This is a genomic window from Phytobacter sp. MRY16-398 (genome assembly GCF_003925915.1).
Taxonomy (GTDB): Bacteria; Pseudomonadota; Gammaproteobacteria; order Enterobacterales; family Enterobacteriaceae; genus Phytobacter; species Phytobacter diazotrophicus.
In genome coordinates this window covers 1,150,728-1,207,753 of the sequence record NZ_AP018756.1, presented here as the reverse complement: position 1 = coordinate 1,207,753, position 57,026 = coordinate 1,150,728, and the positions used below count along the sequence as shown (strand labels likewise).

Genomic DNA, 57,026 nt, shown 5'->3' with positions numbered 1-57,026 from the left:
CCACGCACCAGGACGATGACGGACGTATCCACTCGCCTGGTCATGCCCGCAAAGGTGAGCTCACTGCACGGCAAATTTTGTGGCGTGACATCCCGACGCCATTTGCCCTGCGCGAGCAGATTGCAGCGCTGGTGCGTCTGCATGGCCTCCCCTTATGGCTGCTGGAACGCCCGTCGCCTGAGCGCTTACTGCTGAGTGCTGCGATGCGTATTGACACTCGACTGCTGGCATTGCTCGCGCGTGCCGATATGAAGGGGCGTCATTGCGAAGACAAACAGGAGATGCTTGATCGCATTGCTTTGTTTGAGCTCTTTTGTCAGGAGCAGCACTGCTGGGGGCAAGCGCGCCCCTTTGCATCCGATACCGCACGCTGGCATTACCTGACGCATGAGAACAGCCCGGCAAATTTTGTGCCCTGGGACACAGAGTCCTTCGAGGTGACCTTGCTTAGCGCACTGCCCGGAATGGGGAAAGATCGCTATATCAGCGAACATTGCAAAGGGTTGGCCGTCATAAGCCTGGATGATATTCGCAGGCGGCTGGGCGTAAGCCCTGCCGATCGTTCAGCAACCGGGCAAGTCGTACAACTGGCGAAAGAGGAAGCGCGCGTGCTTTTGCGGCAAAAATCGCCCTTCGTGTGGAATGCGACAAACATCAGCCGACAACTGCGAACTCAGCTTATCAGCCTGTTCACGGCTTACGGGGCGAGGGTAAAAATTGTTTATCTGGAAGTGCCCTGGCCGCAATGGAAAACGCAGAATGCCAATCGCCAGCATGCCGTACCGGAAGAGGTCATTCTGCGCATGTCGTCCAGGCTTGAGGTTCCTCAGCCCGATGAAGCACATTGCGTTGAGTACCGGGTCACGGATGCATAACCTAAGGGCCTCCAGCCAGGAGGCCCTTCTTGTGCTATTTCACGATGCCAAGAATTTCGAGGGTTATTTCCGAGGCCACGCCTGGCGGCACAGAACCGGGTATCCCCTGTTCACCATAGGCAAGTTCACTCGGAACGGTGATCCTGACCTTGCCTCCACTGCCGATACGCAGCAAGCCTTGCTGCATTAATTCCGGAAGCTTACTCACCATACCAATTCGTACTTCGCCGACAGAAATTTTCTTTCCGGTACTGATTTTTTCATCAAGCCGGAAACGAACCGTATCGTTTGCGGTTAATAGCGGTGTTTTGCCTTTTTTGATAACCTGGTAAACCACGCCGTTGTGGGTCCGCTCAGCGCCTTTGACTTTCGCAGCTTGCGCAACAAACTGGATGCTCTGTTTTTTGTTACGCTCCCGTTCTCGCTCGTTCGCCGCCCCCACCTGCTGATCAAAACGAGTTAAAGTCTGACCAACGTCTTCTTCGCTCAGTTGCATTGTGTTGGCGAGCTTATCTTTGAACCCCTGCTGGAAGGCCAGAGGCAAGAACTTGTGCCCGGCATTCTCAAGTACTTTGAATTCGTAGAGAACCTTAACCGCGTAATACGCACCGTAGGCATAGTTTATTTTTGCCTCCTCAGACTTGTGCTTTTTCAGTGAGTAGGCGGACTGCTTTGCTTTAACCAGTTCAAGGGAAGTCGCATCGTGCTCCTTTTGTAACGTTGCCAGACTGGCCAACGCCTGCTTTTTCTCTTCGTCGGCTTTTTTGGCTTGCTGCTCAAGTTTAGCAAGACGCGCGAACTGTTCTGCGATCTTGTCTTTGGCAGTATTAAGCTGAGTGAGCTGTTCGCTGTTTTGTTTACTGGCTTGCTCAAGTAGCGTCGCCAGCGTTTTATCGCTGTCGGACTGCTTCGTCAGTTGCTGCTCCAGCAGCGCCTTCTGGCTGGTGGCCTCTTTCAGGCTCTGTTCGAGTGCGGCGGTACGCGCGCTATTCGCCTGCGCGGTTTTCTCCAGTTCGGCGATATTCTTGCCAAGCGTCGCGGTTTTCTCATTCGCCGCCGAAAGTTGGGCGCGCAGTTTTTCGGCCTCCGCCCGCTGCGTTGCCAGCGTTTTGTCGCTGTCGGACTGCTTCGCCAGTTGCTGCTCCAGCAGCGCCTTCTGGCTGGTGGCCTCTTTCAGGCTCTGTTCGAGCGTGGCGGTGCGCGCGCTATTTGCCTGCGCGGTTTTCTCCAGTTCGGCGATATTCTTGCCAAGCGTCGCGGTTTTCTCATTCGCTGCGGCAAGCTGGGCGCGCAGTTTTTCGGCCTCCGCCCGCTGCGTCGCCAGCGTTTTGTCGCTGTCGGACTGCTTCGCCAGTTGCTGCTCCAGCAGCGCCTTCTGGCTGGCAGCCTCTTTCAGGCTCTGTTCGAGCGTGGCGGTGCGCGCGTTATTTGCTTGCGCGGTTTTCTCCAGTTCGGCGATATTATTGCCAAGCGTCGCAGTTTTCTCATTCGCCGCCGCAAGCTGGGCGCGCAGTTTTTCGGCCTCCGCCCGCTGCGTCGCCAGCGTTTTGTCGCTGTCGGACTGCTTCGCCAGTTGCTGCTCCAGCAGCGCCTTCTGGCTGGTGGCCTCTTTCAGGCTCTGTTCGAGCGTGGCGGTGCGCGCGCTATTTGCCTGCGCCGTTTTCTCCAGTTCGGCGATATTCTTGCCAAGCGTCGCGGTTTTCTCATTCGCTGCGGCAAGCTGGGCGCGCAGTTTTTCGGCCTCCGCCCGCTGCGTCTCCATCGCTTTATCGCTGCCAGACTGCTTCGCCAGTTGCTGCTCCAGCAGCGCCTTCTGGCTGGTGGCCTCATTGGCAGCCAACTGAAAGTGGGTCATTTGCGTCTGTAATTCTTCTGCCCGCGCGGTCAGTTCGCCAACCTGTTTTTCATAGCGACGCGCGCTTTCAGCCAGTTGTTTCTCACTCGCCAGGAGTTGCTGGTGCAACTGTTTATTTTCATCTCTGAATGCTTCGCCCTGCTCCGTTAACAGGCCTGGCTGTCGATTTTTAAGTGACGCATTCTGCTTACGAAGCGCCTGCAATTCACGCTGCAGAGTGCTGAGCTTTCGTTTCAGGGTACTGAGTTCCGATTGTTGCGCAGCACTCTTTTTGACTACCGCGGCATTTTTTACCTGCGTTGCAGGTGAAGAAGGCGTCAACAGAGGAACAGCAGGCGTTGTACTTTGTGGTTTTTCACCCACATTTTTAAACAAAATATTCGGCTCGGGTGCCAGCATCCCTTCTTGCTGCAGTCGTTCAATTAATAACGTTGAGTCGGCCTCAACCATATCTGAGAAAACCACACCCGAGATTATTACAGCAATAGATAATAATTTTCTCATAATTTGTTCAATTCGTTTGCACGCCTTGACATATTGGCAAACACGGCGCTGCGCACACGAGCGCAAACAATATCAACTTTATTATTCAGCTCAAGCCTAATAATTTCCGAAGAATTTCCATCTATAAGCGATTGATTCTTTTTATATATTGCATAATTATTATTGATAATACTGAATTGTTGCTGGTACTTTTTAAAAGATGCGTTATCAAGTGATTTTAATGCAGTAAACATTTGATAGCATTGCACTTCACTTTGCTTTCCCGATGTTGAAGTCAAAGGGGGCGATGATTTTTTCCCTGAGCACCCTACCAGCAGTAGTGCGAGTGTCATTATTATGAATCCGACGTGTGATGACCGCATAGTAGCCTCATACCTGAGCATAATATTCCCTGTGAATGCATCCGTAATATGAATACATTCATTCCCGTTTGGTTATCAACCACAAAAAAAGAAAAATAAAACCTACCACGGCAGAAAGAAAATGACAACAAGCAGAAATTAAACAGGTGGTTAGCAATCAGAATCCTGCCAATAAAAGCATTCAGATAATACATTTAAAGCACAATAATATTTATTATAAAAATAAACCAATCGCAGAATAGAATTAATGAAAATCGTAATAAATAAAATATGCGTACAGGCGCCAGGACTTTTACATCGGGTGTTGACAGCCAGATTGTCCGTTTCTCAGTAGTTTCTGTCCGCTGCGCTAAAGCATCGTCTCTTGTCTGCCGCCAGGATAATTCACAGACCAAAGGAGAAGACAATGCTTAAAGACCCTGCACAAAAATACCGTCCTTATACGCCGATTTCGTTACCCGATCGTCGCTGGCCTGAAAAACAACAAACCCACGCGCCACGCTGGCTCTCTACAGACCTGCGCGATGGCAACCAGGCGCTTGCAGAGCCCATGGACAGTGAGCGTAAGTTGCAGTTCTGGGATCTGCTCCTCGCCTGCGGTTTTAAAGAGATCGAAGTGGCATTCCCGTCTGCATCGCAAACCGACTTTAACTTTGTACGCCAGTTGATTGAAGAAAACCGCATTCCCCAGGATGTCACTGTCCAGGTATTGACCCAGGCGCGCGAGGATCTGATTCACCGAACCTTCGCTTCATTGATGGGAGCGCACAGCGCTACCATTCACCTCTACAATGCGACGGCACCACTGTTTCGCAAGCTGGTGTTTGGCATGGAAAAGGCCGACGTAATCGCCCTTGCGGTACGCTCTACACGGCTCATTCGTCAACTTTGCGAACAGCATCCACAAACCCGCTGGCAGTACGAGTATTCCCCGGAAACCTTCTGTTTTACCGAACCGGAATTTGCGCTGGAAATTTGTGAAGCCGTGGCCGATGTATGGGAACCCGGCGCTGAACGTCCCATGATTATTAATCTGCCCGCGACGGTGGAAGTCAACACGCCCAACGTTTACGCCGATCAGATTGAATATTTCTGCCGCCACTTTACCCGTCGCCAGGCGGTGAGTATCAGCGTGCATCCGCATAACGATCGCGGAACTGGCGTGGCAAGTGCTGAGCTGGCGCTGCTGGCAGGTGCCGATCGCGTTGAAGGCTGTCTGTTCGGTAATGGCGAACGCACCGGCAATGTTTGTCTGGTTACGCTGGCGATGAACCTTTATAGCCAGGGTATCTCACCGGAACTTGATTTCAGCAATATGCAGCAGGTGGTCGATGTGGTGGAAAACTGTAATCAGTTGCCCGTTCACCCACGTCATCCGTGGGCCGGGCGCCTGGCCTATACCGCCTTTTCTGGATCGCATCAGGATGCGATTAAAAAAGGCTTCGATGCCCGCAAGGCTGACGAGCGCTGGGAGATGCCCTATCTGCCTGTCGATCCGCAGGACATTGGTTGTACCTACGAAGCGGTGATCCGCGTGAACAGCCAGTCCGGTAAGAGCGGTAGCGCGTGGCTGATTGAGCAAAATCATGGGCTGAAATTACCCCGCGCGTTACAGCAGGATTTTAGCCAGCATGTACAGCGCGAAACGGACAGCCACGGTAAAGAGATGACGCAAAATGCGCTGTGGCAGCTCTTCCGCCAGCGCTACGGCCTGATTGCGCAGCCTGCGCTGGCCCTGGTGGATTATAAAAGCGAAAGCCGCCAGGATGGTCAGTTACATTTGCAGGCCACATTACTGCTACAGGGGACCCAACGTAAAATCGAAGGTCTGGGTAATGGATTGCTGTCTGCCGCCGCCGGCGCACTAAGCCAGTTGCTTAAACAGCCTTTCAGCATTAAGGATTATCACGAACATACGCTCGGAGAACGTAGCGACAGCCGCTCTGTGGCCTACATTCACTGTCTGTATCCGGACGGTAGCGGAAGCTGGGGGGTGGGTATCGATAATGATGTGGCGAGGGCATCTTTACAGGCGTTACTGAATGCGCTGAGCTAATAACACTCGTTTTCCGGTGCGCGGAAATAATCGCTGGGTGATATCCCCATCACCCGGCGAAACATCGCCGTAAACGCACTATGGCTGCCGTATCCCAGATCCAGCGCGACACGTAACACTGAGTGACCTTGCGCAAGCCTGACCAGCGCTTCCATCAGCTTTGCCTGCCGAACCCATTCGCCATAAGTTAACGCCGTTTGCCGTTGAAAATGGCGGTTAAGGGTCTTTTCACTCATGCCGATCAGCGCCGCCGCCTGTGTGCTGCTCCAGGGCTGGGCTATCGACTCGCGAATGCGCAGACACAGATTTTTCAGCACTTCACTCTCGGGCTCCGGCAAGAAAAAGGGCAGCACGCGCATACCGCGGATTTCATCGAGTATCAGCTCATAAACATGCTCATCACGACTGGCCGGCGCGTATTTTTCGGCAAGAGAAAACGAGGCGATAATCAGCTCGCGTAGCAGCGGTGTGATTTGCACAATCTGGCAGGAGGCGGGTAAATCCGCGCGGGCAAGTGGGTCAATAAACAGCGTGCGTGCAGCAACTTTACCCGTAATGCGAATCGCATGTTGTGTTCCGGCAGGCAACCAGACGCCGCGCCCTGGCGGTACGACCCAACAACCTGATGCCGTGTCCACCCGGACAACGCCACTTAAGATATGCAGCAATTGGGCGCACTCATGCTGATGCCACGGCTCGCTTTCTCCGTGTTCATAATCATGGGCAAAGGGGACCAGAGGGCGATGGGTAAAGGAGAAGGTTAAGGTCGTGGACATCGCTTAACCTCCTTTGCCCATCCCTCTCCCGTTGGGAGAGGGAACATTCGCACTAGATGTGCAGTTCCTGCAGTTTCTCTTTCGGCAGCGCCAGCTCTTCATTGCTGTTTACACGCACGTCTTTTTCGAGAATATGGCGCGCAATGTCCTGCGCTTCGCTCAGCGAGTGCATCTGATATGTGCCGCACTGATAGACGTTAAGTTCCGGAATCTGGTTCTGGTTCTGCACTTTCAGTACGTCAGCCATCGCCGCTTTCCAGGCATCGGCCACACGTTGCTCATCAGGCGTACCGATCAGGCTCATATAGAAGCCGGTACGGCAACCCATCGGGGAGATGTCGATAATCTCCACGCCATTCCCGTTCAGATGATCACGCATGAAACCTGCGAACAGGTGCTCAAGCGTATGGATACCTTTTTCCGGCATGACTTCTTTGTTAGGCACGCAGAAACGCAGGTCGAAAACGGTAATAGCGTCGCCATGAGGAGTGTTCATGCTCTTTGCAACACGAACCGCAGGCGCTTCCATACGGGTATGATCGACAGTGAAGCTATCCAACAATGGCATTTAGTCACCTCCGCAGTGATTTTTTTTAAAATAAAATGAACTCTTCATTCTGATGCGAGTCTGAGTATATGAAAGACGCGCATTTGTTATCATCATCCCTGTTTTCAGAGATGAATATTTTGGCCACATTACTGTGGCCTTTTTCTTTTCTGTCAGGCGTGTCTTGCGACCAGCGCCTCGAATGTCTCAGTGTCCGACGCTTCAACCTCTTTCTGGCGCGCCCAGGAAACCTCGCACTCTTTTCTGAAATCCTCTTCGCGCAAAATTTCCAGCGGTTCTTCACGCAACATGGACCGATACTCTTCTGAGAGCGCTTTGCCCGTACCGCCAATACCTTTATCAAGCATAGAACGCAAAATGCGCGCCGAGAATGTCAGTTCCGGGTTGTCAAAACAGGCCACCAGTTCATCGCAAACCTGCTCGTAATTGTTGCCACCGTACAGTCCATCAAGCGTCTGCGCGACACGTTTAAGGTCACGGAACAGATCTTTCCCGACTTGTGGCAGTGGGAATTGCGCCGTTTCGCAGCCCATTCCCAGCGTCAGGCCCGTTTTACGCCCTTCCAGAATCACGCGATTCCAGTTTTTACGCGTACACAGCAGCTCGTCGCTACTCATTTCCGGCGCATCCGCCAGCACGCACCAGACCATAAACAGATCGAGGAAACGGATCTGCTGCTCATCCACGCCAATCGGGGTGAACGGATTGATGTCCAGCGAACGCACTTCAATATATTCAATTCCGCCGCGCAACAGCGCATCCGACGGCGACTCACCGCTACGCGTTACGCGTTTCGGGCGAATCGGGGCATAAAGTTCGTTTTCAATCTGCAGGATATTGGTATTGATCTGCAGATACTTACCCTCTTTTTTCAGACCAATCTTCGCGTATTCCTCAGAGGGCGTTTTAATCGCGCGTTTCAGCGCCACGACATAATCAGACAGGTTGTTAAAGGTGATGCCAAGATTGCTTTGCGACTTGTTGGTGTACCCCAGGTCGCTCAAACGCAGCGAAGTGGCATACGGCAGATAATGCATGCCGCCAGGGGTCTTCTCGAAAGGCAGCGTCGAAGGTTTGCCCTGCAGGAAAGAGGGGCAAATCGCCGGGGACGCGCCAAACAGATACGGAATGACCCAACCAAAGCGGTAATAGTTACGGATCAGACGGAAGTAACCGTCAGAAACGGATTCTTTATCAGTTTCCCCACATTTGGCTTCCCAGAAAGCCATCGGCAGCGAAAAATTGTAATGCACGCCTGAAATGGTCTGCATCAACGCGCCGTAGCGGTTTTTCAAGCCTTCACGGTACAGTGTTTTCAGGCGACCGATATTTGACGAGCCATACTGCGCCAGTTCAATATCCTGGCCGTTTTCGATATAGCACGGCATGCTGAGCGGCCACATGCGTTCATCACCTATTTCACGCGCGGCAAAGCGGTGAATATCACGCATGATGGTCAGCATATGCTGAATATCACCGTCTACCGGAGTAATAAACTCCAGCAATGCTTCGGCAAAATCTGTCGTAATCCATTTATGGGTCAACGCGGAACCAAGGGCGTGCGGATGGCCGCTGGTTGCCAGCGTGCCATCTGCCTTGACGCGCAGCGTTTCGCGCTCAAGACCTCGTTGAATCCCCTTGAGAACCTGAGGATTTTTTTCCAGCCAGGACAATGCCTGTGATACGTCCGGGATCAAATTGACCTCCCGCCTGTAATATTCATTTTATTAAGCATAATTGTAATGGTTGACGATTAAAGGTCACTCACTCAGTCCAATTAGTGCCACCACGTCATGCCCTGGAGCGTTGCTACAGCTACAATTACGTAGCGCAATGCTTTCCCAAGGCATAAAAAAAACACGACTGGCCCCCAGGGAATGCGCATCCATCCCGCCAGCAGGCACAGCAAATCGCCGATTACAGGCATCCAGCTTAATAACAGTGTGGCTGCACCATAGCGTCTTAGCCAGCCTGTTGCTTTTTCTTGCCAGCGCGACTTTTCACGCATTGGAAAGAAACGCCCAAGAATAACGTTAGTCAACCCTCCAAGGCTATTACCCATTGTTGCTATTAATACGAGTAACCACGGCTGACTAAGGCCGGAAAGCAGCATAGCAATCAGCACCACCTCAGAGTTGCCTGGAAGCAAGGTGGCGCTAAGAAAACTGCTGACAAACAGTGAAACAAGAGAAAGCGCTTCACTCACAGCAGGCGAACATCCACAGCATCCATCCCGGCCGCGCGTGCCGCCTGCAGGCCAAAGTCCGCATCCTCAAAAACCACGCATCTTTCCGGTACGACGCCCATTTTTTCCGCACAGAGCAAAAAAGTATCGGGCGCCGGTTTATGGTTTTTTACATGATCGGCTGCAACCACGGCAGCGAAATAGTGACGCAGACCAAGATGGGATAACAGTGCTTCGGCGATCGCGCTTTCGCTCCCCGTCCCGACCGATAACGGACGGCGACCATACCACTCTTTGACAACATCAATAAGCGGTAGCGGACGAACGGTATCCAGAAGCATCGCTTTTACCGCTTCTGTTTTTTCACGTGCGAGCGCATAAGGGTCAAGATCGGCCTGATTGAGTTCAATTACCGACTGTGCGATGCGCCAGGTAGGTGAGCCATTCAGCGCAATCATCGCCTGTATATCGTAACGCAGACCATAATGCCCCAGCACCTCATGCCAGGCTTTACGGTGAGTCGGTTCGGTATCCAGGATGGTGCCATCCATATCGAAAATCAGACCATCGTAACGTTCGTACATCGTGTTCTCATCGAGCGGATAACAAAACGTTACTTTATCGTAAACAAAGATTTTTGTCGCTGCCGGACGTAGAGACAACAAAGACGCGCTGGGGCGTCTTTGGGGTTTGCGAAGATTATTTGATCCTCAAATCGTTCTCGACCACCCGCACGCCCGGAACCCGGCGGGCGACCTCCACCGCGCGCTTAGCACTTTCAGCCGAGGAGACAAAACCACTCAGTTGCACACGCCCTTTAAAGGTTTCAACGCTGATTTCCGAAGATTTAATGTTTTTATCATTGAAGAGCGCGGTTTTGACTTTAGTTGTCACGACGGTGTCGTCTATATAGCCGCCGGTACTTTCCTTTTTAGATGAGCCCGCACAACCGCTCAGGGTTAGTGCGACAAGTAACATTGCGCAAAACGCAGAAATAGCTTTGTACCCTTTCATGATATCTCTCCTTGCCTTCGCCTTACTCAATTTACATCGTTACGAGCAGATAAATTATAGAGGAAAGAACAACCTGCCAATAAAAATCTGTCAGGGAATGAAAAAGGATACGTGAAAAATGTGTACGAAAAATAAGAAGGTTGAGAAGAGAACGTTGTTTTAGAGAAGATGGTGCATCCAGGAGGATGACGCACTGCGTTCGCCCTGCGGGCCGTTGCTGACGCAACGTTATCCTCCCTGGTGCTGGCGATTATTGCGCAGCCCATGAAACAACAATGCTTATGTTATTCCGGAGAAGATGGTGCATCCAGGAGGATTCGAACCTCCGACCGCTCGGTTCGTAGCCGAGTACTCTATCCAGCTGAGCTATGGATGCATCGGGATTTACTGCTTTACTGCTGATATCAAATACCGCTTTTGAAGCGCTACCTGACAAATGAGGGTGCATCCAGGAGGATGACGCACTGCGGGCCGTTGCTGACGCAACGTTATCTTCTCTGGTACTGGCGATTATTGCGCAGACCATGAAACAACAATACTGATGTTATTCCAGAGAAGATGGTGCATCCAGGAGGATTCGAACCTCCGACCGCTCGGTTCGTAGCCGAGTACTCTATCCAGCTGAGCTATGGATGCATCGGGATTACTGCTTTACTACTGATTCAATGCTGCTCAACAAGCCGCAACACTGAGGAAGATGGTGCATCCAGGAGGATTCGAACCTCCGACCGCTCGGTTCGTAGCCGAGTACTCTATCCAGCTGAGCTATGGATGCATCAGGATTTACTGCTTTACTACCGATTCAATGCTGCTCAACAAGCCGCAACACTGAGAAAGATGGTGCATCCAGGAGGATTCGAACCTCCGACCGCTCGGTTCGTAGCCGAGTACTCTATCCAGCTGAGCTATGGATGCAAATGGCGGTGAGGCGGGGATTCGAACCCCGGATGCAGCTTTTGACCGCATACTCCCTTAGCAGGGGAGCGCCTTCAGCCTCTCGGCCACCTCACCACACGCCTCTTACGAGTGCTTCGAAGAACTTGTTTCTGCTCATCGTCGCTGCGTGGCGCACATATTACTTTCTGGGACTTATAAGTCAAACAATTTTTCCAGCCCCTGAATCGTTTGCACACTTCGCAGACAATTAGCCGGTTAAAAGTGCAAAAAGGATGTTTTATCAGCAGAAATTACCGATGCGCCCTATACGCCAGTACGGACAAAAAGCTGAGAAAAAGAAGTGAGAATAGAGAGTGTGAAATAAAAAGGTAACGTGATGAGGAGAGAATCGGGGAAAAATGTTGCGTCTCGCCGGGATGGCGAGACGCGGTAATATCAATAACTGGACTGCTGTGATTTTTCAGCCTGGATACGCTGGTAGATTTCTTCACGATGAACAGATACTTCTTTAGGAGCGTTAACGCCAATACGCACTTGGTTACCTTTAACCCCTAAAACAGTCACAGTGACCTCATCCCCAATCATGAGGGTCTCACCAACTCGACGAGTCAGAATCAGCATTCTTTGCTCCTTGAAAGATTAAAAGAGTCGGGTCTCTCTGTATCCCGGCATTCTCCATCATATAACGCCAAAAAGTAAGCGATGACAAACACGTTAAGTGTAAGCAGTCACGGCATCACATTCTGTTAGACGTAAGTTTAGCCGATATACACAACTTCAACCTGACTTTATCGTTTTCAATAGCGTAGTGGCAAGAACGCCATGGCGACAAGGCCATGGCGACTGCTATTCGCTTTGTAATTTTTACAGTTTCGCGCCGACCCAGCCTTTTACGCTGGCCATTGCTGCCGGAAGTGCTGCCACATCCGTGCCGCCGGCTTGCGCCATATCCGGACGCCCGCCGCCTTTACCGCCCACTTGCTGGGCAACCATCCCTACTAGCTCCCCTGCTTTAACGCGGTCGGTCACATCCTTAGACACACCCGCAATCAGAGAAACCTTACCTTCTGCCACTGTGGCCAGAACGATAACGGCAGAACCTAATTGGTTCTTGAGATCGTCGACCATGGTACGCAGCATCTTCGGTTCAACACCCTCCAGCACGCTGACAAGGAGTTTAACGCCGTTGATATCCTCAGCCTTCCCGGTCAAGCTTGCGCTTTCCTGAGCGGCCTGTTGTTCTTTAAGCTGTTGCAGCTCTTTCTCTAGCTGACGGGTACGCTCCAGCGCGGAACGAACTTTGTCACCGAGATTGGCACTATCACCTTTCAGCAACTGGGCAATATCCTGCAACTGGTCGCTTTGCGCATGCAGGGCCGCAATGGCGCCTTCGCCAGTGACCGCTTCAATACGACGGACGCCCGCCGCAGTGCCGGACTCAGATACAATGCGGAACAGGCCGATATCGCCCGTACGCGATGCGTGAGTACCACCACACAGTTCAGTGGAGAAATCGCCCATGCGAAGAACTCGCACGCGGTCATCATATTTCTCACCAAACAGCGCCATTGCGCCAGAGGCTTTTGCCGCATCGATATCCATGATATTGGTTTCGATAGGCAGGTTGCGGCGAATTTGCGCGTTCACCAGATCTTCTACCGCACGGATTTCAGACGGTTTCATCGCTTCGAAATGCGAGAAGTCGAAACGCAGCGCCTTATCGTTAACTAGTGAGCCTTTCTGCGCCACATGCGTCCCCAGCACATCGCGTAGTGCGGCATGCATCAGGTGCGTTGCAGAGTGGTTCAGACGAATACGCAGACGACGAGCTTCGTCGACTTCGGCTTTCACGCCGTCGCCCACTTTCAGTGAACCTGTGGCAACGCGCCCCAGATGACCGATCGCCTGGCCGTATTTCTGCGTATCATTGACGGTGAACGTAAAGCCGTTGCCTTTCAGTTCCCCTTTGTCACCCACCTGACCACCGGATTCGGCATAGAACGGGGTCTGGTCCAGAATCACAACAGCGTCCTGACCGGCGTTCACCGCATTCACAGCTTTACCATCAACAAACAGCGCGGTCACTTTGCCGGTCAGTTCCAGATGGTCATAACCTTTAAATTCTGAGCTGCCATCGACACGGATCATCGCATTATAGTCAGCGCCAAAACCGCTGGATTCACGCGCACGACGACGCTGCTCTTCCATTGCGGCTTCAAAGCCTTTTTCGTCGACTTTCAGATTACGCTCGCGGCATACGTCAGCCGTCAGATCCACCGGGAAGCCATAGGTGTCGTACAGGCGGAAAGCGGTTTCGCCATCCAGCGTGTCGCCTTTGAGTTTCGCCAGCTCTTCGTCCAGCAGCGCCAGGCCACGCTCCAGCGTACGGGCAAACTGTTCTTCTTCGGTTTTCAGAACTTGCTCAACCTGCGCTTGCTGGCGTTTCAGTTCTTCACCGGCAGATCCCATAACGTCGAGCAGCGGCCCAACCAGTTTGTAGAAGAACGTATCTTTCGCGCCCAGCATGTTGCCGTGACGGATTGCACGGCGAATGATACGACGCAGCACATAGCCACGGTTTTCATTCGACGGGATCACGCCGTCAGCGATCAGGAAGGCACAGGAACGAATATGGTCCGCGATCACGCGCAGGGATTTGTTACTCAAATCGGTCGCGCCGGTCACATCAGCGACCGCTTTGATAAGTTTGCTGAACAGGTCGATTTCGTAGTTGGAATTCACATGTTGCAGCACCGCAGTGATACGTTCGAGCCCCATACCTGTATCAACGGACGGTTTCGGCAGCGGTTCCATGGTACCGTCAGCCTGACGGTTGAACTGCATAAAGACGATGTTCCAGATCTCAATGTAGCGGTCGCCGTCTTCTTCCGGGCTTCCCGGAGGGCCACCCCAGATATGGTCGCCATGGTCGTAGAAAATCTCGGTGCAAGGGCCGCACGGACCGGTATCGCCCATCTGCCAGAAGTTATCGGAAGCATAAGGCGCGCCTTTATTGTCTCCGATACGGATAATGCGCTCGCGCGGAATTCCGACTTCTTTTTCCCAGATTTCGTAGGCTTCGTCGTCGGTCTCGTACACCGTTACCCACAGACGCTCTTTTGGCAGTTTGAACCAGTTATCACCGGTCAGCAGTTCCCATGCGTACTGGATAGCATCGTGTTTGAAGTAGTCGCCGAAGCTGAAGTTACCCAGCATTTCGAAGAAGGTATGATGGCGCGCGGTGTAACCGACGTTTTCCAGGTCGTTGTGTTTACCACCCGCACGCACGCAGCGCTGCGCGGTAGTAGCACGGGAATAATTACGCTTGTCGAGCCCAAGGAATACGTCCTTGAACTGGTTCATCCCGGCGTTGGTAAACAGCAGAGTCGGGTCGTTATTCGGCACAAGGGAGCTGCTCGCAACTACCTGATGGCCCTTGCTATGGAAAAAATCGAGAAACGCCTGACGGATCTCAGCGGTGCTCTTGCTCATAATTATCCTGAAATCAAGCTAACGAAATGTCGTAACGGATTACTGCCCTTTGACAGACAGCAACCCGCTACTGGAAAAAGTGGGAATAAGATAAGTTTTCTTTACTACGAAGTAAAATCCCGTATGCGGTCAACCGGCAAAATTTCGCCAGATTTCCTGAATATCTTCCAGTAAATAACCGCGATAGAGTAAAAAGCGTTGCACTTTTACTTTCTCCGCAAAAGCTACGGGTAGTGGTTCACCGAATTTGCGTTGCGCCTGTTCCCGGGCAAGTTCGCACCAGTCGATATCACATTCTCGCATCGCGCTTTCGCAGATATCCCTCGCCAGCCCCTTCTGGCCCATTTCCTGGCGGATACGCGCAGGGCCGTATCCTTTGCGACTGCGGCTGGCAATGAACTGACGGGCAAAGCGCACATCGTCGAGGTAGTTATTTTCCATGCACCAGGCAATGACTTTATCGACATCTTCCGGCGTAGCATCCGTTTTTTCCAGACCATTTTTCCCCATAACCGGGGCGGTAAGTTTTCTGCGAAGTTCCTGTTCCGCATGGTCACGCATGGCCAAAATGCGTAAGGCGCGGTCAAGCAGGCGGGCGTAGGCGGAGCGTCGGGGCGTGTTGTCAGACATGGTTAAATCCTGGCAGACTCTGAAAAACAAAAGGGCTGCATCTGCAGCCCTTGATTGTCATTCAGATTATCAGAAATCTTCGTTGGTTTCTTCGACACCTTCACCGCTGTCGTCCACCGAGAAATCAGCACCGGAGGAAGGATTGCTGAGCAGGATCTCACGCACTTTCTTCTCGATTTCTTTCGCCGTTGCCGGGTTTTCTTTCAGCCAGTTTGTCGCATTCGCTTTACCCTGACCGATTTTCTCGCCGTTGTAGCTGTACCAGGCGCCCGCTTTTTCAATCAGCTTCTCTTTCACGCCCAGGTCAACCAGCTCGCCGTAGAAGTTAATACCTTCGCCGTAGAGGATCTGGAACTCAGCCTGTTTGAACGGTGCAGCGATTTTGTTTTTCACCACTTTCACGCGGGTTTCGCTACCCACCACATTGTCGCCCTCTTTCACCGCGCCAACGCGACGAATATCCAGACGAACAGAGGCGTAGAATTTCAGCGCATTACCACCGGTGGTGGTTTCCGGGTTACCGAACATGACGCCAATTTTCATACGGATCTGGTTGATAAAGATCAGCAGCGTGTTGGACTGCTTAAGGTTACCCGCCAGTTTACGCATCGCCTGGCTCATCATACGTGCCGCGAGGCCCATGTGAGAGTCACCGATTTCGCCTTCGATTTCTGCTTTCGGCGTCAGCGCCGCAACGGAGTCGACAACGATAACGTCAACGGCACCAGAGCGTGCCAGCGCATCACAGATTTCCAGCGCCTGCTCACCGGTATCCGGCTGAGAACACAGCAGATTGTCGATATCAACGCCCAGCTTACGTGCGTATACAGGGTCCAGCGCGTGTTCGGCGTCGATAAACGCACAGGTTTTGCCTTCACGCTGTGCCGCGGCGATAACCTGGAGGGTCAACGTCGTTTTACCGGACGATTCTGGCCCGTAAATTTCAACAATACGGCCCATTGGCAGACCGCCCGCACCCAGTGCGATATCCAGCGAAAGTGAACCGGTGGAGATCGTTTCGACATCCATAGAACGGTCTTCACCCAGACGCATGATGGAGCCTTTACCGAATTGCTTTTCGATCTGACCCAGTGCGGCCGCAAGCGCCTTTTGTTTGTTTTCGTCGATAGCCATTATTACTCCTGTCATGCAAGGTGAAGCGACTATGCTCCGCCGTGAATTTCTGTTCTGTTGTCGCAATTATACTGTATGGTCATACAGTATCAAGTATTTTGTAGAAAATGTTGCCACAGTGTTTGCAACGCATACACCGTCGCCTGACGACGCACCGCTTCGCGGTCTCCATCGAAGCACTCGCGGCGGGTAATGCCCTGCCCGCTTACACTGGCAAACCCAAACCACACGGTGCCGACAGGCTTGCTGTCGCTGCCACCGTCCGGCCCGGCAATGCCGCTTATTGAGATAGCGTAATCCGCCCGCGCGGCTTTTAGCGCGCCAATCGCCATCTCCACCACTACGGGTTCACTCACTGCGCCATGTGCCGCGAGCGTCTCTGCCTTGACGCCAATCATCTGCGACTTGGCCTCATTACTGTAGGTGACAAAGCCACGCTCAAACCAGGCGGAACTCCCGGCGATATCGGTAATGGCTTTTGCCACCCAGCCCCCCGTACAGGATTCCGCCGTAGTGACGGTCGCCCCGCGCGCCTTGAGCGCCAGCCCCACACGCTCACTTAGTTGCATTAATTCGCTGTCAGTCATAGTGACCCCTGTCGTGCAAAAACCGTGGCGCAAAAGATACCACTTTCAGGATAAAGGTGGGGATACGGTGACGAATTTACGAGGAGGCTTCAGAAAAAAGCCAGCTTTCGCTGGCTTAGAGAGGTTATTTCATGCTGTTGGCGATGGTTTCAACATTGTGGCGAAACGCTTTGACGTATGAGTCCGCCACGCCCCCTTTTTTACTCAGCGCCTCAGGATAGAGCTCTCCACCAGGCTGTGCGCCGGTCGCGCTGGCAATCTGTTTGACCAGGCGCGGATCAAGCTGGTTTTCCATAAACCAGGTATGCACGCCGTCGGCTTTAATCTGCTTAATCAGCTCAGCCACCTGCTGCGCGCTGGCTTCACTTTCAGAGGAGATACCCTGCGGGGCAAGGAACGTTACGCCGTACGCCCGGCCAAAGTAGCCAAACGCGTCGTGGCTGGTCAGCACTTTGCGTTTCTCTTGCGGTACCGCGTCAAACTGGGTTTTCGCCCAGCTATCGAGCTGCTGAACCTGCTCAATATAACGCTGGCCGGTCGCCTTCAGCGCTACTTCATCCTGCGGGTCGGCTTTGACGTACGCCGCAAGAATATTCTTCGCATAGAGCGCACCGTTAGCCGCACTGTTCCAGGCGTGCGGGTCGGTCACAGTTTTGCCGTCTTCTTCCAGCGTATGGGTCGAAACGCCCTCAGAAGCGACAACCACAACCCCTTTAAAGCCAGACGCTTTCACCAGCCGGTCCAGCCAGCCTTCCAGCCCCAGACCATTGACCACCACCACATCGGCCTTATTGAGCAACGCGCTATCTTTGGCGCTCGGCTCGAAGGTATGCGGGTCGCCATCCGGCCCGACAAGCGTAGTGACTTTCACATGATCGCCACCGGTTTTGGCGGCGATATCCCCCAGTACCGAGAAACTGGCGACCACGTTTAATGTTTTCGCCATGACACTTTGCGTCATCAGCCCAAGCGCTAATGCCAGAACCACACCTGCCTTTTTCATTATGTCTCCTTGCCTGTTTTTTGTGCGCGTAAGGTGCTGCGCACGCCGAATAAGATGGAAAAAATAAACACGACGCTCGCGCTCAGGACGATAGATGGCCCCGCCGGTAGCCCTGCCATCCACGAAAGACTCAGACCAAACCATGCACACAGCGCGCCGCTAACGCCTGCAAATAAAAGCAGGCCAGGGAGTGTTCGCGCCCAGCAGCGTGCGGCTACCGCCGGTAAAATCATCACCCCCACCGCCATTAATGTGCCCAGCACCTGAAACCCGGCCACGAGGTTTAACACCAGCAGTGCCAGAAACAGGCTGTGGAGCAGAGCGGGCAGTCGCGGCGCGTTAATCTGCAAAAAACTGCTGTCGAAGGCTTCACTCACCAGTCCGCGATAAAACAGCGCCAGACACAGGAGCGTCAGGCTGGCGACGCCCGCGACAAACAACGCCGCGTCCTGATCGACCGCCAGAACCGAGCCAAACAGTAAATGCAGCAGGTCAACGCTTGAGCCACGCAGCGAGACCAGCGTCACGCCCAGCGCCAGTGACGCGAGATACAAACCGGCAAAGCTGGCGTCCTCTTTGAGCGGCGTGCGTCGGCTGATGATCCCGGCCACCAGCGCCACGATAATTCCGGCAAAAAAACCGCCCAGACTCATCGCCAGTAATGACATGCCGTTGAGTAAGTAGCCTGCCGCCACGCCCGGTAAAATCGCGTGCGAGAGCGCATCGCCCATCAGGCTCATACGCCGCAGTTGCAAAAAGACACCCAGCGCCGTGGTGCTGACGGATAAAGCCAGACACACCACCAGCGCGCGGCGCATAAAGCCGAACTCAATAAACGGCTGGAAAAAGAGATGCCATATCATGCCAGGCACGCTCCGCCGTTCTGCGTCAGGGTCACGTCAGTCGCCCCCCAATGGGCGCTTTCTGTATCCAGACGCAGCGTCTGGGGGAAGTAGCGTTTGACACGTTCGCTATCGTGCAACACGGCGAGGATGGTTTGCCCCTGCTGATGCATATCGACAATCTGCTCCATCAGCACCTGGCTTGTGGCCTCATCAATGCCGGTAAATGGTTCATCGAGCATGACAAGCGGCGCATGCTGTAACCACATGCGGGCAAAAAGCATGCGCTGAAACTGACCACCGGAGAGGGCTTCAACGGTGGTGCGCGCCATCGTCAGCAGCCCCACCCGCTCCAGCGCCTCAGCAACATGCGCTCTGGCCTGGCGATTGAGACCGCGAAACAGCGAGATACGCGGCCAGGCACCCATGCTGACCACATCCTGCACCGTAATGGGAAAATGCGGGTCCAGCGTCTGCCGCTGTGCCAGCCAGCCGATAACCGGTCGTGAAGGCGTCCAGCGCAGCGTGCCACTGACCGGCGGCAGTATGCCTGCCAGCGTTTTGAGTAACGTCGATTTGCCGCAGCCATTGGCCCCGACAATTGCGGTCATGCTGCCGGCTTCAATGACACCGCACAGGGAGGGGGTAATGGCGCGCGAGCCGTAGCCCGCCACCAGATGATCAAGCTCAATCATGCCAGCGCCACCGACCATGCCGTAAGCAGCCACAGCACAACTAACAACGCCGCAGCCAGTCCAAGCCGGACCGCGCTGGCGCAGGAGAAAAGGGTTACATCCATCATCACTGAACCTTCATAATGTTATAACATAACAATAATCAGAAGCAGTGATGAAGTAAACGGGAATTTATCGGGTTAATGCGTCGAAATGTTTCAACCCCTCCCGCAGGAGGGGCTGACAATTAGCGAACGCGCGCCAGCGCAACCGCCTGACCAAGCTGCCAGACCGCCATCGCGTAGTGCGTGCTGCTGTTGTAACGGGTGATGGTGTAGAAGTTGGGTAAGCCGTACCAGTACTCATAATTGGTGCCAACATCCAGGCGCAACAGGCTGGCCTGTTGGTGGTTCCCCAACGGTTGCTGCGGCGTTAAGCCCGCTGACGCCAGTTGCGCCACGCTGTAGTTGGTTTTAAAGCCATTCGCCAGCCCCGGCGCCTGGCCATTAGCAGGCACCGCCACCAGATCGCCTTTCACCCAACCATGTTCTTTAAAGTAGTTTGCCACGCTGCCGATGGCATCGACCGGATCCCACAGGTTGATATGCCCGTCGCCATTAAAATCAACGGCATACTGTTTGTAAGACGACGGCATAAACTGACCGTAGCCCATCGCACCGGCGAACGAACCTTTCAAATCGAGCGGATCATCACTTTCATCTCGCGCCATCAGCAGGAACGTTTCCAGTTCGCTGGAGAAATACGCGGCGCGGCGTGGATAGTCGAAGGAGAGCGTCGCCAGCGCATCAAGGATACGCGTTTTGCCCATCACGCGGCCCCAGCGGGTTTCCACGCCGATAATGCCAACGATAATTTCCGGCGGTACGCCGTAGACCATCCATGCGCGATTCAGCGCGTCTTCATATTGATTCCAGAACGCCACGCCGTTTTGCACGTTATCCGGAGTGATGAACTGGCTGCGATAGCGCAGCCATGCGCCATTCGGCCCTACCGGTGCCGGGCCGGTTGGTGCCTGGCGGTCCATCAGGCGCAGCACGTAATCGAGTCGCTTCGCCTGAGAGAGAATTTCGTGTAGCTGCTGACGGTCAAAGCCGTGTTTGCTCACCATCTCATTGATGAACTGCTCCGCCGCCGGGTTATTGGCGAAGTCGCCGCCCATTGCCATCACATTATGCTGCGGCTTGAGCAGGAAACCGCCAGAGGGTTCCGCAGGTTGACCGGTTATCACACCGTCGGTAGATGCTGCGGTTTGATGAGGTTTGCTGCTGCAGGCGGCAAGTAAAACGAGCGCAGGGAGGAGCGCTGCGTAACGACGCTTAAACATGGGACATCCATTTAACAATTCATTCAACCAGGAGGAATTATGGTAAAGCATGCGGGCTTCCACAAGGAAGCGGCTTCCATGTTTCTTCTCTCTCCTCTTATCTGAAATGCCGCGTTTGTCTTCACTTCACACCCTCTCCTTGCCAAAAAACTTTCACAATGATCATTTTATCTTTCATATTGAGATCTAAATAACACTTTTTAACCTTTCATAATGATTATTATAAGTCCCAGTTTTGCAACAACGAGAAAACCCTACAGGAGAGAACAATGATCGAAACCATTACTCATGGTGCCGAATGGTTCATCGGGCTGTTTCAGAAAGGCGGGGTTGTGTTTACCGGGATGGTGACCGGTATTCTGCCGCTGCTGATAAGTCTGCTGGTTATCATGAACGCACTGATCAATTTCATTGGTCAGCACCGTATTGAGCGGCTGGCGCAGCGTTGCGCTGGCAATCCGGTGACCCGTTATCTGCTGCTGCCGTGCGTGGGCACCTTTGTTTTCTGCAACCCGATGACGCTCAGTCTCGGACGCTTTATGCCGGAACGTTACAAGCCCAGTTATTACGCCGCCGCTTCTTACAGTTGCCACTCAATGAATGGCCTGTTCCCCCATATCAATCCCGGCGAATTGTTCGTCTATTTAGGCATCGCCAACGGCCTGACTACCCTCGGTCTGCCGCTGGGGCCACTTGCCGTGAGCTACCTGCTGGTTGGTCTGGTCACTAACTTCTTCCGTGGCTGGATTACCGATCTGACGACCGCGATTTTCGAGAAAAAAATGGGCATTCAGCTTGAGCAGAAAGTACAACTGGCAGGAGCAACATCATGAGCCGCATTGTGATTGAAAAAGGTACCGGCGGCTGGGGCGGCCCACTGGCACTCGATCCCACCGCGAACAAGAAGATCGTCTATATCACGGCCGGAACGCGACCGGCGATCGTCGACAAGCTGGCACAAATGACCGGCTGGGAAGCGGTGGATGGCTTTAAAGAGGGAGAACCGGCAGAAGCTGAAATCGGCGTTGCAGTCATCGACTGCGGCGGTACGTTACGCTGCGGCATTTACCCGAAACGGCGCATTCCCACCATCAATATCCATGCCACCGGCAAGTCAGGCCCGCTGGCGCAGTACATCCTGGAAGATATCTATGTCTCTGGCGTAAAAGAGGAAAATATCTACTGGCAGGATGGTGAGTTGCCCCGTACACCGGCACAACGCGAAGCCACTGCCCGTGATTATGACACCAGCAAAAAAATCACCGAGCAGAGCGATGGTCTGCTGGCCAAAGTCGGCATGGGTATGGGCTCAGCCGTCGCTGTACTGTTTCAGGCCGGGCGCGACACCATCGATACGGTGCTGAAAACCATCCTGCCGTTTATGGCATTCGTCTCGGCACTTATCGGGATCATTATGGCCTCCGGTTTGGGTGACTGGATAGCCCACGGCCTGGCCCCACTTGCCAGTCATCCGTTAGGGCTGGTGACGCTGGCGCTGATTTGTTCCTTCCCGTTGCTGTCACCGTTCCTCGGCCCAGGGGCGGTCATTGCTCAGGTTATTGGCGTGTTGATTGGTGTGCAAATCGGTCAGGGAAATATCCCACCGCACCTTGCCCTGCCAGCCCTGTTCGCTATTAACGCCCAGGCCGCATGTGACTTTATCCCCGTAGGGCTTTCCCTGGCAGAAGCACGCCAGGACACCGTTCGCGTCGGCGTGCCGTCTGTATTGGTTAGCCGCTTCTTAACGGGTGCGCCAACGGTGCTTATCGCCTGGTTTGTTTCCGGCTTTATTTATCAATAAGAGGTTGCTCATGAGCGTGATTTATCAAACCACCATTACTCAGATTGGCGACTGCGCACGCGACGCGCTTGGCGACCGGATGCTGATTACCTTCCGGGAAGGGGCCCCCGCCGATGTGGCTGAGTTTTGTTTTATCCACTGTCATGGCGACTTTTGCGGACACCTTACGCCTGGCGCCCGCTTCGAGCTGGGCGGTAAGCAGTATCCGGTTACCGCCGTCGGTGAGGTGGCAGAGCTGAATCTGCGCGAGCTTGGCCATATTACCCTGCGCTTCGATGGACAGACGCAGGCGGAATATCCCGGCACGGTACACGTCGCAGGTGACGTGCCGGAAAGCATCAATCCTGGTTGCACACTGAAATTTGTCGCTTAAGTCGTAAGGAGAAAAGTATGAAACAGGTTGCCGTTGTCATTGGTGGGGGACAAACACTCGGGGCGTTCCTCAGCCGTGGGCTGGCCGCAGAGGGCTATCGCGTGGCGGTAGTGGATATTCAAAGTGATAAAGCCGCAACCGTGGCACACGAAATTAACGCGGAGTTCGGTGAAGGCATGGCCTACGGTTTTGGCGCTGATGCCACCAGCGAGCAAAGCGTACTGGCGCTTGCCCGTGGTGTTGATGAGATTTTTGGCCGCACGGATTTGCTGGTCTATAGCGCGGGAATTGCCAAAGCGGCGTTTATCAGCGATGTGCAGCTCGGGGATTTTGACCGCTCATTGCAGGTCAATCTGGTGGGTTATTTCCTGTGTGCCCGTGAGTTTTCGCGGCTGATGATTCGCGACGGGATTAAAGGGCGCATTATTCAGATCAACTCGAAGTCCGGCAAGGTGGGCAGTAAGCACAACTCGGGCTATAGCGCGGCGAAGTTTGGCGGCGTGGGCCTGACACAATCCCTGGCGCTGGATCTCGCGGAATACGGGATTACGGTTCATTCGTTGATGCTGGGCAACTTGCTGAAATCACCAATGTTCCAGTCCCTGATCCCGCAATATGCCAGCAAACTGGGGATTGCCGCCGATCAGGTTGAGCAGCATTACATTGATAAGGTTCCGCTTAAACGCGGCTGCGATTATCAGGATGTGCTGGATGTGCTGCTGTTTTACGCAAGCACGAAGGCCTCTTACTGTACCGGGCAATCAATCAATATTACCGGCGGGCAGGTGATGTTCTGAACCGGGTGGCCTGATGCCTTCCGCCCGTTCCTGAGGGTATCCCCCGGTGGCGCTACGCTTACCGGGGCTACCAAACCGTAGCTTCTCCCACAGGGAGAGGGAGGAAACCGGGCACCACCCGGCACATAAACCGTAACCCGGATAAGGCGCTCGCGCCGCCATCCGGGAAAAGGAGACATGATGGTTTCTGCACTCATCACCGTAGCTGTCATCGCCTGGCTCAGCCAACTGGCACTGGGCGGCTGGCAGATTCGCCAGTTTAACCGCGCCTTTGATGCGCTCTGCCAGCAAGGGCGCGTTGGCGTCGGGCGCTCTGGCGGGCGTTTCAAACCGCGCGTTATCCTTGCGGTTGCCTTCGATAAACAAGACCGCGTCACCGATACGTTGCTCATGCGCGGACTCACCGTTTTTGCCAGACCCGCAAAAATCGACGCCCTGCTCGGCATGAAACGTGAGGAATTAGAGCCTGATGTGATCTTTCCCCATGATCCGGGCTGTCAGAATGCTCTATTATTGGCGCTTAAATTGAAACATGGATAATTTCGTTGTGAACGCAATGAGCTTGCGAAATTATCATTTTGCAACTTAACGCAGGATAAAAGCGCCCATGAAACCACGTCAGCGGCAGGCAGCCATTCTTGAGCATCTGCAAAAGCAGGGAAAATGTTCTGTTGAAGAGCTGGCAGCACACTTCGACACCACGGGCACCACCATACGGAAAGATTTAGTGGTGCTGGAACACTCCGGCGCGGTCATCCGCACCTATGGCGGCGTCGTGCTCAATAAAGACGAAGCCGATCCACCGATCGACCATAAGACCCTCATCAACACCCTGCAAAAAGGGCTGATTGCCGAAACCGCCGTGGGCTTTATTCAGGATGGCGATTCCATCATTCTTGACGCGGGCAGCACCGTGTTGCAAATGGTTCCTTTACTGAGCCATTTCAATAACATCACCGTGATGACCAACAGCCTGCATATCGTCAATGCGCTATCCGAACTCGATAACGAGCAAACCATCCTGATGCCGGGCGGCACCTTTCGTAAAAAATCCGCCTCCTTTCATGGGCAACTGGCGGAAAACGCCTTCGAACATTTCAGCTTCGACAAACTGTTTATGGGTACCGACGGCATCGATTTGAATGCAGGGGTCACCACCTTCAATGAAGTTTTCACCGTCAGTAAAGCCATGTGCAACGCGGCACGGGAAGTGATCCTGATGGCGGATTCGTCCAAATTTGGCCGCAAAAGCCCGAACATTGTGTGCAGCCTGGAAAGCGTCGATAAATTAATTACCGATGCCGGGATCCCGGCAGATTTTCGCGCCGCACTGGAAGAGAAAGGGATCGAAGTGATCGTAGCCGGAGAAAAAAATGAGTGAGCTTTTACTGAACACCGCACGTCAGACGCTGCTGCTAGAGTTGCAAGAAGCCAGCCGCCTGCCGGAGCGTCTGGGCGAGGCGTTTTTACGCGCCGCTGATGCCATTATTCATTGCCGGGGCAAAGTGATTGTCTCGGGGATTGGTAAATCCGGGCATATTGGCAAAAAGATTGCCGCCACCCTCGCCAGCACTGGCACCCCTGCCTTCTTTGTCCATGCGGCAGAAGCCCTGCACGGCGATTTAGGGATGATTGAAAGCCGCGATGTGCTGCTCTTTATCTCCTATTCTGGATCGGCTAAAGAGCTGGATCTGATCCTGCCGCAGTTAAAGGAACGGTCGGTGACCGTGCTGGCCATGACCGGCAAATCTTTGTCGCCGCTGGCGCTGGCGGCAGACGCAGTGCTGGATATTTCCGTTGAACGTGAAGCCTGCCCAATGTTGCTGGCCCCTACCTCAAGCACCGTCAATACATTGATGCTCGGTGACGCGCTGGCGATGGCCGTTATGCAGGCGCGCGGCTTTAACGAGGAAGATTTTGCCCGTTCACACCCGGCAGGAGCGCTGGGTGCGCGTCTGCTCAACAAAGTCCATCACCTGATGCGTAAAGAAGATATCCCCCATGTGCGCATTGACGCCACGGTAATGGACGCGATGCTGGAGCTTAGCCATACGGGGATGGGGATGGTGGCCGTCTGCGGTGACGCGGCGGAGATTCTGGGTATCTTCTCTGATGGCGACCTGCGACGCTGGCTGGTTGCAGGCGGCGCGCTGGATGCGAACATCAGTGACGCAATGACGAAAGGGGGCATCACCCTTAACGCCGGGAGCCGCGCTATCGATGCCAAAGAGGTGCTAATGAAACGCAAAATCTCCGCGGCTCCGGTGGTGGATGACAGCGGTAAACTGGTTGGCGCGATTAACCTGCAGGCCTTTTATCAGGCCGGAATTATTTAATCCTTCAATCCCAGACGTTTCGCCAGCCGATGCAGGTTGGCGACGTCCATCTCCAGCAGCCGCGCACTGGCTGCCCAGTTATACTGGCTTTGTTCCAGCGCCTGGCGAATGGCGGTACGCTGAAAATTATCGGTCGCTTCCCGCAAATTTTGTCTCTCCACGGGCAATGTCTGCGTACTAACAACACTCTGATCCGGCTCATCGCTCAGCGCAAAATGGCGCGTTTCCAGTACGATGTCATCCCCGCTTCGCGTACCGCGCGCCAGCACAATCGCACGGTGAATAGCATGTTCCAGTTCACGCACATTTCCCGGCCAACGGTACGCCAGCAGATGCGCCCGCGCACCGGGGCTAAGCACGACACGACCAAGGCCAAGGCGCAGACGGCACTGCTCGCAAAAATACCCCGCCAGTAACACCACATCCTCACCGCGTTCACGCAGCGGCGGGACAACCAGCGGAAAGACGCTCAGGCGGTGAAACAGGTCAGCGCGAAAACGCCCGGCCAGTACCTCTTCGCGCAGATCGCGGTTGGTAGCGGCCAGCACGCGCACATCCACCCGCAGGCTGCGATCATCCCCGACACGCTGAATATCGCCGTATTGCAATACTCGCAGCAGCTTGGCCTGCAGCGCCAGCGACAACTCGCCAATCTCATCCAGAAACAGCGTGCCTTTATCGGCCATTTCAAACTTGCCGCTACGGTTGCTGATGGCCCCGGTAAACGCCCCTTTCACATGGCCAAACAGCTCGCTTTCCGCCACGCTTTCCGGCAGTGCGGCGCAATTCAGATAGACCAGGGCATCTGCCGCGCGGGGCGAGTTTTCGTGGATAGCTTTTGCCACCAGCTCCTTACCGGTGCCGGTTTCACCGCTTATCAGCACGTTCAAATCGGAACCGGCGACAATCTCTATCTCTTTTTTAAGCTGCGCCATACCCTCCGAAAGACCGATCATTTCGGTATGCGCGACCTGTTCAAAGGTTGTCGGCAGGCCGGGCGCCATGTTCTGGCTTTCGAGCTTTTCAATCAGCAAAGCATTGTTGAGCGCCCCTGCCGCCAGCGCCGCAATCAGACGCAGTTCTTCATCGCTAAAGCTATCGAACTGATCCGGCGCCATGCCATCCAGAGTGAGCGCGCCAATCAGGCTCTGCCCGGCAAACAGCGGCAGACCCACACAGGCATGGACTTTCAGACTCTCCTGGCCGGGGATCAGCCCGTCATAGGGGTCCGGTAATGCGCTGTCGGCAGGGAAACGCACCACATCCCCGGCGCGGGCAATCGCCTCCAGCCGCGGGTGCCCTTCCAGCGTAAAGCGCCGCCCCAGCACATCCTGGGCCAGGCCATCAATCGCCAGCGGGATAAATTGCCGCGCCTCGTAGCGCAGCAGCGCTGAAGCGTCACACTCCAGCACCTGACGCAGGGTGGTAATCAGGCGCTGAAAACGGTCGGCATGGCCTATGCCGCTCTGTAATTCAATGGCGATACCCGCCAGCACGTTCACGGAAAAACTCATCGTCGCCTCGCAGTCATTTTGACAATGAAAGTTGTCATAATGACAGTCTTTTTCATAGTCTTTTTGACTACCCATCAGGGGTTAAACAAAAATAAATTTATAAAAATCAACAGAATAAAAACTGGCACGCATCTTGAAATAGCTATCACATCTTATTTAATACAGAACAGGTAAGCAAAATGGCTATTCACGTAAAAAATAACATTCATTGGGTTGGGCAACGTGACTGGGAAGTTCGTGATTTCCACGGTACCGAATACAAAACGCTGCGCGGCAGCAGCTACAACAGCTATCTCATCCGTGAAGGCAAAAACGTACTGATTGATACCGTCGATCATAAATTCAGTCGCGAGTTTGTGCAGAACCTGCGCGCGGAGATCGACCTCAACGCGATTGACTACATCATTATTAACCACGCGGAAGAAGACCACGCGGGCGCACTCACCGAGCTGATGTCCTGGATTCCGAACACCCCGATTTATTGCACCACCAATGCCATCGACTCCATTAACGGCCACCACCACCACCCGGAGTGGAATTTCCACACCGTGAAAACCGGCGATGCACTGGATATCGGCAATGGCAAACAGCTTATCTTCGTCGAAACGCCGATGTTGCACTGGCCGGATAGCATGATGACCTATATGACCGGCGATGCCGTGCTGTTCAGTAACGACGCCTTCGGTCAGCACTACTGTGACGAGCGCCTGTTCAACGACGAAGTGGACCAGACCGAACTGTTCGAGCAGTGCCAGCGTTACTACGCCAACATCCTCACGCCGTTCAGCCGCCTGGTGACGCCAAAAATCACCGAGATCCTTGGCTTCAACTTGCCGGTGGAGATGATTGCCACTTCCCACGGTGTGGTATGGCGCGAAAATCCGACGCAGATTGTTGAGCTGTACCTGAAATGGGCCGCGGATTATCAGGAAGATCGTATCACCATTTTCTACGACACCATGTCGAACAACACCCGCATGATGGCGGACGCGATTGCCCAGGGCATCAATGAAGTTGACCCGAACGTGGCGGTGAAAATTTTCAACGTCTCCCGCAGCGACAAAAACGATATTCTGACCAACGTCTTCCGCTCCAAAGGTGTGCTGGTCGGCACGTCCACCATGAACAACGTGATGATGCCGAAAATCGCTGGCCTGGTCGAAGAGATAACCGGCCTGCGTTTTCGTAACAAACGTGCCAGCGCTTTCGGCTCCCACGGCTGGAGCGGTGGGGCGGTGGATCGTCTGTCTACCCGATTACAGGATGCGGGCTTTGAGATGTCACTGAGCCTGAAAGCCAAATGGCGTCCGGATATCGATGCGCTGGAACTCTGCCGTCAGCACGGTCGGGACATTGCCCGCCAGTGGGCGCTCGCTCCGCTGCCAACACCGCTTAACACTACACCGGTTGAAGCGTCCGCCTGCGCCTGTGCCGCGAAAGCCGCCGCTGATTCAGGCCCGTCTATGCAGTGCAGCGTCTGCCAGTGGGTTTACGATCCGGCAAAAGGCGAACCCATGCAGGATGTCGCGCCAGGAACCGCCTGGTGTGATGTGCCGGATAATTTTCTTTGCCCGGAATGTTCGCTTGGCAAAGAGGTCTTCGATGTGCTGGCAACGGAGGCAGTATGAGCGCAGGTATTGTGATTATCGGGTCGGGCTTTGCCGCCCGCCAACTGGTAAAAAACATCCGCAAAACCGACACCACCACGCCGCTGACGCTGATTGCCAGTGACAGTATGGATGAGTACAACAAGCCGGATCTGAGCCATGTCATCAGCCTTGGACAGCGCGCCAGAGATCTCACCCGCCAGTCGGCGGGGGATTTCGCCGAGCAGTTCAACCTGCGCCTGTTTCCCCACACGCGGGTGACGGCGCTGGATGCAGAGGCGAAAGTCATCAAAAGCGCAGATCAACAGTGGCAATACGACAAGCTGGTGCTGGCAACCGGAGCCCGTGCGTTTGTTCCGCCCGTCGCGGGCAGCGAACTGATGCTTACCCTTAACAGCCAGCAGGAGTACCAGGCCTGTGAAGCGCAACTACGTGACGCGCAGCGGGTGCTGATTATCGGCGGCGGGTTGATTGGCAGCGAACTGGCGATGGATTTTTGCCGCGCGGGGAAAGCGGTGACGCTGGTGGATAGCGAAACCAGCATTCTCTCTTCGCTGATGCCGCCAGAAGTGAGTAGCCGTTTGCAGCACCGACTGACCGGGATGGGCGTGCATCTTCTGTTGAAATCACAGCTTATGGCGCTTGAGAAAACAGAAACGGGTATCCGCGCCACGCTGGACAGGCAGCGAGGTATAGAAGTAGATGCGGTGATTGCCGCGACCGGGCTGCGCGCAGAAACCGGGCTGGCCCGAAGCGCCGGGCTGACGGTTAATCATGGGCTTTGTGTGAACAGTTATCTGCAAACCAGCAATCCGGATATTTATGCGCTCGGCGACTGTGCGGAGATTGACGGTAAGCTGCTGCCGTTCCTGCAGTCGATTCAGCTTAGCGCCATGTATCTGGCGAAAAATCTGTCTGGCGTGGCTGTGCCGCTTAAGCTGCCTGCCATGCTGGTGAAGGTCAAAACGCCGGAGATGCCGTTGCATCTGGCAGGCGAGACGGCACGCCGCGATTTGAACTGGCATATCACCACCGAAGCCCAGGGTATGGTCGCCCGCGGCCTGAACGATGAAGGGCAGTTGTGCGCTTTTGTGGTGAGCGAAGATCGGATGAAGGAAGCGTTCGCGTTGTTAAAAACGTTGCCTGTTTGAGAACAGGGCAACGCCCATGCCTGCAACAGGCAATCACACCAGGCAAAAGCCCGTAGCCCCGGTTAGCGCAGCGCCACCGGGGACGATGCCTCACCCCTGCGCCAGACATCGCGCGGCGGCGATAACCCCCTGCCCCAACGCGATTGCGCCATCGCCTGCGGGAAAACGCTGCGGGAAGAGCAACGTATAATCCGCAAGATAATGCGACAACCGGGCTTTCAGCAGACGGTTATGCAACACGCCACCGCCAAAGGCAAGCGTGGCAATCTGCCGCACATCCGCCTGCTTACGGGCAAGCTGCGCCAGGCCGCACGCCAGCGCATCGTGAAAGGCCCAGGCGCGCTGCGCGGCCGGAGCCTGCCATGCCAGCCATTGCTGCCAGAAGGTGGCTAAATCAAGCTGATTGCCCTTAAGCGGCAGCGTGACCGGATGCGTAACATCCGCGCCGCGCATCGCCAGCGCTTCCAGTCGGCAGGCCGCCTCCCCCTCATAACTTAACTGCAGCGGCGCGCAGTCCAGCGCACAGGCGACGGCATCAAACAGCCGCCCGGTCGATGACGCCAGCGGCGCGTTGATATTGCGCGCTATGGCCCGCGCCAGCACAGGCCAGTTCTGCCGTTGCAGCACGGCGGTTTCCGGGAAGTTCTGCCAGTCAGGGACAAACGCCAGCATCTGTGCCAGCAGGTTGCGCCACGGCTGGGTTGCCGCCAGATCCCCGCCGGGGAGCGCCACGGCGGGCAACCCGCCCAAATGCTCAACCTCGCGATAATTCACGCGCAGACATTCGCCCCCCCACAGCGCCCCGTTCTCCCCAATGCCGATACCGTCCAGCGCCAGGGCAATCACATCTCCCCCGTCGCGTGGCCAGCCATGCTCTGCAAGCGTTGCCGCGATATGTGCGTGGTGGTGCAACACGGTGTGCTGCGAAAGCCCCGTCTCCTGTGCCCAGTGGGTGGCGCGATAGCCCGTGTGCGCGTCGGCGACCACCTGCTGTGGGGTAAAGTCATAAATCGTCTGCATCAGACGCAGGGCGTTACGCCACTGTGTCTCTACCCCTTCATCGGTTAAATCACCGAAATGCTGACTTAACACGGCGCTGTCATCCCGCACCAGGCAGAAGGTGTTTTTCATATCCGCCCCCAGACACAACATGGGCGGGATATGGCGAAATCCGGGCGGCAGTTGCACGGCATCCGGCACGTAACCACGCGAGCGGCGTAACATCTCGCCGCTCTCGCGTATCACCGAATCGTCCATACGCTGCACAATATCGCGGTTGTGCAGCAGAAACCCGTCCGCTATCTCTGCCAGGTCGTCAAGCGCCTGGCTATTTGTCAGCGCAGGCGGCTTGCCGCTCAGGTTGCCGGACGTCATCACCAGCGGGCGCTGCAACGCCTGGGCTAACAGATGTTGTAACGGATTGGCGGGCAGCATCACCCCCACCTCATCAAGCCCCGGAGCAATAGCCGGGCACAGTTCTGGCAGCAACGTTTTCGCCACCAGCACGATGGGTGCCGCGGGCATGGTCAGCAAACGGGTGGCCGCTTCGCTCAGGCCGCTTGCTGAGGGGAGCATCACCGCCAGCGGTTTCGCCGGGCGATGCTTACGGGCGCGCAGTTGCTCCACCGCCGTCTGCCGCTGTGCGTCACATGCCAGATGAAAACCGCCGATACCTTTCACCGCAACGATACCGCCGGAGTTGAGCAGCGCAATGGCGGCCTGTAGCGCCGCCTCGCCGGTCAACTGCTGTTTTCCGCTGCGCCACTCAAGCTGCGGGCCGCACGCCGGGCAGGCAACGGGCTGGGCATGAAAACGGCGGTCAGCCGGATGGCGATACTCCGCCTCGCAGGCAGGGCACAGGGGAAATGCCGCCATCACGGTGTAGGGGCGGTCATAAGGCATGGCGTGAATAATGGTAAAACGCGGGCCGCAGTGGGTACAGTTGATAAATGGATAGCGATAGCGACGTTCTGTCGGGTCATTCATCTCCGCCAGACAGGCGGGACAGGTGGCGGCATCGGGCACAATTTGCGTATTCATCGTGCCGCCCGCGCTCTCGCGGATAGTAAAACTGAGCGGCGCTTGTGGCCACTGATAGGGCGTAACCTGCGTATCGTCAATGCGCGCCAGCGGCGGGCATTGCTGATACAACAACGGGAGAAAACGGCGTTCATCGCCCCATAAGCGTACTTCGACGCCCTGGGCGTCATTACAGACATCACCGGTAAGATTGAGCTGTTGCGCCAGTTGCCAGACAAAGGGGCGGAAGCCCACCCCTTGTACTTTTCCATAGACGCGAATACAAACGCCGTTGTGGGTCATCGTTTATTTATTGCAACGCTGCATGCCGCAAGCGTGTCTTCATCTGCTGATAGGTCGACTGAGTGTACTCCTCGGCCCAGGCCTGATCGTTGATCGCACTCACCCGCACCGCGCAATATTTGGTTTCCGGTGTTTTAGAGATGGGATCAAGATTATCCTGCGTCAGTTCATTACACGCGCCAATCCACCATTGATAAGTCATGTACACGCAGCCGGTATTAACACGCTCATTAACATCGGCACGGCTGATGACTTTCCCCCTGCGTGACTCCACCCACACCAGTTGCCGGTTTTTAATCCCTAGCTGTGCGGCATCGTGCGGATTTATCTGCACGAAACCCGGCTCATCTGCGAGCGTTTGCAACGCCGCACAGTTACCGGTCATTGAGCGACAGGAGTAATGGCCGACTTCGCGCACGGTGCTGAGCACCAGCGGGAAGTCCGCGTCCGGCACCTCGGCTGGGGCACGCCATGGCGCGGCGAACAGCAGGCCTTTCCCGTCCGGAGTATCGAATTTGTTATCTTTATACAGATAACGCGTTCCCGGATGATCCAGCGTCGGGCACGGCCACTGAACGTGTCCCATATCACCCATTTTTTCGTAAGTTACGCCGTAGAACAGCGGGCACAGTTCGCGCATTTCGTCCCAGATTTGCTGGTTATTGTCGTAATGCATCGGGTAGCCCATTTCTGTAGCGATAAGGCTGATAATTTCCCAGTCACGCTTGACGTCATATTGCGGTTCGATGGCTTTTTCGAAACGCTGGAACCCGCGATCCGCGCAGGTAAAGACGCCGCCGTGCTCGCCCCATGAGGTGGCAGGCAGCAGCACATCCGCCTGTTCCGCGGTCTTGGTCATAAAGATGTCCTGTACGACCACAAAATCCAGCGCCTCAAAGCCTTTGCGCACCAGGCTGAGATCGGCTTCGGTCTGCAACGGATCTTCACCCATGATGTAATAGGCTTTAACTTTACCTTCCAGCGCCAGATGCGGCACCTCGGTGATACGCACGCCGACTTTGTCATCCATTACCGCCGGATCGATCCCCCAGGCTTTGGCGAATTTGGCGCGGACATGCGGATCAACCACATCCTGGTAGCCAGGGAATTGGTTCGGGATCACGCCCATGTCGCAGGCGCCCTGCACGTTGTTCTGCCCACGCACCGGGCCGACGCCGACGTTCTCACGCCCGAGGTTACCGGTCAGCAGCGCCAGGCTCGAAAGCCCTTTAACCACGTCCACCGCCTGACCAAATTGCGTAACGCCCATCCCCCACATAATGGTGGCAGTCGGCGCGGCGGCGTAAGTACGCATTGCTTCACGGACCTGGCGTGCCGGAACCCCCGTCAGATGTTCAACCGCTTCCGGCGCATAGTCTTTGACGATTTCCCGGTAGGCATCCAGCCCGGTGGTGAAGTTCGTGACGTAGCGCTGGTCGTAGAGTTTTTCTTCCAGCAGGACATAGCCAAAGGCGTTCACCAGCGCCATGTTGCAGCCGTTTTTGAGCTGTAAATGTTGGTCGGCGATGCGTGCGGTTTCGATGCGGCGCGGATCGCAGACGATGATTTTCGCCCCGTTCTGTTTTGCTTTGACCACCCTTCTTGCCACAATCGGGTGCGAATCGGCACAGTTGTAGCCAAAGACAAGCAGGCAACGGGAGTTTTCGATATCGCCGATGGAGTTACTCATTGCGCCGTTGCCCAGGGTTTGCTGTAACCCGGCAACGGAAGGACCGTGACAAACACGTGCGCAGCAGTCGACGTTATTGGTATGTAAGACCCCACGGGCAAATTTCTGCATCACGTAGTTGGTCTCATTGCCGGTGCCGCGAGATGAACCGGTGGTCATAATGGCGCGGGGGCCGAACTTGGCTTTGATTTCACTGAGCCGTTTTGCCGTATAGCGAATGGCCTCCTGCCAGCTCACCGGGGTGAGTTTACCGCCGCGCTCATAGCGGATCATCGGTTGTGTCAGGCGAGGCGTCAGCAGTTTGGTATCGTTAAGAAAATCCCAGCCGTAGTAGCCTTTCAGGCAGAGTTCGTTCTGGTTGGTTTCCCCGTCCGCCGCTTCGGCGCGGATAATTTTGCCATTATCCACGACCAGTTTCAGTTTGCAGCCAGCGCCGCAATAGGGACATACGCTCGTAATTTTTTTCATCAGTAACAGACCTGTTAAAAGTGAAAGTTATTTTTTAAAAACCCAGCGACACGGCACTTTCCAGCGCAGTGCGACGACGTTTCTCTTCGCTCATGTGTTCCAGTATTTCCCGGTCAACGCAGACCAGCGCCTTGGTCGGACATACGGAAATACAGGCCGGGCCACTTTCGTGTTGGTAGCATAAATCGCATTTGTTGGCTTCGGCCTTCTGCCCGGACATAGTCAGGCCGATGCCGTTATGGCGAACGACCGGGCGGACCACGACCTCCATGGCGCCGTAGGGACAGGCAACTACGCAGGTTTTGCAACCAATGCAGCGTTCCTGCATGACATGGACAAACCCTTTGTCGCGGCTGATGGCGCCATTCGGACAGACATTGGCGCAGGGTGCGTCTTCACACTGGCGGCAGAGTGTTGCCGTCGATACGTTGACGCCTTTGATAACGTGAATGCGGGGTAAAAAGGTTTCAGGGGTAAGGGCCGCGCAGTCCTGTTGTTCCTGATGTGAGACCACACAGGCAACTTCACAGGTGCGACAGCCAATACATTTACTGGCATCCGCCATAATAAAACGGTTCATCGTCTTCTCCAGCAATGAGTTTCATCACGCCGGATATACACGTTTCATGCCAGTTATTATGTTATTGTTATTTATCAGATTTTATAAGATGACATTCTGTCATCGACAGAAGTGACGATGACAGTTGACGAGGTTAGCGTGTGGGGCCTGGAATGAGTGAATCACGTAACATTAATTCGCCAAGAAATGGCTGGTGGTAATTAAACTCACCGCCATCAAGCATAAAAATTAACCGCTCGATGGTTTCTTTAATCATCTCCGTGACCGGGATTTTAACGCTGGAGAGTGCGGGAATAACATACGGGGCAATGGCAATGTCATCAAATCCAATAACCGAAACCTGCGTGGGTACAGTGATTCCCCGCTCATCCAGTCTCTTCATGGCGCCAATCGCCATATCGTCATTGCTCGCCACCAGCGCACTAAAACTGACACCCTTTGCCAGCAGCGTTTCCACGCCTGCCGCCCCGCTTTCCGGTGACCACTTCCCTTGTACAATCAACTCATTACGTAACGCAATGCCGTGCTGCGCCAGGGCGTCTTTATAGCCAGAAAGCCGCTCAATACCGGTCGGGGAATCCAGCGAGCCGGTAATAAATGCAATATCCTGATGCCCCATCGCAATTAATGTCGCCACCGCGTTAAAGCTGGAGGCTTTTTGATCGCACCAGACACAGTGGCTGCTGTTTTTACGTAATCGACGATTAAGTACCATAATGGGCTGACTGTGGCTTTTGACGATAGTGTCCATTTCATCGACGCTTAAAAAGCGCGGATAAATAATGATCGCGTCGCATTTTAAATCGAGCAGATATTGAATAGCTTCGCGCTCTTCTTCAGCGCTGTGTTTACCGTCCGCCAGAATTAAACGCCGGCCCTGATCTTCGGTCATCCGCGCGGCATGAAACAGCAGCTCGCTAAAATAGACCCCGTGATATAACGTGTTGGTAACCACCAGCCCCAGCGTTTGCGTTTTGTTCGTCGCCAGACTGCGCGCCAGCAAGTTCGGGCGATATCCGCTCTCTTCGATCGCCTGAAACACCCGGTCTTTGGTCTCCTGGCTGACGTAGCCGTTGCCCGATAGCACACGGGAGACTGTCGCCTTCGACACCCCTGCCCGCTTTGCCACCTCAAGCATTGTGGTCATGTTGCTTATCCGTTTGATTTCGATGCCATGCAGTGTACTTCACCCGCTAAAAAATGTCGCAACGGGATAAAAGCGGTCAAAAAATATTAAGCGATCACCATCACAAAAATAGATAAAGATGAATTTTTGATCTTGTTTGAATACATGAAACTCATCATGATTTTGTGGAACCGGTTTCCTATCTGATGTTTCATTGCCTGCGTAACACAGAGCAATGAAGCCGTACCTTATTGATAAAACAGGATATAACCCGATGTCGAAGAATTATGCGGCGCTTGCCGGCTCGGTGGTGAACGCGTTAGGTGGTGTTGATAACATCGCTGCCGTCACCCATTGCATGACGCGTCTGCGCTTCGTGGTGAAAGACGACGCCAAAATTGACAGCGCGACGCTCAAAGGCATTAGCGGCGTTATGGGCGTGGTACGCAACGACAGCCAGTGCCAGGTCATCATCGGCAATACGGTGTCGCATGCCTATCGTGAAGTGGTGGCATTGCTGCCCGGCGATATGCAGCCCGCTCAACCGGTCGGTAAACAGAGGCTGACCCTTAAGCGCATTGGCGCAGGTATTCTCGATGCGCTGATCGGCACCATGTCACCGCTGATCCCGGCGATCATCGGCGGCTCGATGGTCAAACTGCTGGCGATGGTGCTGGAAATGTCCGGCCTGCTGCCAAAAGGTTCTTCAACGCTGACTATTCTGACGGTGATTGGCGACGGTGCCTTCTTCTTCCTGCCGCTGATGGTGGCCGCGTCTGCCGCCGTGAAATTTAAAACCAATATGTCGCTGGCGATTGCCATTGCGGGCGTGCTGGTACACCCAAGCTTTATCGAGCTGATGGCGAAAGCCGCGCAGGGTGAGCATGTGGAGTTCGCGCTGGTGCCGGTGACGGCGGTGAAATACACCTACACCGTGATTCCGGCGCTGGTGATGACCTGGTGTCTGTCGTATATCGAACGTTGGGTGGACAAAATTACCCCGGCGGTGACGAAAAACTTCCTGAAACCGATGCTGATTGTGCTGATTGCCGCACCGCTGGCTATTGTGCTGATTGGCCCGCTGGGGATCTGGATTGGTAGCGCCATCTCCGCGCTGGTCTACACCATTCATGGCTATCTGGGCTGGCTGTCCGTTGCCATTATGGGCGCCCTGTGGCCGCTGCTGGTGATGACCGGGATGCACCGCGTATTTACTCCCACTATCATTCAAACCATTGCCGAAACAGGCAAAGAAGGCATGGTAATGCCGTCAGAGATTGGCGCTAACCTGTCGCTCGGCGGCTCGTCGCTGGCGGTGGCGTGGAAAACCAAAAACCCGGAACTGCGCCAGACTGCCCTTGCGGCAGCGGCTTCGGCTATCCTGGCCGGTATCTCTGAACCGGCGCTGTATGGCGTGGCCGTTCGCCTGAAACGTCCGCTGATTGCGAGCCTGATAAGCGGCTTTATCTGCGGTGCCGTCGCGGGTATTGCCGGGCTTGCCAGCCACTCCATGGCGGCGCCAGGTCTGTTTACCAGCGTACAGTTTTTCGATCCGGCTAATCCAATGACCATTGTCTGGGTATTCGGCGTGATGGCGCTGGCGGTGGTGCTCTCCTTTGTTCTGACGTTGCTTCTCGGTTTTGAAGATATCCCGGTAGAAGCAGAGGCGCAGAAACCGCAGGCGGCAAACACAGCCGTTGTTCATGAAGCCCGGGCACAATAAGCGAGGTAACGCATGTCTGTATTTCCGAAAGGATTTTTATGGGGCGGCGCCATTGCCGCCAACCAGGCCGAAGGGGCGTATCTGGAAGGCGGTAAAGGGTTAACCACCGTCGACACCATTCCCCATGGCGCGAACCGTCTGCCGGTGAAACTCGGTCTGGAAAAACGCTTCACTTTGCGTGAAGACGAATACTACCCCAGCCATCAGGCGATCGATTTCTACCATCGTTACAAGGAAGATATCGCGCTGATGGCGGAGATGGGCTTCACCGTCTTTCGTACATCTATCGCCTGGAGCCGCCTTTACCCGCAGGGTGATGAGCTGACGCCGAACGCCGAGGGCATCGCGTTTTACCGCGACATGTTCGCAGAGTGCAAAAAGTACGGTATCGAACCGCTGGTGACACTGTGCCACTTTGATGTGCCGATGTATCTGGTTACCGAATACGGTTCCTGGCGTAACCGCAAGATGGTGGCGTTTTTTACCCGCTACGCCCGCACATGCTTTGACGCCTTTGATGGTCTGGTGAAATACTGGCTGACCTTTAATGAAATCAACATTATGCTGCATAGCCCTTACTCCGGTGCCGGGCTGGTGTTTGAAGAGGGCGAAAATCAGGACCAGGTAAAATATCAGGCGGCGCACCACGAGCTGATTGCCAGCGCACTGGCGACCAAAATCGCCCATGAGGTGAACCCGGAAAATCAGGTGGGCTGCATGCTGGCAGGCGGCAATTTCTATCCCTACTCCTGCAAGCCGGAAGATGTGTGGACGGCGCTGGAAAAAGACCGGGAAAACCTGTTCTTTATTGATGTGCAGGCGCGCGGTGCCTATCCGGCCTACGCGGCCCGCGTGTTCCGCGAAAAAGGCGTCAGCATTGTAAAAGAAGCGGGCGACGACGAGATCCTGAAAAATACCGTCGATTTTGTGTCATTCAGCTATTACGCCTCGCGCTGCGCTTCTGCCGAAATGAATGCGCAAAATACCTCGGCGGCTAATATCGTCAAATCGCTGCGTAACCCGCATATTCAGGTAAGCGAATGGGGCTGGGGCATTGACCCGCTAGGCCTGCGTATCACAATGAATATGATGTATGACCGTTACCAGAAACCGCTGTTTCTGGTGGAGAACGGGCTGGGTGCAAAAGATGAATTCAATGCCCAGGGTGAAATAGAAGACGATTACCGTATCAGCTATCTGCGCGAGCATATCCGTGCCATGGGCGATGCCATTGAAGACGGTATTCCGGTGATGGGTTACACCACCTGGGGATGTATCGACCTGGTGGCGGCCTCCACCGGTGAGATGAGCAAGCGCTACGGGTTTATCTATGTCGACCGTGACGACGCAGGTAACGGTACGCTGGAGCGTAAGCGCAAAAAATCGTTCTGGTGGTACAAAAAAGTGATTGCCAGCAACGGGGCAGATTTGGACTAAGCGCTGGCGGTTATGTTGTAGCCCGATAAGGTGCGTCAGCGCCGCATCCGGGACATTCCTGGCGGCGCTTCGCTAACCGGGGCTACCAGCAAAAACCGATACTATAAACAGCGCTGCCCCGCGGCCAGATCCCCCGTTTCCGGGTTACGACCCGCGCCAGGTTTTTTCACCCATTTGCGGTTCGGGCGATAGGTAAAACGGCTCAACGCCGGATAGTGCAACTGCCCGAACCAGCCGTTAACGCGCTGCCAGTGCGCCTCTTTAACCTGATATAGATCGGTTACCCAGTAACCGTCGCTAAACTGCATGTCCAGCAGTTGCGCCCGGCCATTGCCTTGCAGGTCGAGCAGATCCTCAACGCCAGCACCGCTGACGGTGTAAAACCCCCAGGACTCCCATACACAGGGCCGCCCGTCGGTTTAAAACGTGATGATGATTAATTTCGCCGTTGGCCCCAGCCCCAGGCCGGCGTTACCTTTCCAGACAATCAGATCCTGAATTCCATTGCGATCCAGATCGGCGCGGTAAATGTGCGCGATGCCCGCCGCGTTATGCAAATATTCCAGAGGCACCGACCAGGGTTTTCCCGCTCGATCGTTGCCGGTAATGCGCCATTCATCCGCCTCTTCCGGTGCCTGCTCTAGCGTTGCACCCGCTACACCGACCTGGCGAAAATGCCAGCGTTGACCGGGGGTTATCTCCCCCGGCGCAGGCATAGTCAGCAAATGCCGCTGCGCGCGTTTTTTAGCATATTCATCATTGCTCATCGGCAGATAGCTAACAAACCCGGTCGCCAGCGTAGAGGTGGCATAACCCAGCAGGGATAAGCCTGCCCACATTATCCTTTTCACTTCTCTGTTCCTTTAGGTGCAGCGCAGCGTGTAAGGTCGTAGCCCGGACCAGGCGCTTGCGCCGAATCCGGGACGGCTAACTACTCCTCTTCCCCGGCTTCCAGCAGCGCAAACCCACCGTTACCCTGCCAGGTGGCAAGGCGTGCATAGACAGTTTCGACGGCCTCTTTTACCGGGGGCGTCATCGGGTAATAAAAGCCGACGATATCCGGCTGAATACCGAGGAAAATCACCTCGCCCACATCCTCTTTTAACTGATCGATCAGGTAATTAAGCGGCATATTATGGGTGGTCATCAGGAACATCTCGGCAATATCGTCTGGATCGACAATACGAATCTCGCCAGGGTTAAGCCCCATGTCTGTCGCATCGACAATCAACAGCCTGTCGGGGCGAAGTTCGCGGATCGCTACGATGTCGTTTTCCGGCGCGCTGCCACCGTCAATCACCTGCCAGTTTCCGGGTGGAGTCGCCGCACACATCTCCGCCAGCAGCGGGCCAGCGCCATCGTCACCCATCATGCTGTTCCCCACACAGAGCAATACGTCCGTCACGTTCTCTCCTCGCCACCTGATGGTGGTGTTTACCCGATCAATAGATTGTCGCCTGGTCATTTTTGACGTCCGGGAAATACGCGATCGTCATTTTCGTCATCAATGGAATGCCCGAAGCTATCAGCGGCGGCTATTTTGCCGGAAAACAATGTATTAACGCCTTGATCCTTACCGCAATAAAGCGAATAACCCTGGCACTGTAATTGCAACACGCGCCTGATTAATGAGGAGGCAGTATGCATGAAATTACCTTGTGCCAGCGTGCGCTGGAGATTATTGAACAACAGGCGAAACAGCACGCCGCCAGGCGCGTAACTGAGGTCTGGATCAAAGTTGGCGCATTTTCTTGTGTAGAACCTGCCGCATTGACGTTTTGTTTTGATCTGGTCTGCCGTGGCACCCTGGCAGAGGGCTGTACACTGCACATCGAAGAACAACAGGCGGAGTGCTGGTGCGAAAGCTGCCAGCAATACGTGACCTTACTAAGCCAGCACGTGCGTCGCTGCCCGCAATGCAACAGCGACAATTTGCACATCGTCGCCGACGACGGCATGCAGATTCAGCGGCTGGAAATCGAGGAGTGAGCAATGTGTACGACATGTGGTTGTCAGGAAGGTAACCTCTATATCGAGGGCGACGAGCATAATCCCCATTCTGCGTTTCGCAGCGCGCCTTTTGCTCCCGCTGCCCGTCCGACAATGAAAATCACAGGCGTCAAGACCGACAATTTCAGCCCGACGGCGGCGGAAAATGGTGATTTACATTACGGCCACGGCGCAGCCGGAACCCATGCGCCAGGGATGAGCCAGCGGCGGATGCTGGAAGTGGAAATCGATGTGTTAGATAAAAACAATCGCATCGCCGCGCATAACCGCGCCCGCTTCGCCGCCAGACACCAGTTAGTGCTGAACCTGGTCTCCAGCCCCGGTTCCGGTAAAACCACCCTGCTGACCGAAACCCTGACCCGTCTCAACGCCCGTGTACCTTGTGCGGTAATCGAAGGGGATCAGCAGACCGTTAACGATGCCGCGCGCATCCGCGAGACCGGCACCCCGGCGATTCAGGTCAATACCGGCAAGGGGTGTCATCTGGATGCGCAAATGATTGCCGACGCCGCACCGCGCCTGCCGCTGGCGGACAATGGCATTCTGTTTATCGAAAACGTCGGCAACCTGGTGTGTCCGGCCAGTTTTGATCTCGGCGAACGTCACAAAGTCGCCGTGCTGTCGGTGACCGAAGGCGAAGACAAACCGCTGAAATACCCGCACATGTTTGCTGCGGCCTCCATCATGCTGCTCAATAAAATCGACCTGCTGCCTTACCTCAAATTTGATGTCGAAAAATGCCTCGCCTGCGCCCGCGAAGTGAACCCCTCTATCGAAATTTTTCTGGTTTCTGCCACCAGCGGTGAAGGTATGGACCGCTGGCTGGACTGGCTGGAGACCCAACGATGTGCATAGGCGTTCCGGGACAAATTAGCGCCATTGATGGCAACCAGGCGAAAGTCGATGTCTGCGGTATTCAGCGCGACGTCGACTTAACGCTGGTGGGCAGCACGGACGAAGCGGGGCATTCTCGCCTTGGGCAGTGGGTGCTGGTGCATGTGGGCTTCGCCATGAGCGTGATAAACGAAGACGAGGCCCGCGAGACACTGGCGGCACTACAAAATATGTACGATGTCGAGCCGGATGTTGGCGCGCTGCTGTTTGGTGAGGAGAGATAATGCGTTTTGTGGATGAATACCGCGCGCCGGAACAGGTCATGCAGCTTATCGCTCACTTAGGTGAGCGGGCCGCGCTGCTCACTTATACCGCGAAGCGCCCGCTACGGGTGATGGAAGTCTGTGGCGGCCACACCCATGCGATCTTTAAGTTCGGCCTCGATCAGTTGTTGCCGGACAACATTGAGTTTATCCACGGGCCAGGTTGCCCGGTGTGCGTCCTGCCGATGGGGCGCATTGATACCTGCGTGGAGATCGCCAGCCATCCGGAAGTGATCTTCTGTACCTTCGGCGACGCGATGCGTGTACCGGGGAAAAATGGCTCTCTGTTGCAGGCGAAAGCGCGCGGCGCGGATGTGCGTATCGTTTACTCCCCGCTGGATGCGTTGACCCTGGCAAACCAGAACCCACAGCGCAAGGTGGTCTTTTTTGGGCTCGGCTTCGAAACCACCATGCCCGCCACCGCCATCACGCTGCAACAGGCAAAATTGCAGGATGTGAGTAACTTTTTCTTTTTCTGCCAGCACATCACCATCATTCCGACCCTGCGCAGCCTGCTGGAGGAGCCGGATAACGGTATCGACGCGTTTCTTGCGCCGGGCCACGTCAGCATGGTGATCGGCACCGATGCCTACGGTTTTATCGCCGGGGAGTTCCAGCGCCCGCTGGTGGTGGCCGGGTTTGAACCACTGGACCTGCTGCAAGGCGTATTGATGCTGGTCGAACAGAAAATCAGCGCCCGTCATCAGGTAGAAAACCAGTACCGTCGCGTGGTACCGGACGAAGGCAACCCTCTCGCGCAACAGGCCATTAGCGAGGTGTTTGAGGTCCGGGGCGATAGCGAATGGCGCGGGCTGGGAATGATTGGCGACTCCGGGGTGCGCTTAACCGCGCCCTATCAGCGCTTTGATGCCGAAGCCCACTTTAACCCTGCGCCGCAGCAAGCCTGTGATGACCCACGCGCACGCTGCGGCGAAGTACTGACCGGCAAATGTAAGCCCCATCAGTGCCCGCTTTTCGGCAATACCTGTAACCCACAAACCGCGTTTGGCGCACTGATGGTCTCATCTGAGGGAGCCTGCGCCGCCTGGTATCAATATCGTGCTCAGGAGTGCGAAGTATGAATGAAGTCCAACTGGCGCACGGCAGCGGCGGACAGGCGATGCAACAGCTTATCAGCCAGCTTTTTATCGACGCGTTCGCGAACCCGTGGCTCAGTGAACAGGAAGATCAGGCGCGTCTCGATCTTGCGACTCTCGCCGCCAGCGGCGACCGACTGGCCTTTTCCACCGACAGCTACGTTATCGACCCGCTGTTCTTCCCCGGCGGCGATATCGGTAAGCTCTCCATTTGCGGCACGGCGAACGATGTGGCGGTAAGCGGCGCCGTTCCCCGCTATCTCTCCTGCGGGTTTATTCTTGAAGAAGGCCTGCCGATGGAGACCCTGAAAGCCGTGGTCAACAGCATGGCGGAAACCGCCCGCCGCGCGGATATCGCCATTGTTACCGGCGATACTAAAGTGGTGCAGCGCGGGGCGGCAGATAAGCTGTTTATCAATACGGCGGGTATTGGCGCCATTCCGGCCAATATTCGCTGGGGCGCCAGCACCCTTGAGGCCGGTGATGTGCTGCTGGTCAGCGGTACGCTCGGCGATCACGGTGCGACCATTCTCAATTTGCGCGAACAACTGGGGCTGGACGGCGAACTGACCAGCGACTGTGCTGTGTTAACCCCGTTGATTCAACAATTGCGCGATATTCCGGGCGTGAAAGCACTGCGCGATGCGACGCGCGGCGGAGTCAACGCCGTGGTGCATGAGTTTGCCGCCGCCAGCGGTTATGGTATCGAACTTAACGAACGTGACCTGCCGGTGAAAACTGCCGTGCGCGGCGTGTGCGAGCTATTAGGGCTGGAAGCGCTGAATTTTGCTAACGAAGGCAAGCTGGTGATTGCTGTCCAGCGCCAGTCGGCGGAGCAGGTGCTGGCTCAGTTACGCGCCCACCCACTCGGCCAGGATGCCGCGATCATCGGCGAAGTGGTGGAGCGTAAAGGGGTGCGGCTGGCAGGCTTATACGGTGTGAAGCGTATTCTGGACTTACCGCACGCCGAGCCCCTGCCGCGGATTTGCTGATGCTGTCTCTGCGTGGAAGCGCCACGTTGCCCGCATCGGTCTGCACAGCTATACCCATGATAAGAAAATGGGTATGGATAAACAGACAATGACCTGAGATAACTGACTCTTTCTCATTATCCCGGAGGCAACATGGCCGTTTCAGCTCGTAACCAACTTGTCGGTAAAGTCAGCGCAACCGCGCACGGTGCCGTAAACGATGAAGTGGAATTAACCCTCGCCGGAGGCGCGAAGCTTGTCGCTATCGTCACATCCAGCAGTAAGGAAGCGCTGGGTTTGAACCCCGGAAGAGAAGCCATCGCACTTATTAAAGCGCCGTGGATCACGCTGGCAACCGAGGACTGCGGCCTGAAATTCTCCGCCCGTAATCAGTTTGCCGGAGCGGTAAGCGCCGTGACCGAAGGGGCGGTAAATGCAACCGTACATGTCGCCACAGACGCCGGTTTTGAAATAGTGGCGGTAGTGACCAACGAAAGCTGTGAGGCGTTGCAACTGACACCGGGAAAACGCGTCATTGCCCTGATTAAAGCATCGTCCATTCTTATAGCCACTCGCGCCTGAGAATAGATAACGCCGTGCCCGCCACGGCGTTATTTTTTAGGGCGGTATTTTTCCGGCAGTTCGGGAACAGGGCGTTTGTCATCAATCAGATGACGGATAGTCAACACAGGGTGTCGCCACAGCATCCTCGGCCCGGCCCAGCGCATAATCTGCTTCATCTCTTCACGTTTAGCTGGCTGGTAACAGTGCACAGGGCATTGTTTGCAGGCCGGTTTCTCTTCGCCAAACACACATTTATCCAGCCGTTTATCCGCGTAATCATTCAACGCCTGATAGTGCGCATCATCCGCCAGCGCCTGCGGACAGTGCTGCTGGTAAAGCGCAATCATAGAGCGAATGGTCAGCTTTTCGCGGCGGATGCGTTTTCCCGTCATCGTAGCCCCCTTTTAAAGATGCATTTATTTTACATCTATAGACGAGTCAGGCGAACACTAATTACCGCTTTTCCGGCTGGTGCAGCCGTCTTTACACTTGCACCATCACTCCCCTTTTTCTGCCGCTTATACGCCATTGTGGTGCGCTTTTTCGCCACTTACTCCTCATAACGGTGCACCCCGCCTCGCCATAGCGTGATAAGCCGCGCTTTTGGTGCGCTGGCATGTTTTCTGCATTTTAACTCTATCTTCATCAAGCGGAATGCAGGGGATGACAATGATAAAAATGACGCTTCCGAGCGCACCTTACTACGATGAAATGCTCACCGCAGAAGGTCAACAGCGCCAGCATTATGACGCCTGGTGGCACTGGTTACAGCAAACTGACCAGCATGCCATTCACCAGAAGAAAGAGCAGGCCGAGCTGCTGTTTCACCGCGTCGGCATTACGTTTAATGTTTACGGTGAAGAAGGAGGAACAGAGCGTTTAATTCCATTCGACAGCGTGCCGCGTATCATTCCGGCCCACGAATGGCGGATGCTTGATGCAGGAATACGCCAGCGGGTAAAAGCGCTCAACGCCTTCTTGTACGACATCTACCACCACCAGCATATTCTCAATGCCGGAATTGTCCCTCGTGAGCAAGTGCTTGCTAATGAGCAATATCAGCCCTGTATGCAGGGCGTCGATCTGCACAACAATATTTATGCCCATATCACCGGCATTGATATGGTCCGCGACAGTGACGGCGGGTACTACGTGCTGGAGGATAATCTGCGCACCCCATCCGGCGTCTCTTATATGCTGGAAAACCGCAAGATGATGATGCGCCTGTATCCGGATCTGTTTGCCAGTTCGCATATCGCGCCGGTCGAACGTTACCCCAGCTATTTGTTACAAACCCTGCGTGAAAGCACGTACGTTGATGACCCCTGCGTGGTGGTGCTGACGCCTGGTCGCTTTAACAGTGCCTACTTCGAACACAGTTTTCTTGCCCAGCAAATGGGGGTAGAGCTGGTAGAAAGCGCCGACCTGTTCGTCAAAGAAGGCGGTGTCTATATGCGCACCACCGAAGGCCCGTGCCGGGTCGATGTTATCTATCGCCGTATTGACGATGCCTTCCTCGACCCGCTGGCGTTTCGCTCAGATTCAATGTTGGGTGTACCGGGCCTGTTGTCGGTCTATCGTTCAGGTGGCGTGGTGCTGGCCAATGCGATTGGCACCGGCGTGGCGGATGACAAATCCATCTATCCATACGTGCCGGACATGATCCGCTTTTATCTTTCTGAGGAGCCTATCCTCGGCAATATCCCTACCTGGCAGTGCCGTAAAGCCGAAGACCTGAGTTACGTGCTGGCCCATCTGGATGAGATGGTGGTGAAAGAGGTCCACGGCGCAGGCGGGTACGGCATGCTGGTCGGCCCCCGCTCAACCCGGGCGCAGATCGATGCGTTCCGTCAGCGGCTGCTGGCAAACCCCGGCAACTATATTGCACAAAACACGCTGGCGCTCTCTACCTGCCCGACCTTTGTCGAGGAAGGGCTGGCTCCACGCCACATTGACCTGCGTCCGTTTGCGCTGTACGGCGAAGAGATCAGGCTGGTGCCTGGCGGGCTGACCCGCGTGGCGCTGACCGAAGGATCGCTGGTGGTGAACTCCTCGCAAGGGGGTGGCACGAAAGACACCTGGGTGATGGAGGAGGATGAATAATGTTAAGCCGCACCGCCAGCGAACTGTACTGGATGGCCCGTTATCTGGAACGGGCAGAGAGCTTTGCCCGCGTCCTTGACGTGACCTACAAATTATCAATGATGCCGCGCCACAGCCAGCAACAGCATGATTTAGCCCTGCCGCTCAATCTGACGTTCGGGCATGAGCTGTTTCAGGAGCGTTATGCCCGGTTCAGTATGGATAATCTGCTGAATTTCTTTGCCCTTGATGGGCAGAACCCGAGCAGTATCTACAGTTGTATAGAAATGGCCTGGAACAACGCCCATGCCGTGCGCGGCAGTCTTTCATCGGAAGTGTGGGAGTGCATCAATACCACCCGTATCGATATCCGCAATCTGCGCCAGACCGGGGTGGATAAAATTGGTATCGACGCCTTTTTTGACTGGGTGAAAGAACGGGCGCATCTGTTCCGTGGCGCCATGTTCGGCACCCTGCTGCGTAACGACGCCCAGTGTTTTATCCGTATCGGTACCCTGATTGAGCGCGCGTTCGCCACCGCCCAGTTGCTGGCGCTAAAAGATCAGCAACTCAGCAATGACCCGGATCCGGTACGCGAATATTACCGTCTTGATACGTTATTGCGTGCGGTGAGCGCCCGGGAGGCCTACCACAGTATTTATCGCCAGCCAATCAGCCGGGAAACCGTCACCGAATTACTGGTGTTTCGCAATGACGTGCCGCGCTCGCTGCATGCCTGCGTCGGCGACCTGGTTCAACAACTGGAGATGATTGGCAGCGAGCGGGCGCGCGTTCCGCTGCGTCTTGCCCATCAGTTGCATGTGGAGCTGCGTTTTGGCTCCCTTGATGATGCCCTGGCCGACGATCTTCAGGAGTGGTTAAACCGTTTTCTTACCAAAATCAATGAGCTGGCCGACAGTATCCGCCAGACCTATCTGGAGGCGTTATGAAACTGACCATTAATCACCTGACGCATTATCACTACGATGAAGAGGTGAAGTTCAGTACGCAGTATCTGCGTCTGACGCCGCAAACCTCTGGTCGCCAGTATATTAAGGAATGGAACCTGCTGTTGCCCGCCTCGGCGGTAGCGACGACCGATGCATACGGGAATCTGATGCATGTCTTAACCCTCGATCACCCTCATCAAGAGATAATCATTCATGCTCAAGGTGTGGTTGAGATCGCCGATAATGCAGAAGAAGAGGAAGAGATCAGCGAGTCACTCTCTCCGCTGGTGTTCCTGCGCACAACCCCGTTAACCGACCCGGACTCGCCGATCCGCGAATTTGCCCGGCGTTATTACCGTGAAGAGGATGCGGTTGGCAGCCTGGGAGAATTGATGGCGGAATTGCGCCTGAAAATGCCTTATACGCCCGGCGCCACCCAGGTTCACGACACCGCCGCCGTCGCTTTTGCCAAAGGAAAAGGGGTGTGCCAGGATCATACGCACGTTTTCCTGGCCTGCTGTCGTAGCCTGCGCATTCCGGCGCGCTACGTCAGTGGTTATGTTTATAGCCGGGATACCGAGCATGTGGCGATGCATGCCTGGGCAGAGGCCTGGCTTGATGGCCGCTGGCAAAGTTTTGATATCACTAATAACACGCGTGATCTGAACCAACATCTTCGCCTGGCGATTGGAATGGATTATCTGGATGCCTGCCCGGTGCGGGGTAGCCGTTTTGGCGGCGGCTGCGAAGAGATGTTTTCCGCTGCTGAGGTAAGTCTGTTTGAGCGACAACATCAGATGCAGCAGCAACAATGAATTAATAAAGGTATTTTAATGACTTACTGTGTGGCCATGCGTCTTTCCGACGGGCTGGTTTTTGCTTCCGATTCCCGCACCAATGCGGGTGTCGACCACATCGCAACGTTTAAAAAACTCCATGTGTTCAGCAAGGAGGGGGAACGGGTGCTGGTGATCCAGTCGGCGGGGAACCTGGCCACAACACAGAGCATTGTCAGCCTGCTTAACGAACGGATACAGGGCCAGCATACGCCAAACCTGATGCAGATGGGGACGATGTATGACGCCGCCACGCTGGTCGGGGAGACCGTGCGCGAAGTGATTCACCGCGACAGCGCGGCGCAGCAAAACAGCAGTACCAATTTTGGCTGCAATATGCTGCTCGGTGGGCAGATTGGCAACGAGGTTCCGCGCCTGTTTCATATCTATCCCGAAGGTAATTTCATTGAAGCGACGAATGATACCCCCTACTTTCAGATTGGCGAGAGCAAATACGGCAAGCCGATTATCGACAGGGTGTTGACGGTCGATACCCCTCTGGAGCACGCTATGTGCTGCGCCTTGATCTCCATCGATTCGACGTTACGCAGTAATCTGTCCGTCGGTATGCCGCTGGATGTCATGATTTATCGCGCGAATACCTATGATGCCAGCGAACAGCGACGCATCACGGAAAACGATCCCTATTTTACCGGTATCCGCAAAGCCTGGTCGGAAGGCCTGGTGAACACCTTCCGCCAGTTGCCGCCTTTTCCGGCGCAGGGCTAAGTTGGGCGAGACCTGTAATAAACAAAGAGCTTCTCAATGAGACTGGCAGTCATTAGCACCTTATTTTTGCTTTCAGCGTCAACGTCCGCGCTGGCATCAACATCGAACGAAGAGACAGTCGCGGCGGCGAAAGTCACCCTGGGCCAGGCGCTGTATAAGTCTGCGCTACTTACCGGCGCCATGCCGGAAGAAGGCAAAGCAGACCCGGCAAAAATGGGCCAAAAAATGGGGGCCGAAATGTCCGAGCGCATCAATAATGTGGTGATTGGCGGCCTGAATCAGGGGGCAAATTGCGACGACATCACCGCGAATATTCAAAAAAGTTTTGAGATCATGCAAAGGGACGCGGTCAACCAGTTCTCCTCCTCTTCCGCCATTAAAAAGGCACTGGATAATGTGCCGCTCAGCGCCGCACAGTACGCCGCTGCGGAATGCCAGAATTTAACCAGTCAGTAATATATTGTTCGATCCCGGCGGTGAAAGCCGCTGAGGTCACTCTTCTGCCTCCCCTTTCCGGTATTGTTAACAAGCACTACACTGGCACAATAATAGTGATAAAACTCATTCCAAAGAAAATATTCACTCGTATGCTTTTCCATATTTTTATTACGGAAATTTTTCTTATGGTCAATAAAAAATACCAGACAGGCGAAATAAACATTCTCTTAATAATTACGTATAGCACCGCGAAATTATTTTATTGCCGGGAAACACGATCGCGATCGTATTATCGAAAAACTATCATTGATATAATTAGCATTACAATGCAATGGTTTTTAATTCAGTCAGAATTACATTCATTTAAGGGGAAATGTTATGCAATACCGAAACAGCTACGGCCAGTGTCTGGGGCAGGAAATGCAAGACTGGACGCCCAAAAGCACCCCTGAAAAATTCTCCCTTAGCGGAAATTATTGCATGGTTACGCCGCTATCTGTCGATCATGCAGAAGATTTATTTCATGCCTGGCAAAGTATTGATGATGATCGTGACTGGACCTATTTACCTGGAAAACGACCCGCCACCAAAGAGGCGTGTTATAACTATTTTCGCGAGCTTATCGGCGCAAAAAATGGCATGCACATGTCGGTTATTGATAAAAATGACGACACCGTGAAAGGCATTTTCTGCATCACAAGGATTAATCCACTACACGGCACGTTCGAGCTTACGGATATCAACTGGACGCCAGCGTTAAAAAAGACACGCATCAGCACCGAAGCGATCTATTTAGTATTGGCTTATTTTATTGATGCGCTCCACTACCGCAGATGTGAATGGCGTACAAACATTTTCAATGACGGGGCGATTAAAGCTGCCGAGCGCTTCGGCTTTCGCAAAGAAGGAATATTGCGGGACAAAAAAGTGACCAAAGGCCATTCGGAAGACCTCGCGCTGTTCTCAATCATCGCCAGCGAATGGCACGATTTAGAGATCCCGATCAAAGCCTGGCTGAGAGAGAATAATTTCGACGGTCTGGGGCGGCAATTGAAAAAACTTAAGGATTTTCGCTAAGTAAACCGCCGTGGCCCCTGATATCGCAAAGCCGTTGCCCAGGGTATCATCATGCTTAACAGGTGCTGTGCAACAGGAAGAGGCGATGAGTCAACGTCGGGTGCTGATAATTGAAGATGATGCCGATGCGGCGGGCGTTCTTGAGGCCTATCTTAAGCGGGAAAATTTCGACATTGCCATTTGCGGCGACGGACGCATCGGGCTTGATATGGCGCGGCAGTGGAAACCGGACCTTATTCTGCTTGATATCATGCTACCGTCAATGAACGGCAGCGAGGTGCTGGCCGCAGTGCGTCGCGACGGGCTTACGCCTGTCATTATGATTTCGGCGATGGGCGATCTTCCCGATAAAATTGGCGCCCTGCGCTACGGTGCGGATGATTACATCGTCAAACCCTACGATCCCAAAGAGGTGGTTGTGCGGGTCCAGGCTGTATTGAGACGCTGTCATCATCAGGCTGAATCGCAAGAGATCCTGCGCTGGCAAGGTCTGGAAGTCGACACCACAGCAATGACCGCCACGGTAACGGTCGACCATCAAAAACCGGTTTTACTTGAGCTGACGCCCACCGAATTTTCATTATTAACCCTGCTTATGCGCTCACCCGTTCGCGCCTGGTCGCGCCTCTCATTACTGGAACAGTGCCTCCCGGAAAGCGATGCTCTTGAGCGTGTTGTGGATACCCATATTTATAATCTGCGCAAGAAACTCGAATCCGCCGGAATCACAGAGGTGCTGCTCAACGTGCGTGGCATCGGCTACCGGTTCCGACAGCCATAACCCCTCCGGGCGATCGTTTCGCACCCGGTCTGCGGGTGCGTGATGCCTTACTAAGCCCTGCGTTCTACCTCCTCCTTTCTCATCAGCTTGCGGGAAAATCCGATCAGGCTACAATTCCCGCGCCGGATTCACACCGGCCACCTGCAAACAATAAAACAAAAGATCGTAAAGGAATCCGTATGATCATACGTCCACCTCAGAGCTGGTTTGTGCGGCTCTTTAACTGGCATGGCTCCGTGCTGTCGATGATTATCTTCCGGCTGGGACTGAACCTGTTCATGTCTATCGTGGCGATCATTGCCTGGCCGTACTACGAAAATCTGAACATTCACCTGACTGTTGCCCCGTTTAGCCTGCTGGGTATCGCCATTGCCATATTTCTTGGATTTCGTAACAACGCCAGCTACAGCCGTTACACCGAAGCGAGAATGATCTGGGGTTCGGTGACGATCACCTCCCGTAGCCTGATGCGACAGACCGTCAGCGCCCTGCCTGACGATACGGCAATCCAGCAGAAGCTTTCCCACTACCTGACCGCGTTCAGTTGGTGTCTGAACCACCAGCTTCGCCAACAAGATGCCACCCAGGATATGCAACGTTTGCTGCCTGCGGACGCGGCGGCCGAGGTGATGAAAAGCACTTCGGCCTGTCATCGCATCCTGATTTTCATTGGCAAGGAGTACGCCAGCCTGCGCCGGGAAGGCAAGATCAATGATTTTGTCTGGCAGAATATCGATGAGAATCTTAACGAGCTGTCGCGTTGCCTGGGGGGCTGCGAGCGTATCGCCAACACGCCGGTTCCCTTTGCTTATGCGTTGATTTTGCAGCGTACGGTCTATCTGTTTTGTACACTTCTGCCGCTGGCGCTGGTGTCCGACCTTCACCTGATGACACCGTTTGTTTCAGCGTTTATCTCTTACGCTTTCCTGTCATGGGATTCGATTGCCGAAGAGATGGAGCATCCGTTTGGTACACACCCCAATAACCTGGCGCTGAACGCCATCTGCACCACGATAGAACGCAATCTGATGGATATCACCGGGCAAAGTCCGCTGCCGCCATTGCCTGTACCGGATAAGCGTTTCAACCTGATTTAAACGACCACTCATGCGGTTATCGCGACCTGAAACGGGTCGCGATTAGACCGACGTGCTTAGTGTTCGGGGGCCGCTAACGTCTGCAACTCTTGCGCATCATGGCTACAGAAAAAGGTAATTTCATCGCCGTGGCGGCAGGAAAGCGCCCGAAGCCGCTGCTGGTTATGGCGTCTGGCATCATTATCCATTGCCATCATCCACTGATAAAAACGCAGGCCCGGCGTACAGTGGCGCGTTGGTTGACGCATTTCGCCACGATAAAACCATGCATCGCCACCGTGCAGCAGCCAGCCCTGCGGCTGGCGAATGGCAATACCCGCATGCCCCAGCGTATGACCCGCCAGCGGGACCAGCAGGATGTCTGGCAGCAATCCTTCAAGCGCGGTCACCGCCTCGAAGCCATACCAGTTCTCCCCTTTTGGCTGATAGCCAACCCAGCCGGAAGTACCGCCCCACTGTCCGGGTCGATAGCGTTCACGCGCCAGCCAACTGTGGCGCTGATGCGCGGTATCTATCTCTTGTTGCAACAGATGTATCCGGGCGTGAGGAAAATCGGTAAGCCCACCCGCATGGTCAAAATCGAGATGTGTCAGAATAATATGCCGCACATCCGCCGCGTTAAACCCGAGCGCTTCTATACGTGCAAGCGCCGTCAGCTCTTGCCGCCGTTGGATATTATTCATCAGGCGGAAAAAGCCAGACAAACGCTGGCCGGGGTGGCGTATATCGTCACGACCGAACCCCGTATCCACCAGAATCAGCCCATCCCGGTCCGTTTCAATCAGCAAACAGTGGCAGACCAGATGCGCGTGAAGCCCTTTACTGAACCCATCATAAAACGCGCCGCCAAACGGGCACATGCAACCACAGTTGAGGTGGTGAATTTTCATTAGGCCTCCGGATCATAGTCACTTTGCCTGCAGGGTTTGCTCGGATGCGCCAAAATGCGCGGTTTCGCCCTGTGCATGCTCACCGCCGCCGGTTGTCCGCTTGAGTTGAATTACCTCGCCGCGTTGCCATGCGTTAGCGCCGTCAACGACAGGGTGGGCCACCAGATCTTCACGCTCACCTTTGATAGCCTGCGTTTGCACATTAAACCGACGGTCTCTGTCTGCCAGTAGCCGGGGATCAAGCTGCCCTTCCCCGGTAAAGCCCATCATTAGCGCCGGAATACCCAACGGCAGGGTCTTGTCACGATCGGTATGCCAGGTGTGCCAGGTTTTCCCGTACGTATTCACAATCTTTTTCATCAGTGACTTATCCGCCACTGCCGGTAAACCAGGGGCAATGAGACTCCCGGACTTCACTTCATACTGGTGGCTATGCCAAAGCTTTTTTTCTTCTGGCGGCAGGGTCTTAAATAAACGTTCGCTAATGATGTACTCAACGCCCATCAGCCGTGCATCTTTGGTGTTGCTGTCATAAATCACGGCCTGCATGACATCGTCATTAAGCACCGTCACATAGTGATGGGCTTCCATTTGGCCATTTTTATCGCCGTTATAGAAATGGAACCCGTCGAGGTAGGCGCTTATCGCATCGACTGGCGGGCGGGATTGAATCATTTGCGCACCGGTTTCGAGGGTGCGCATTTGGGCAGAGGTTTTTTCGCCGGGAACGGGGGTTTTCGGCGGCGAATTATTCGCCCCACATCCCGCTAACGCCAGGCTTGTTAACATCAATAGAGATAATGGTTTCATCCGCTCTCCTCACCACAGTGACATTATTGAACGTAGTACACTAAAAGAGATTGGACGATAAAAATCTTAAACTAAGCGGGATAATAAAAATAATACGCTACCAATTTACCGCATCCGGCATGATATTCCCCAATGCGTCAGACGTTCTCCTTATGTCCGTCAGCCAACGGGGGGTCACTTCCATCCGACTAAATTATAAAAGCACGACATGGATTTTACTTACAGTCGTGGAGGTGTAGATTGCCTTGCGTGGATCTTTACTGGATAGCTTAATGAATATTATTGATGTCATTATGTCAGCAGGAAAGGCGTCTGTTGATGTTGCGCTTTACACGCTTATTCCCGTCATGGTTGTCATGCTCATTGTGATGAAATACCTGGAAGCAAAAGGCGTTGTCGATGCCGTGGTTCGGCTGACCGCGCCAGTGCTCAAGCCCTTTGGTATTTCCGGGATCGCCATCTTCGCCCTGATACAACTCAATTTCGTCAGCTTTGCCGCCCCCATTGCCGCCCTGGCCATTATGGAAAAAAGAGGCACCTCAGAGCGCCAACTTGCCGCCGCGCTGGCAATGTTATTTGCGATGGGCCAGGGCAATGTCTTCTACCCATTGATCCCTTACGGGCTGCACTGGGGAAACGCCATCATCATTTCGATTTTTGGTGGGCTGGTCGCCGCTGCGGTCACTTATCATCTGTTCGGGAAAAAACTTTCCAGCACCGTTCAGAACGCGGCACCTGCCGAAGCGTTTAACGATAAATCATCGTCCAGTCTGATCGGTATCATTAATGGCGCGGGGGCAGATGCGATACGCCTGGCGCTGGGCTCGCTCCCCATGTTGCTGCTCTCGCTGACTATCGTCGGCATACTAAAAGAAGCGGGAGCGATAGACATTCTGACCCGGCTACTCTCGCCGCTGATGGCCTATTTCAGCCTTCCCGAGGTGTATGTGCTGCCAACGCTGACCAAGTGTCTGGCGGGTGGAACAGCCTACTTCGGGGTGATGTCAGAGCTTCTGCGAAAAGGGCTGGTGACGCCAGAACAGATGAACGCCTCGGCGGGCTTTCTGATCCAGACCTTCGACCTGCCAGGTATCGGGATTTACCTTGGGATCGCCAGCCGATTTGTCAGGCTTTTCCGCTATGTCATCCCCGGTGTGATTGTCGGGATCGCGGTGCGCAGCATCATCCACACCCTGTTGTATTAGCAATAAGCGACCCGTTTACCTGCAAAAAAAAGGATTACCGGCCCCCTACTGGCCAGTAATCCTTTTAGGGTCATCGCTAACGTTTTTTGCCTTGCAGTAATGCTCTCGGGATTTAACTGAATCTGCGTTTAGCCATTAACTAAAGCGTGATTCGCTCCCCTTCCAGCTATAAGTGTCATTTGCAACTAACGAATCACCCAGTTCCTGGTAAGCGAAATGGTAAAACTCTGCGCTGGTGCCATAGCCAGAGTAATCCACTACCGCCAGACCAACGAACGCCCCGGTAAAGAACCCACCATAACTTTGCAGAACATAATCATCAGAGAGAATGGCGGCATCCAGTTTGACCGGGATTTCAGTGAATTGCACCCCATCAAAACTGTATTCATAGGAATAAGTTTGCTTACGAACTTTGGTGCGGAACCAGACATACTCAACGCCTTCCGGGATCTTGATGGCCTCATCTTTCAGATACGAGGTATATTTCCCGCGATTATTCTCAGCTATTTCGATCACTGATCCATTAATTTCATTCCAGGTGATGAAAACAAAGCTCCAGTGACGATCGTTATAGTAATTCGTTAACCCTGCCATTTGTTGATAATTAA

General features: G+C 54.5%; 55 protein-coding genes, 5 tRNA genes and 1 pseudogene (2 of these 61 cut by a window edge). 28 read left to right on the top strand and 33 right to left on the bottom strand.

Annotated elements, in window-relative coordinates; all coding sequences use genetic code 11:
- Positions 1–875, top strand: partial view of an AAA family ATPase gene (locus MRY16398_RS05780; protein ID WP_125123962.1) — the 3' portion only. It extends 241 nt beyond the left edge of the window; the window shows 875 of its 1,116 coding nt (coding positions 242–1,116); its start codon lies beyond the left edge, outside the window; it ends in the stop codon at positions 873–875.
- A gap of 34 nt (positions 876–909) precedes the next feature.
- Here the strand turns inward: MRY16398_RS05780 and MRY16398_RS05775 are convergent, their stop codons facing one another.
- Together MRY16398_RS05775 and MRY16398_RS05770 are read right to left on the bottom strand one after the other, a co-directional pair.
- Complete coding sequence (locus MRY16398_RS05775) at positions 910–3,234, bottom strand: FKBP-type peptidyl-prolyl cis-trans isomerase N-terminal domain-containing protein (RefSeq protein ID WP_125123961.1); 2,325 nt, start codon at positions 3,232–3,234, stop codon at positions 910–912.
- On the bottom strand, positions 3,231–3,566 hold the full coding sequence (locus MRY16398_RS05770; RefSeq protein ID WP_064572395.1) for a hypothetical protein: 336 nt from the start codon (positions 3,564–3,566) through the stop codon (positions 3,231–3,233). Before MRY16398_RS05770 ends, MRY16398_RS05775 begins: the two co-directional genes overlap by 4 nt.
- A gap of 436 nt (positions 3,567–4,002) precedes the next feature.
- Between MRY16398_RS05770 and leuA the strand changes: the two genes are divergently transcribed.
- Positions 4,003–5,652, top strand: coding sequence for a 2-isopropylmalate synthase (gene leuA, locus MRY16398_RS05765; protein WP_039077613.1), 1,650 nt, complete (start codon positions 4,003–4,005; stop codon positions 5,650–5,652).
- On the opposite strand, the gene MRY16398_RS05760 is transcribed toward leuA, so the two are convergent.
- From MRY16398_RS05760 to mltB, 20 genes are all read right to left on the bottom strand, one after another.
- Positions 5,649–6,428: an AraC family transcriptional regulator gene (locus MRY16398_RS05760; RefSeq protein ID WP_071194731.1), complete on the bottom strand. Its 780-nt coding sequence runs from the start codon at positions 6,426–6,428 to the stop codon at positions 5,649–5,651. The genes leuA and MRY16398_RS05760 overlap by 4 nt on opposite strands.
- 52 nt (positions 6,429–6,480) lie before the next feature.
- Positions 6,481–6,996: an S-ribosylhomocysteine lyase gene (gene luxS, locus MRY16398_RS05755; protein WP_039077615.1), complete on the bottom strand. Its 516-nt coding sequence runs from the start codon at positions 6,994–6,996 to the stop codon at positions 6,481–6,483.
- A gap of 152 nt (positions 6,997–7,148) precedes the next feature.
- A complete protein-coding gene (gene gshA, locus MRY16398_RS05750) occupies positions 7,149–8,693 on the bottom strand; it encodes a glutamate--cysteine ligase (RefSeq protein ID WP_125123960.1) in 1,545 nt (514 codons plus the stop codon).
- 80 nt (positions 8,694–8,773) lie between these two features.
- Complete coding sequence (locus MRY16398_RS05745) at positions 8,774–9,202, bottom strand: YqaA family protein (RefSeq protein WP_039077617.1); 429 nt, start codon at positions 9,200–9,202, stop codon at positions 8,774–8,776.
- Positions 9,199–9,765 carry a fructose-1-phosphate/6-phosphogluconate phosphatase gene (gene yqaB / locus MRY16398_RS05740; RefSeq protein ID WP_039077618.1) on the bottom strand — a complete coding sequence of 189 codons (567 nt, stop codon included), beginning with the start codon at positions 9,763–9,765 and terminating at the stop codon, positions 9,199–9,201. The genes MRY16398_RS05745 and yqaB overlap by 4 nt, the downstream gene beginning before the upstream one ends.
- A 115-nt stretch (positions 9,766–9,880) precedes the next feature.
- Positions 9,881–10,195 carry a BON domain-containing protein gene (locus tag MRY16398_RS05735; RefSeq protein ID WP_039077619.1) on the bottom strand — a complete coding sequence of 105 codons (315 nt, stop codon included), beginning with the start codon at positions 10,193–10,195 and terminating at the stop codon, positions 9,881–9,883.
- 299 nt (positions 10,196–10,494) lie between these two features.
- A tRNA-Arg gene (locus tag MRY16398_RS05730) sits at positions 10,495–10,571 on the bottom strand.
- A gap of 183 nt (positions 10,572–10,754) precedes the next feature.
- Positions 10,755–10,831: transfer RNA gene (locus MRY16398_RS05725), tRNA-Arg, on the bottom strand.
- A gap of 62 nt (positions 10,832–10,893) precedes the next feature.
- Positions 10,894–10,970 (bottom strand) — tRNA-Arg (locus MRY16398_RS05720).
- Between the two features lie 63 nt (positions 10,971–11,033).
- Positions 11,034–11,110, bottom strand: a tRNA-Arg gene (locus MRY16398_RS05715).
- 3 nt (positions 11,111–11,113) lie between these two features.
- Positions 11,114–11,206: transfer RNA gene (locus MRY16398_RS05710), tRNA-Ser, on the bottom strand.
- A gap of 321 nt (positions 11,207–11,527) precedes the next feature.
- Entirely contained in the window at positions 11,528–11,713 is a 186-nt protein-coding gene (gene csrA, locus MRY16398_RS05705) for a carbon storage regulator CsrA (protein ID WP_000906486.1), read from the bottom strand.
- Between the two features lie 243 nt (positions 11,714–11,956).
- The gene (gene alaS, locus MRY16398_RS05700; RefSeq protein ID WP_108700752.1) at positions 11,957–14,584 is read right to left on the bottom strand and encodes an alanine--tRNA ligase; all 2,628 of its coding nucleotides are present in this window, start codon (positions 14,582–14,584) and stop codon (positions 11,957–11,959) included.
- 129 nt (positions 14,585–14,713) lie between these two features.
- Positions 14,714–15,214, bottom strand: coding sequence for a recombination regulator RecX (gene recX, locus MRY16398_RS05695; protein WP_079497810.1), 501 nt, complete (start codon positions 15,212–15,214; stop codon positions 14,714–14,716).
- A gap of 69 nt (positions 15,215–15,283) precedes the next feature.
- On the bottom strand, positions 15,284–16,348 hold the full coding sequence (recA, locus tag MRY16398_RS05690) for a recombinase RecA (protein ID WP_039077622.1): 1,065 nt from the start codon (positions 16,346–16,348) through the stop codon (positions 15,284–15,286).
- An 89-nt stretch (positions 16,349–16,437) separates the two neighbouring features.
- Positions 16,438–16,935 (bottom strand): nicotinamide-nucleotide amidase, encoded by a 498-nt coding sequence (gene pncC / locus MRY16398_RS05685; RefSeq protein WP_039077623.1) that lies wholly within the window; start codon positions 16,933–16,935, stop codon positions 16,438–16,440.
- A 124-nt stretch (positions 16,936–17,059) separates the two neighbouring features.
- A complete protein-coding gene (locus MRY16398_RS05680; protein WP_071194735.1) occupies positions 17,060–17,938 on the bottom strand; it encodes a metal ABC transporter substrate-binding protein in 879 nt (292 codons plus the stop codon).
- Positions 17,938–18,801: a metal ABC transporter permease gene (locus MRY16398_RS05675; protein ID WP_071194736.1), complete on the bottom strand. Its 864-nt coding sequence runs from the start codon at positions 18,799–18,801 to the stop codon at positions 17,938–17,940. The genes MRY16398_RS05680 and MRY16398_RS05675 overlap by 1 nt, the downstream gene beginning before the upstream one ends.
- On the bottom strand, positions 18,798–19,475 hold the full coding sequence (locus MRY16398_RS05670) for a metal ABC transporter ATP-binding protein (protein WP_039077626.1): 678 nt from the start codon (positions 19,473–19,475) through the stop codon (positions 18,798–18,800). The genes MRY16398_RS05675 and MRY16398_RS05670 overlap by 4 nt, the downstream gene beginning before the upstream one ends.
- 226 nt (positions 19,476–19,701) lie before the next feature.
- Positions 19,702–20,799 carry a lytic murein transglycosylase B gene (gene mltB, locus MRY16398_RS05665; protein ID WP_172600622.1) on the bottom strand — a complete coding sequence of 366 codons (1,098 nt, stop codon included), beginning with the start codon at positions 20,797–20,799 and terminating at the stop codon, positions 19,702–19,704.
- A gap of 269 nt (positions 20,800–21,068) precedes the next feature.
- Between mltB and srlA the strand changes: the two genes are divergently transcribed.
- The 7 genes from srlA (at position 21,069) to gutQ (ending at position 26,106) form a co-directional block, all read left to right on the top strand.
- The gene (gene srlA, locus MRY16398_RS05660) at positions 21,069–21,632 is read left to right on the top strand and encodes a PTS glucitol/sorbitol transporter subunit IIC (RefSeq protein ID WP_039077628.1); all 564 of its coding nucleotides are present in this window, start codon (positions 21,069–21,071) and stop codon (positions 21,630–21,632) included.
- Positions 21,629–22,600 (top strand): PTS glucitol/sorbitol transporter subunit IIB, encoded by a 972-nt coding sequence (srlE, locus tag MRY16398_RS05655; protein WP_125123958.1) that lies wholly within the window; start codon positions 21,629–21,631, stop codon positions 22,598–22,600. The genes srlA and srlE overlap by 4 nt, the downstream gene beginning before the upstream one ends.
- A 10-nt stretch (positions 22,601–22,610) precedes the next feature.
- Entirely contained in the window at positions 22,611–22,973 is a 363-nt protein-coding gene (gene srlB, locus MRY16398_RS05650; RefSeq protein ID WP_039077630.1) for a PTS glucitol/sorbitol transporter subunit IIA, read from the top strand.
- Positions 22,974–22,990: 17 nt separating this feature from the next.
- Positions 22,991–23,770, top strand: a complete 780-nt coding sequence (srlD, locus tag MRY16398_RS05645; protein ID WP_039077631.1) for a sorbitol-6-phosphate dehydrogenase — start codon at positions 22,991–22,993, stop codon at positions 23,768–23,770.
- A gap of 180 nt (positions 23,771–23,950) precedes the next feature.
- A complete protein-coding gene (gene gutM / locus MRY16398_RS05640; protein ID WP_039077632.1) occupies positions 23,951–24,310 on the top strand; it encodes a transcriptional regulator GutM in 360 nt (119 codons plus the stop codon).
- Between the two features lie 67 nt (positions 24,311–24,377).
- Positions 24,378–25,151, top strand: a complete 774-nt coding sequence (srlR, locus tag MRY16398_RS05635; protein ID WP_039077633.1) for a glucitol operon DNA-binding transcriptional repressor SrlR — start codon at positions 24,378–24,380, stop codon at positions 25,149–25,151.
- Entirely contained in the window at positions 25,144–26,106 is a 963-nt protein-coding gene (gene gutQ / locus MRY16398_RS05630; RefSeq protein ID WP_039077634.1) for an arabinose-5-phosphate isomerase GutQ, read from the top strand. Before srlR ends, gutQ begins: the two co-directional genes overlap by 8 nt.
- Here the strand turns inward: gutQ and norR are convergent.
- Positions 26,103–27,620 (bottom strand): nitric oxide reductase transcriptional regulator NorR, encoded by a 1,518-nt coding sequence (norR, locus tag MRY16398_RS05625; RefSeq protein WP_039077635.1) that lies wholly within the window; start codon positions 27,618–27,620, stop codon positions 26,103–26,105. The genes gutQ and norR overlap by 4 nt on opposite strands.
- Before the next feature lie 179 nt (positions 27,621–27,799).
- On the opposite strand from norR, the gene norV reads away from it, so the two are divergent.
- Positions 27,800–29,248, top strand: a complete 1,449-nt coding sequence (gene norV / locus MRY16398_RS05620; RefSeq protein ID WP_107223866.1) for an anaerobic nitric oxide reductase flavorubredoxin — start codon at positions 27,800–27,802, stop codon at positions 29,246–29,248.
- Positions 29,245–30,378 carry an NADH:flavorubredoxin reductase NorW gene (norW, locus tag MRY16398_RS05615; RefSeq protein ID WP_125123957.1) on the top strand — a complete coding sequence of 378 codons (1,134 nt, stop codon included), beginning with the start codon at positions 29,245–29,247 and terminating at the stop codon, positions 30,376–30,378. Before norV ends, norW begins: the two co-directional genes overlap by 4 nt.
- A 90-nt stretch (positions 30,379–30,468) precedes the next feature.
- Here the strand turns inward: norW and hypF are convergent, their stop codons facing one another.
- The 4 genes from hypF to MRY16398_RS05595 all read right to left on the bottom strand — a co-directional run bounded on the left by hypF (position 30,469) and on the right by MRY16398_RS05595 (position 36,585).
- Positions 30,469–32,700, bottom strand: coding sequence for a carbamoyltransferase HypF (gene hypF / locus MRY16398_RS05610; RefSeq protein WP_125123956.1), 2,232 nt, complete (start codon positions 32,698–32,700; stop codon positions 30,469–30,471).
- Between the two features lie 7 nt (positions 32,701–32,707).
- Positions 32,708–34,858: a formate dehydrogenase subunit alpha gene (fdhF, locus tag MRY16398_RS05605; RefSeq protein ID WP_071194743.1), complete on the bottom strand. Its 2,151-nt coding sequence runs from the start codon at positions 34,856–34,858 to the stop codon at positions 32,708–32,710.
- A gap of 34 nt (positions 34,859–34,892) precedes the next feature.
- A complete protein-coding gene (gene hydN, locus MRY16398_RS05600; RefSeq protein ID WP_039077640.1) occupies positions 34,893–35,438 on the bottom strand; it encodes an electron transport protein HydN in 546 nt (181 codons plus the stop codon).
- A 133-nt stretch (positions 35,439–35,571) separates the two neighbouring features.
- On the bottom strand, positions 35,572–36,585 hold the full coding sequence (locus MRY16398_RS05595) for a LacI family DNA-binding transcriptional regulator (protein ID WP_107223863.1): 1,014 nt from the start codon (positions 36,583–36,585) through the stop codon (positions 35,572–35,574).
- 253 nt (positions 36,586–36,838) lie between these two features.
- On the opposite strand from MRY16398_RS05595, the gene ascF reads away from it, so the two are divergent.
- Together ascF and MRY16398_RS05585 are read left to right on the top strand one after the other, a co-directional pair.
- Complete coding sequence (gene ascF, locus MRY16398_RS05590) at positions 36,839–38,287, top strand: PTS cellobiose/arbutin/salicin transporter subunit IIBC (RefSeq protein WP_039077642.1); 1,449 nt, start codon at positions 36,839–36,841, stop codon at positions 38,285–38,287.
- A 12-nt stretch (positions 38,288–38,299) separates the two neighbouring features.
- On the top strand, positions 38,300–39,724 hold the full coding sequence (locus MRY16398_RS05585; RefSeq protein WP_125123955.1) for a 6-phospho-beta-glucosidase: 1,425 nt from the start codon (positions 38,300–38,302) through the stop codon (positions 39,722–39,724).
- Between the two features lie 101 nt (positions 39,725–39,825).
- Here MRY16398_RS05585 and MRY16398_RS05580 read toward each other — a convergent pair.
- Positions 39,826–40,563, bottom strand: a pseudogene (locus tag MRY16398_RS05580) (hypothetical protein).
- A gap of 92 nt (positions 40,564–40,655) precedes the next feature.
- Complete coding sequence (gene hycI, locus MRY16398_RS05575) at positions 40,656–41,129, bottom strand: hydrogenase maturation peptidase HycI (RefSeq protein ID WP_107223860.1); 474 nt, start codon at positions 41,127–41,129, stop codon at positions 40,656–40,658.
- 236 nt (positions 41,130–41,365) lie between these two features.
- Between hycI and hypA the strand changes: the two genes are divergently transcribed.
- From hypA to MRY16398_RS05545, 6 genes are all read left to right on the top strand, one after another.
- Positions 41,366–41,713: a hydrogenase maturation nickel metallochaperone HypA gene (gene hypA / locus MRY16398_RS05570; RefSeq protein ID WP_071194748.1), complete on the top strand. Its 348-nt coding sequence runs from the start codon at positions 41,366–41,368 to the stop codon at positions 41,711–41,713.
- Between the two features lie 3 nt (positions 41,714–41,716).
- Complete coding sequence (gene hypB, locus MRY16398_RS05565; protein ID WP_039077646.1) at positions 41,717–42,589, top strand: hydrogenase nickel incorporation protein HypB; 873 nt, start codon at positions 41,717–41,719, stop codon at positions 42,587–42,589.
- Positions 42,580–42,852, top strand: a complete 273-nt coding sequence (locus tag MRY16398_RS05560; protein ID WP_039077647.1) for a HypC/HybG/HupF family hydrogenase formation chaperone — start codon at positions 42,580–42,582, stop codon at positions 42,850–42,852. The genes hypB and MRY16398_RS05560 overlap by 10 nt, the downstream gene beginning before the upstream one ends.
- Positions 42,852–43,973 carry a hydrogenase formation protein HypD gene (gene hypD / locus MRY16398_RS05555; RefSeq protein WP_125123954.1) on the top strand — a complete coding sequence of 374 codons (1,122 nt, stop codon included), beginning with the start codon at positions 42,852–42,854 and terminating at the stop codon, positions 43,971–43,973. The genes MRY16398_RS05560 and hypD overlap by 1 nt, the downstream gene beginning before the upstream one ends.
- Positions 43,970–44,980, top strand: a complete 1,011-nt coding sequence (gene hypE, locus MRY16398_RS05550) for a hydrogenase expression/formation protein HypE (protein ID WP_039077649.1) — start codon at positions 43,970–43,972, stop codon at positions 44,978–44,980. The genes hypD and hypE overlap by 4 nt, the downstream gene beginning before the upstream one ends.
- A gap of 132 nt (positions 44,981–45,112) precedes the next feature.
- The gene (locus tag MRY16398_RS05545) at positions 45,113–45,541 is read left to right on the top strand and encodes a TOBE domain-containing protein (RefSeq protein WP_125123953.1); all 429 of its coding nucleotides are present in this window, start codon (positions 45,113–45,115) and stop codon (positions 45,539–45,541) included.
- A 29-nt stretch (positions 45,542–45,570) separates the two neighbouring features.
- Here MRY16398_RS05545 and MRY16398_RS05540 read toward each other — a convergent pair whose 3' ends face one another.
- Positions 45,571–45,915: a nitrous oxide-stimulated promoter family protein gene (locus MRY16398_RS05540; protein WP_125123952.1), complete on the bottom strand. Its 345-nt coding sequence runs from the start codon at positions 45,913–45,915 to the stop codon at positions 45,571–45,573.
- A gap of 277 nt (positions 45,916–46,192) precedes the next feature.
- On the opposite strand from MRY16398_RS05540, the gene MRY16398_RS05535 reads away from it, so the two are divergent.
- The 8 genes from MRY16398_RS05535 to MRY16398_RS05500 all read left to right on the top strand — a co-directional run bounded on the left by MRY16398_RS05535 (position 46,193) and on the right by MRY16398_RS05500 (position 53,513).
- Positions 46,193–47,626: a circularly permuted type 2 ATP-grasp protein gene (locus MRY16398_RS05535; RefSeq protein ID WP_039077653.1), complete on the top strand. Its 1,434-nt coding sequence runs from the start codon at positions 46,193–46,195 to the stop codon at positions 47,624–47,626.
- Entirely contained in the window at positions 47,626–48,555 is a 930-nt protein-coding gene (locus MRY16398_RS05530; RefSeq protein ID WP_125123951.1) for an alpha-E domain-containing protein, read from the top strand. Before MRY16398_RS05535 ends, MRY16398_RS05530 begins: the two co-directional genes overlap by 1 nt.
- A complete protein-coding gene (locus tag MRY16398_RS05525) occupies positions 48,552–49,370 on the top strand; it encodes a transglutaminase family protein (protein ID WP_039077655.1) in 819 nt (272 codons plus the stop codon). The genes MRY16398_RS05530 and MRY16398_RS05525 overlap by 4 nt, the downstream gene beginning before the upstream one ends.
- Positions 49,371–49,388: 18 nt before the next feature.
- Positions 49,389–50,120, top strand: a complete 732-nt coding sequence (locus MRY16398_RS05520) for a proteasome-type protease (protein WP_071194752.1) — start codon at positions 49,389–49,391, stop codon at positions 50,118–50,120.
- 36 nt (positions 50,121–50,156) lie between these two features.
- Entirely contained in the window at positions 50,157–50,576 is a 420-nt protein-coding gene (locus MRY16398_RS05515) for a hypothetical protein (RefSeq protein WP_125123950.1), read from the top strand.
- A gap of 360 nt (positions 50,577–50,936) precedes the next feature.
- A complete protein-coding gene (locus MRY16398_RS05510; protein ID WP_110296184.1) occupies positions 50,937–51,635 on the top strand; it encodes a GNAT family N-acetyltransferase in 699 nt (232 codons plus the stop codon).
- An 85-nt stretch (positions 51,636–51,720) separates the two neighbouring features.
- A complete protein-coding gene (locus MRY16398_RS05505; protein ID WP_039077659.1) occupies positions 51,721–52,416 on the top strand; it encodes a response regulator in 696 nt (231 codons plus the stop codon).
- A gap of 179 nt (positions 52,417–52,595) precedes the next feature.
- A complete protein-coding gene (locus MRY16398_RS05500; RefSeq protein WP_039077660.1) occupies positions 52,596–53,513 on the top strand; it encodes a bestrophin family protein in 918 nt (305 codons plus the stop codon).
- Positions 53,514–53,569: 56 nt separating this feature from the next.
- Here MRY16398_RS05500 and MRY16398_RS05495 read toward each other — a convergent pair whose 3' ends face one another.
- Together MRY16398_RS05495 and MRY16398_RS05490 are read right to left on the bottom strand one after the other, a co-directional pair.
- The gene (locus MRY16398_RS05495; RefSeq protein WP_071194754.1) at positions 53,570–54,403 is read right to left on the bottom strand and encodes an MBL fold metallo-hydrolase; all 834 of its coding nucleotides are present in this window, start codon (positions 54,401–54,403) and stop codon (positions 53,570–53,572) included.
- Between the two features lie 18 nt (positions 54,404–54,421).
- Entirely contained in the window at positions 54,422–55,213 is a 792-nt protein-coding gene (locus tag MRY16398_RS05490) for an OBAP family protein (protein WP_079497792.1), read from the bottom strand.
- Between the two features lie 272 nt (positions 55,214–55,485).
- Between MRY16398_RS05490 and MRY16398_RS05485 the strand changes: the two genes are divergently transcribed.
- Positions 55,486–56,418, top strand: a complete 933-nt coding sequence (locus tag MRY16398_RS05485) for a nucleoside recognition domain-containing protein (protein ID WP_039077663.1) — start codon at positions 55,486–55,488, stop codon at positions 56,416–56,418.
- Between the two features lie 135 nt (positions 56,419–56,553).
- On the opposite strand, the gene MRY16398_RS05480 is transcribed toward MRY16398_RS05485, so the two are convergent.
- Positions 56,554–57,026 carry the 3' portion of a glycoside hydrolase family 43 protein gene (locus tag MRY16398_RS05480; protein WP_125123949.1) on the bottom strand. 1,207 nt of this gene lie beyond the right edge of the window, so the window shows 473 of its 1,680 coding nt (coding positions 1,208–1,680); its start codon lies beyond the right edge, outside the window; it ends in the stop codon at positions 56,554–56,556.

Coding starts and splice junctions, on each gene's coding strand:
- MRY16398_RS05535 (WP_039077653.1), top strand. CDS start 46,193: ATGATAAAAATGACGCTTCCGAGCGCACCTTACTACGATGAAATGCTC.
- norR (WP_039077635.1), bottom strand. CDS start 27,620: ATGAGTTTTTCCGTGAACGTGCTGGCGGGTATCGCCATTGAATTACAG.
- MRY16398_RS05735 (WP_039077619.1), bottom strand. CDS start 10,195: ATGAAAGGGTACAAAGCTATTTCTGCGTTTTGCGCAATGTTACTTGTC.
- alaS (WP_108700752.1), bottom strand. CDS start 14,584: ATGAGCAAGAGCACCGCTGAGATCCGTCAGGCGTTTCTCGATTTTTTC.
- recA (WP_039077622.1), bottom strand. CDS start 16,348: ATGGCTATCGACGAAAACAAACAAAAGGCGCTTGCGGCCGCACTGGGT.
- MRY16398_RS05595 (WP_107223863.1), bottom strand. CDS start 36,585: ATGACCACAATGCTTGAGGTGGCAAAGCGGGCAGGGGTGTCGAAGGCG.
- srlD (WP_039077631.1), top strand. CDS start 22,991: ATGAAACAGGTTGCCGTTGTCATTGGTGGGGGACAAACACTCGGGGCG.
- hypE (WP_039077649.1), top strand. CDS start 43,970: ATGAATGAAGTCCAACTGGCGCACGGCAGCGGCGGACAGGCGATGCAA.
- csrA (WP_000906486.1), bottom strand. CDS start 11,713: ATGCTGATTCTGACTCGTCGAGTTGGTGAGACCCTCATGATTGGGGAT.
- MRY16398_RS05770 (WP_064572395.1), bottom strand. CDS start 3,566: ATGACACTCGCACTACTGCTGGTAGGGTGCTCAGGGAAAAAATCATCG.
- MRY16398_RS05530 (WP_125123951.1), top strand. CDS start 47,626: ATGTTAAGCCGCACCGCCAGCGAACTGTACTGGATGGCCCGTTATCTG.
- gutQ (WP_039077634.1), top strand. CDS start 25,144: ATGAGTGAGCTTTTACTGAACACCGCACGTCAGACGCTGCTGCTAGAG.
- yqaB (WP_039077618.1), bottom strand. CDS start 9,765: ATGTACGAACGTTACGATGGTCTGATTTTCGATATGGATGGCACCATC.
- pncC (WP_039077623.1), bottom strand. CDS start 16,935: ATGACTGACAGCGAATTAATGCAACTAAGTGAGCGTGTGGGGCTGGCG.
- hypA (WP_071194748.1), top strand. CDS start 41,366: ATGCATGAAATTACCTTGTGCCAGCGTGCGCTGGAGATTATTGAACAA.
- MRY16398_RS05485 (WP_039077663.1), top strand. CDS start 55,486: ATGAATATTATTGATGTCATTATGTCAGCAGGAAAGGCGTCTGTTGAT.
- gutM (WP_039077632.1), top strand. CDS start 23,951: ATGGTTTCTGCACTCATCACCGTAGCTGTCATCGCCTGGCTCAGCCAA.
- recX (WP_079497810.1), bottom strand. CDS start 15,214: ATGTCTGACAACACGCCCCGACGCTCCGCCTACGCCCGCCTGCTTGAC.
- MRY16398_RS05500 (WP_039077660.1), top strand. CDS start 52,596: ATGATCATACGTCCACCTCAGAGCTGGTTTGTGCGGCTCTTTAACTGG.
- MRY16398_RS05560 (WP_039077647.1), top strand. CDS start 42,580: ATGTGCATAGGCGTTCCGGGACAAATTAGCGCCATTGATGGCAACCAG.
- MRY16398_RS05510 (WP_110296184.1), top strand. CDS start 50,937: ATGCAATACCGAAACAGCTACGGCCAGTGTCTGGGGCAGGAAATGCAA.
- hypF (WP_125123956.1), bottom strand. CDS start 32,700: ATGACCCACAACGGCGTTTGTATTCGCGTCTATGGAAAAGTACAAGGG.
- srlB (WP_039077630.1), top strand. CDS start 22,611: ATGAGCGTGATTTATCAAACCACCATTACTCAGATTGGCGACTGCGCA.
- MRY16398_RS05680 (WP_071194735.1), bottom strand. CDS start 17,938: ATGAAAAAGGCAGGTGTGGTTCTGGCATTAGCGCTTGGGCTGATGACG.
- MRY16398_RS05760 (WP_071194731.1), bottom strand. CDS start 6,428: ATGTCCACGACCTTAACCTTCTCCTTTACCCATCGCCCTCTGGTCCCC.
- MRY16398_RS05525 (WP_039077655.1), top strand. CDS start 48,552: ATGAAACTGACCATTAATCACCTGACGCATTATCACTACGATGAAGAG.
- norV (WP_107223866.1), top strand. CDS start 27,800: ATGGCTATTCACGTAAAAAATAACATTCATTGGGTTGGGCAACGTGAC.
- MRY16398_RS05675 (WP_071194736.1), bottom strand. CDS start 18,801: ATGATATGGCATCTCTTTTTCCAGCCGTTTATTGAGTTCGGCTTTATG.
- MRY16398_RS05495 (WP_071194754.1), bottom strand. CDS start 54,403: ATGAAAATTCACCACCTCAACTGTGGTTGCATGTGCCCGTTTGGCGGC.
- MRY16398_RS05520 (WP_071194752.1), top strand. CDS start 49,389: ATGACTTACTGTGTGGCCATGCGTCTTTCCGACGGGCTGGTTTTTGCT.
- fdhF (WP_071194743.1), bottom strand. CDS start 34,858: ATGAAAAAAATTACGAGCGTATGTCCCTATTGCGGCGCTGGCTGCAAA.
- MRY16398_RS05515 (WP_125123950.1), top strand. CDS start 50,157: ATGAGACTGGCAGTCATTAGCACCTTATTTTTGCTTTCAGCGTCAACG.
- MRY16398_RS05505 (WP_039077659.1), top strand. CDS start 51,721: ATGAGTCAACGTCGGGTGCTGATAATTGAAGATGATGCCGATGCGGCG.
- MRY16398_RS05585 (WP_125123955.1), top strand. CDS start 38,300: ATGTCTGTATTTCCGAAAGGATTTTTATGGGGCGGCGCCATTGCCGCC.
- ascF (WP_039077642.1), top strand. CDS start 36,839: ATGTCGAAGAATTATGCGGCGCTTGCCGGCTCGGTGGTGAACGCGTTA.
- leuA (WP_039077613.1), top strand. CDS start 4,003: ATGCTTAAAGACCCTGCACAAAAATACCGTCCTTATACGCCGATTTCG.
- srlR (WP_039077633.1), top strand. CDS start 24,378: ATGAAACCACGTCAGCGGCAGGCAGCCATTCTTGAGCATCTGCAAAAG.
- MRY16398_RS05545 (WP_125123953.1), top strand. CDS start 45,113: ATGGCCGTTTCAGCTCGTAACCAACTTGTCGGTAAAGTCAGCGCAACC.
- mltB (WP_172600622.1), bottom strand. CDS start 20,799: ATGTTTAAGCGTCGTTACGCAGCGCTCCTCCCTGCGCTCGTTTTACTT.
- MRY16398_RS05490 (WP_079497792.1), bottom strand. CDS start 55,213: ATGAAACCATTATCTCTATTGATGTTAACAAGCCTGGCGTTAGCGGGA.
- norW (WP_125123957.1), top strand. CDS start 29,245: ATGAGCGCAGGTATTGTGATTATCGGGTCGGGCTTTGCCGCCCGCCAA.
- srlA (WP_039077628.1), top strand. CDS start 21,069: ATGATCGAAACCATTACTCATGGTGCCGAATGGTTCATCGGGCTGTTT.
- luxS (WP_039077615.1), bottom strand. CDS start 6,996: ATGCCATTGTTGGATAGCTTCACTGTCGATCATACCCGTATGGAAGCG.
- MRY16398_RS05540 (WP_125123952.1), bottom strand. CDS start 45,915: ATGACGGGAAAACGCATCCGCCGCGAAAAGCTGACCATTCGCTCTATG.
- MRY16398_RS05670 (WP_039077626.1), bottom strand. CDS start 19,475: ATGATTGAGCTTGATCATCTGGTGGCGGGCTACGGCTCGCGCGCCATT.
- hypD (WP_125123954.1), top strand. CDS start 42,852: ATGCGTTTTGTGGATGAATACCGCGCGCCGGAACAGGTCATGCAGCTT.
- srlE (WP_125123958.1), top strand. CDS start 21,629: ATGAGCCGCATTGTGATTGAAAAAGGTACCGGCGGCTGGGGCGGCCCA.
- MRY16398_RS05775 (WP_125123961.1), bottom strand. CDS start 3,234: ATGAGAAAATTATTATCTATTGCTGTAATAATCTCGGGTGTGGTTTTC.
- hypB (WP_039077646.1), top strand. CDS start 41,717: ATGTGTACGACATGTGGTTGTCAGGAAGGTAACCTCTATATCGAGGGC.
- hydN (WP_039077640.1), bottom strand. CDS start 35,438: ATGAACCGTTTTATTATGGCGGATGCCAGTAAATGTATTGGCTGTCGC.